The 56,843-nt window shown below is 72.5% G+C and carries 52 protein-coding genes and 1 tRNA gene (1 of these 53 cut by a window edge); 12 read left to right on the forward strand and 41 right to left on the reverse strand.

All coding sequences use genetic code 11. The annotated features are described in order from the left end of the window. From icmA to C7C46_RS11150, 4 genes are all read right to left on the reverse strand, one after another. The coding region (gene icmA, locus C7C46_RS11135) for a coenzyme B12-dependent isobutyryl-CoA mutase large subunit (protein ID WP_110668352.1) at positions 1-1,633 on the reverse strand (1,633 nt) is incomplete at its 3' end. Between the two features lie 133 nt (positions 1,634-1,766). Then, positions 1,767-2,105 carry a DUF3817 domain-containing protein gene (locus tag C7C46_RS11140; protein ID WP_110668353.1) on the reverse strand — a complete coding sequence of 113 codons (339 nt, stop codon included), beginning with the start codon at positions 2,103-2,105 and terminating at the stop codon, positions 1,767-1,769. A gap of 49 nt (positions 2,106-2,154) precedes the next feature. Continuing rightward, the gene (locus tag C7C46_RS11145) at positions 2,155-2,718 is read right to left on the reverse strand and encodes a MarR family winged helix-turn-helix transcriptional regulator (RefSeq protein WP_110668354.1); all 564 of its coding nucleotides are present in this window, start codon (positions 2,716-2,718) and stop codon (positions 2,155-2,157) included. Between the two features lie 56 nt (positions 2,719-2,774). Then, positions 2,775-3,092 (reverse strand): DUF3817 domain-containing protein, encoded by a 318-nt coding sequence (locus C7C46_RS11150; RefSeq protein WP_110668355.1) that lies wholly within the window; start codon positions 3,090-3,092, stop codon positions 2,775-2,777. A gap of 205 nt (positions 3,093-3,297) precedes the next feature. On the opposite strand from C7C46_RS11150, the gene C7C46_RS11155 reads away from it, so the two are divergent. Together C7C46_RS11155 and C7C46_RS11160 are read left to right on the forward strand one after the other, a co-directional pair. After that, complete coding sequence (locus C7C46_RS11155; RefSeq protein WP_245984351.1) at positions 3,298-4,083, forward strand: DUF2127 domain-containing protein; 786 nt, start codon at positions 3,298-3,300, stop codon at positions 4,081-4,083. Positions 4,084-4,153: 70 nt separating this feature from the next. Next, on the forward strand, positions 4,154-4,660 hold the full coding sequence (locus C7C46_RS11160) for a MarR family winged helix-turn-helix transcriptional regulator (RefSeq protein WP_110668357.1): 507 nt from the start codon (positions 4,154-4,156) through the stop codon (positions 4,658-4,660). Positions 4,661-4,679: 19 nt separating this feature from the next. Here C7C46_RS11160 and meaB read toward each other — a convergent pair whose 3' ends face one another. Next, positions 4,680-5,636 (reverse strand): methylmalonyl Co-A mutase-associated GTPase MeaB, encoded by a 957-nt coding sequence (gene meaB / locus C7C46_RS11165; RefSeq protein ID WP_110668358.1) that lies wholly within the window; start codon positions 5,634-5,636, stop codon positions 4,680-4,682. A 32-nt stretch (positions 5,637-5,668) separates the two neighbouring features. Then, positions 5,669-6,874 (reverse strand): acetyl-CoA C-acetyltransferase, encoded by a 1,206-nt coding sequence (locus C7C46_RS11170; RefSeq protein WP_110668359.1) that lies wholly within the window; start codon positions 6,872-6,874, stop codon positions 5,669-5,671. A 210-nt stretch (positions 6,875-7,084) separates the two neighbouring features. On the opposite strand from C7C46_RS11170, the gene mce reads away from it, so the two are divergent. The 3 genes from mce to C7C46_RS11185 all read left to right on the forward strand — a co-directional run bounded on the left by mce (position 7,085) and on the right by C7C46_RS11185 (position 13,188). Continuing rightward, on the forward strand, positions 7,085-7,519 hold the full coding sequence (mce, locus tag C7C46_RS11175) for a methylmalonyl-CoA epimerase (RefSeq protein ID WP_110668360.1): 435 nt from the start codon (positions 7,085-7,087) through the stop codon (positions 7,517-7,519). A gap of 323 nt (positions 7,520-7,842) precedes the next feature. Continuing rightward, on the forward strand, positions 7,843-12,153 hold the full coding sequence (locus C7C46_RS11180; RefSeq protein WP_110668361.1) for a hypothetical protein: 4,311 nt from the start codon (positions 7,843-7,845) through the stop codon (positions 12,151-12,153). 105 nt (positions 12,154-12,258) lie between these two features. Next, positions 12,259-13,188: a coiled-coil domain-containing protein gene (locus C7C46_RS11185; protein WP_110668362.1), complete on the forward strand. Its 930-nt coding sequence runs from the start codon at positions 12,259-12,261 to the stop codon at positions 13,186-13,188. A 75-nt stretch (positions 13,189-13,263) separates the two neighbouring features. Here C7C46_RS11185 and C7C46_RS11190 read toward each other — a convergent pair whose 3' ends face one another. Next, positions 13,264-14,037 (reverse strand): alpha/beta fold hydrolase, encoded by a 774-nt coding sequence (locus C7C46_RS11190; protein ID WP_110668426.1) that lies wholly within the window; start codon positions 14,035-14,037, stop codon positions 13,264-13,266. Between the two features lie 97 nt (positions 14,038-14,134). On the opposite strand from C7C46_RS11190, the gene C7C46_RS11195 reads away from it, so the two are divergent. Both C7C46_RS11195 and C7C46_RS11200 read left to right on the forward strand, forming a co-directional pair. Further along, a complete protein-coding gene (locus C7C46_RS11195) occupies positions 14,135-15,133 on the forward strand; it encodes an ABC transporter ATP-binding protein (RefSeq protein WP_110668363.1) in 999 nt (332 codons plus the stop codon). 1 nt (position 15,134) lies between these two features. Next, positions 15,135-15,902, forward strand: coding sequence for an ABC transporter permease (locus tag C7C46_RS11200; protein WP_110668364.1), 768 nt, complete (start codon positions 15,135-15,137; stop codon positions 15,900-15,902). Between the two features lie 16 nt (positions 15,903-15,918). Here the strand turns inward: C7C46_RS11200 and C7C46_RS11205 are convergent, their stop codons facing one another. Then, a complete protein-coding gene (locus tag C7C46_RS11205) occupies positions 15,919-16,239 on the reverse strand; it encodes an ATP/GTP-binding protein (protein WP_110668365.1) in 321 nt (106 codons plus the stop codon). A gap of 362 nt (positions 16,240-16,601) precedes the next feature. On the opposite strand from C7C46_RS11205, the gene C7C46_RS11210 reads away from it, so the two are divergent. Beyond that, a complete protein-coding gene (locus C7C46_RS11210; protein WP_110668428.1) occupies positions 16,602-17,756 on the forward strand; it encodes an LLM class flavin-dependent oxidoreductase in 1,155 nt (384 codons plus the stop codon). A 66-nt stretch (positions 17,757-17,822) separates the two neighbouring features. Here the strand turns inward: C7C46_RS11210 and C7C46_RS11215 are convergent, their stop codons facing one another. Further along, complete coding sequence (locus tag C7C46_RS11215) at positions 17,823-18,215, reverse strand: SCO5389 family protein (protein WP_110668366.1); 393 nt, start codon at positions 18,213-18,215, stop codon at positions 17,823-17,825. 770 nt (positions 18,216-18,985) lie between these two features. Between C7C46_RS11215 and nucS the strand changes: the two genes are divergently transcribed. Next, positions 18,986-19,645: an endonuclease NucS gene (gene nucS, locus C7C46_RS11220; protein ID WP_110668367.1), complete on the forward strand. Its 660-nt coding sequence runs from the start codon at positions 18,986-18,988 to the stop codon at positions 19,643-19,645. Positions 19,646-19,721: 76 nt separating this feature from the next. Here nucS and C7C46_RS34275 read toward each other — a convergent pair whose 3' ends face one another. The 3 genes from C7C46_RS34275 to C7C46_RS11235 form a co-directional block, all read right to left on the reverse strand. Next, on the reverse strand, positions 19,722-22,004 hold the full coding sequence (locus tag C7C46_RS34275; protein WP_146259053.1) for an ATP-binding protein: 2,283 nt from the start codon (positions 22,002-22,004) through the stop codon (positions 19,722-19,724). Positions 22,005-22,276: 272 nt separating this feature from the next. Next, entirely contained in the window at positions 22,277-22,663 is a 387-nt protein-coding gene (locus tag C7C46_RS11230; RefSeq protein ID WP_110668430.1) for an STAS domain-containing protein, read from the reverse strand. A 233-nt stretch (positions 22,664-22,896) separates the two neighbouring features. Next, entirely contained in the window at positions 22,897-23,769 is an 873-nt protein-coding gene (locus tag C7C46_RS11235) for a 3-hydroxyacyl-CoA dehydrogenase family protein (protein WP_110668368.1), read from the reverse strand. A gap of 193 nt (positions 23,770-23,962) precedes the next feature. Between C7C46_RS11235 and C7C46_RS11240 the strand changes: the two genes are divergently transcribed. After that, entirely contained in the window at positions 23,963-24,463 is a 501-nt protein-coding gene (locus C7C46_RS11240; RefSeq protein WP_110668431.1) for a DUF6328 family protein, read from the forward strand. On the opposite strand, the gene C7C46_RS11245 is transcribed toward C7C46_RS11240, so the two are convergent. From C7C46_RS11245 to C7C46_RS11370, 26 genes are all read right to left on the reverse strand, one after another. After that, the gene (locus C7C46_RS11245) at positions 24,460-25,032 is read right to left on the reverse strand and encodes a cob(I)yrinic acid a,c-diamide adenosyltransferase (RefSeq protein ID WP_110668371.1); all 573 of its coding nucleotides are present in this window, start codon (positions 25,030-25,032) and stop codon (positions 24,460-24,462) included. The two genes, C7C46_RS11240 and C7C46_RS11245, sit on opposite strands and share 4 nt — an antisense overlap. Before the next feature lie 84 nt (positions 25,033-25,116). Next, entirely contained in the window at positions 25,117-25,617 is a 501-nt protein-coding gene (locus C7C46_RS11250; RefSeq protein ID WP_181442298.1) for a DUF2550 domain-containing protein, read from the reverse strand. A 101-nt stretch (positions 25,618-25,718) separates the two neighbouring features. Continuing rightward, complete coding sequence (locus C7C46_RS11255) at positions 25,719-26,099, reverse strand: F0F1 ATP synthase subunit epsilon (protein ID WP_110668374.1); 381 nt, start codon at positions 26,097-26,099, stop codon at positions 25,719-25,721. A gap of 172 nt (positions 26,100-26,271) precedes the next feature. Then, the gene (gene atpD / locus C7C46_RS11260; RefSeq protein WP_110668377.1) at positions 26,272-27,717 is read right to left on the reverse strand and encodes a F0F1 ATP synthase subunit beta; all 1,446 of its coding nucleotides are present in this window, start codon (positions 27,715-27,717) and stop codon (positions 26,272-26,274) included. A gap of 2 nt (positions 27,718-27,719) precedes the next feature. Then, positions 27,720-28,634 (reverse strand): F0F1 ATP synthase subunit gamma, encoded by a 915-nt coding sequence (locus C7C46_RS11265; protein WP_110668379.1) that lies wholly within the window; start codon positions 28,632-28,634, stop codon positions 27,720-27,722. 32 nt (positions 28,635-28,666) lie between these two features. After that, positions 28,667-30,241, reverse strand: a complete 1,575-nt coding sequence (gene atpA, locus C7C46_RS11270; protein ID WP_110668381.1) for a F0F1 ATP synthase subunit alpha — start codon at positions 30,239-30,241, stop codon at positions 28,667-28,669. Positions 30,242-30,405: 164 nt separating this feature from the next. Next, positions 30,406-31,221 carry a F0F1 ATP synthase subunit delta gene (locus tag C7C46_RS11275; RefSeq protein WP_110668383.1) on the reverse strand — a complete coding sequence of 272 codons (816 nt, stop codon included), beginning with the start codon at positions 31,219-31,221 and terminating at the stop codon, positions 30,406-30,408. Then, positions 31,218-31,772 (reverse strand): F0F1 ATP synthase subunit B, encoded by a 555-nt coding sequence (locus C7C46_RS11280; RefSeq protein WP_110668385.1) that lies wholly within the window; start codon positions 31,770-31,772, stop codon positions 31,218-31,220. Before C7C46_RS11280 ends, C7C46_RS11275 begins: the two co-directional genes overlap by 4 nt. Positions 31,773-31,813: 41 nt before the next feature. Beyond that, on the reverse strand, positions 31,814-32,059 hold the full coding sequence (atpE, locus tag C7C46_RS11285) for an ATP synthase F0 subunit C (RefSeq protein ID WP_110668387.1): 246 nt from the start codon (positions 32,057-32,059) through the stop codon (positions 31,814-31,816). A gap of 82 nt (positions 32,060-32,141) precedes the next feature. Next, positions 32,142-32,975 carry a F0F1 ATP synthase subunit A gene (gene atpB, locus C7C46_RS11290; RefSeq protein ID WP_110668389.1) on the reverse strand — a complete coding sequence of 278 codons (834 nt, stop codon included), beginning with the start codon at positions 32,973-32,975 and terminating at the stop codon, positions 32,142-32,144. Between the two features lie 282 nt (positions 32,976-33,257). Further along, positions 33,258-33,692: a Cg1360 family ATP-synthase-associated protein gene (locus C7C46_RS11295; RefSeq protein ID WP_110668391.1), complete on the reverse strand. Its 435-nt coding sequence runs from the start codon at positions 33,690-33,692 to the stop codon at positions 33,258-33,260. 280 nt (positions 33,693-33,972) lie between these two features. Next, positions 33,973-35,280: an MraY family glycosyltransferase gene (locus tag C7C46_RS11300; protein WP_110668393.1), complete on the reverse strand. Its 1,308-nt coding sequence runs from the start codon at positions 35,278-35,280 to the stop codon at positions 33,973-33,975. Between the two features lie 168 nt (positions 35,281-35,448). Beyond that, positions 35,449-36,714 (reverse strand): serine hydroxymethyltransferase, encoded by a 1,266-nt coding sequence (locus C7C46_RS11305; protein ID WP_110668395.1) that lies wholly within the window; start codon positions 36,712-36,714, stop codon positions 35,449-35,451. Between the two features lie 36 nt (positions 36,715-36,750). After that, on the reverse strand, positions 36,751-37,407 hold the full coding sequence (locus tag C7C46_RS11310) for an arsenate reductase/protein-tyrosine-phosphatase family protein (RefSeq protein ID WP_110668433.1): 657 nt from the start codon (positions 37,405-37,407) through the stop codon (positions 36,751-36,753). 53 nt (positions 37,408-37,460) lie between these two features. Further along, entirely contained in the window at positions 37,461-38,108 is a 648-nt protein-coding gene (locus tag C7C46_RS11315; RefSeq protein WP_110668397.1) for an L-threonylcarbamoyladenylate synthase, read from the reverse strand. A 115-nt stretch (positions 38,109-38,223) separates the two neighbouring features. Further along, a complete protein-coding gene (gene prmC, locus C7C46_RS11320) occupies positions 38,224-39,090 on the reverse strand; it encodes a peptide chain release factor N(5)-glutamine methyltransferase (protein WP_110668399.1) in 867 nt (288 codons plus the stop codon). Between the two features lie 23 nt (positions 39,091-39,113). Beyond that, complete coding sequence (gene prfA / locus C7C46_RS11325; RefSeq protein ID WP_110668401.1) at positions 39,114-40,187, reverse strand: peptide chain release factor 1; 1,074 nt, start codon at positions 40,185-40,187, stop codon at positions 39,114-39,116. Positions 40,188-40,312: 125 nt separating this feature from the next. Continuing rightward, positions 40,313-40,534, reverse strand: coding sequence for a 50S ribosomal protein L31 (gene rpmE, locus C7C46_RS11330; protein WP_110668403.1), 222 nt, complete (start codon positions 40,532-40,534; stop codon positions 40,313-40,315). Between the two features lie 136 nt (positions 40,535-40,670). After that, positions 40,671-41,768, reverse strand: a complete 1,098-nt coding sequence (locus C7C46_RS11335; protein WP_110668405.1) for an LCP family protein — start codon at positions 41,766-41,768, stop codon at positions 40,671-40,673. 136 nt (positions 41,769-41,904) lie between these two features. Beyond that, complete coding sequence (gene rho / locus C7C46_RS11340) at positions 41,905-44,001, reverse strand: transcription termination factor Rho (protein ID WP_181442299.1); 2,097 nt, start codon at positions 43,999-44,001, stop codon at positions 41,905-41,907. A 609-nt stretch (positions 44,002-44,610) separates the two neighbouring features. Then, positions 44,611-45,528, reverse strand: a complete 918-nt coding sequence (thrB, locus tag C7C46_RS11345; RefSeq protein WP_110668407.1) for a homoserine kinase — start codon at positions 45,526-45,528, stop codon at positions 44,611-44,613. Between the two features lie 323 nt (positions 45,529-45,851). Next, positions 45,852-46,952: a threonine synthase gene (gene thrC / locus C7C46_RS11350; protein WP_110668409.1), complete on the reverse strand. Its 1,101-nt coding sequence runs from the start codon at positions 46,950-46,952 to the stop codon at positions 45,852-45,854. Positions 46,953-46,958: 6 nt separating this feature from the next. Continuing rightward, positions 46,959-48,251, reverse strand: coding sequence for a homoserine dehydrogenase (locus C7C46_RS11355; protein ID WP_110668411.1), 1,293 nt, complete (start codon positions 48,249-48,251; stop codon positions 46,959-46,961). A 120-nt stretch (positions 48,252-48,371) separates the two neighbouring features. After that, positions 48,372-49,763 carry a diaminopimelate decarboxylase gene (lysA, locus tag C7C46_RS11360; protein ID WP_110668413.1) on the reverse strand — a complete coding sequence of 464 codons (1,392 nt, stop codon included), beginning with the start codon at positions 49,761-49,763 and terminating at the stop codon, positions 48,372-48,374. A 74-nt stretch (positions 49,764-49,837) separates the two neighbouring features. Next, positions 49,838-51,502, reverse strand: coding sequence for an arginine--tRNA ligase (gene argS / locus C7C46_RS11365; RefSeq protein WP_110668415.1), 1,665 nt, complete (start codon positions 51,500-51,502; stop codon positions 49,838-49,840). A gap of 68 nt (positions 51,503-51,570) precedes the next feature. After that, the gene (locus tag C7C46_RS11370; RefSeq protein WP_110668417.1) at positions 51,571-52,041 is read right to left on the reverse strand and encodes a response regulator; all 471 of its coding nucleotides are present in this window, start codon (positions 52,039-52,041) and stop codon (positions 51,571-51,573) included. An 80-nt stretch (positions 52,042-52,121) separates the two neighbouring features. Between C7C46_RS11370 and C7C46_RS11375 the strand changes: the two genes are divergently transcribed. Further along, positions 52,122-52,193 (forward strand) — tRNA-Arg (locus C7C46_RS11375). Positions 52,194-52,467: 274 nt separating this feature from the next. After that, a complete protein-coding gene (locus tag C7C46_RS11380) occupies positions 52,468-52,671 on the forward strand; it encodes a hypothetical protein (RefSeq protein ID WP_146259054.1) in 204 nt (67 codons plus the stop codon). Between the two features lie 29 nt (positions 52,672-52,700). On the opposite strand, the gene C7C46_RS11385 is transcribed toward C7C46_RS11380, so the two are convergent. From C7C46_RS11385 to C7C46_RS11395, 3 genes are all read right to left on the reverse strand, one after another. Then, positions 52,701-53,735: a trypsin-like serine peptidase gene (locus C7C46_RS11385; protein WP_110668421.1), complete on the reverse strand. Its 1,035-nt coding sequence runs from the start codon at positions 53,733-53,735 to the stop codon at positions 52,701-52,703. Between the two features lie 218 nt (positions 53,736-53,953). Beyond that, the gene (locus C7C46_RS11390; RefSeq protein ID WP_281278536.1) at positions 53,954-55,465 is read right to left on the reverse strand and encodes an MFS transporter; all 1,512 of its coding nucleotides are present in this window, start codon (positions 55,463-55,465) and stop codon (positions 53,954-53,956) included. A gap of 192 nt (positions 55,466-55,657) precedes the next feature. Then, positions 55,658-56,843, reverse strand: partial view of a DUF885 domain-containing protein gene (locus C7C46_RS11395; protein ID WP_110668423.1) — the 3' portion only. The gene runs 554 nt beyond the window's last position; the window shows 1,186 of its 1,740 coding nt (coding positions 555-1,740); the start codon falls outside the window, past its right edge; its stop codon occupies positions 55,658-55,660.

The following is a 56,843-nucleotide window of genomic DNA, read 5'->3' on the forward strand; positions in this document are numbered from 1 at the left end:
TGGCCTCGGCGCGCACCGCCTGCAGCATCGCCGGGATCATGTTGGAGCCGTCCCGGGCGGCCGCCAGCATCGCGTCCAGCCCGGCCCGCACCGCCGCCTCGTCGCGCGCGGCCCGGCGCTCGGCCAGCACCCGCACCTGCTCGCGCTCCACCTCGTGGCTGACCCGCAGGATCTCCAGCTCCGGGGTGACCGACTTGGGGAAGCAGTTGACCCCGACCACCCGCTTGGCGCCCTTCTCCACCTGCTGCTGGTACTGGAAGGCGGCCTCGGCGATCTCGCCGGTGAACCAGCCCTCCTCGATCCCGCGCAGGATGCCCGCGGTCATCGGCCCGATCGGGTGGTCCTCGCCGCCCTTGGCGAGGCCGCCCTTCTCCAGGATCCGGGCGAAGATCTCCTCGGCCTGCGCCTCGATCCGGTCGGTCAGCGCCTCCACGTACCAGGAGCCGCCCAGCGGGTCGGCCACGTTGGCCACCCCGGTCTCCTCCATCAGCACCTGCTGGGTGCGCAGCGCGATCTCCGCGGCCTGCTCGCTGGGCAGCGCCAGCGTCTCGTCCAGGGCGTTGGTGTGCAGCGAGTTGGTACCGCCGAGCACCGCCGCCAGCGCCTCCACCGCGGTGCGCACCACGTTGTTGTAGGGCTGCTGGGCGGTCAGCGAGACGCCGGCCGTCTGGGTGTGGAAGCGCAGCCACTGCGCCTTCTCGGTCTTGGCCCCGTACCGCTCGCGCAGCCAGCGGGCCCAGATCCGGCGGGCCGCGCGGAACTTGGCGATCTCCTCGAAGAAGTCCAGGTGGGCGTCGAAGAAGAAGGACAGGCCGGGGGCGAAGACGTCCACGTCCAGGCCGCGGGACAGGCCCAGCTCCACGTAGCCGAAGCCGTCGGCCAGCGTGTAGGCGAGCTCCTGGGCGGCCGTGGCCCCGGCCTCGCGGATGTGGTAGCCGGAGACCGAGAGCGGCTTGTAGGCGGGGATGCCCTCGGCGCAGTACTCCATCAGGTCGCCGATCAGGCGCAGGTGCGGCTCGGGCGCGAAGAGCCACTCCTTCTGCGCGATGTACTCCTTGAAGATGTCGGTCTGCAGGGTGCCGTTGAGCACGCCCGGGTCGACTCCCTGGCGCTCGGCGGCCACCAGGTACATGCAGAAGATCGGCACCGCCGGACCGCTGATCGTCATCGAGGTGGTGACCTCGCCCAGCGGGATGCCGTCGAACAGCACCTCCATGTCGGCGGCCGAGTCGATCGCCACCCCGCAGTGGCCGACCTCACCGAGCGACTTGCCGTCGTCGGAGTCGTAGCCCATCAGGGTGGGCATGTCGAAGGCGACCGAGAGCCCGCCGCCGCCGGCCTCCAGGATCATCTTGTAGCGCTCGTTGGTCTGCTGGGCGTTGCCGAACCCGGCGAACTGGCGGATGGTCCAGTTCCGGCCGCGGTAGCCGGTCGCGTGCAGGCCGCGGGTGTACGGGTACTCCCCGGGCCAGCCGATCCGCTCGAAGCCCTCCTGGTCCTGGCCGGCCGGCGGGCCGTACACCGGCTCGACCTCCTCGCCCGACAGGGTGGTGAAGTCGGCATCGCGCTTGCGGGCGCTGTCGTAGCGCTGCTGCCAGCGCTGCCTGCCGCGCTCGATCTCCTCGGCGTCCATGGGCTCCGCTCCGGGTCAGGTAGTAGGACGTCCTAGAAATTTACTCGGACGTCCTACTATTTGTCGATGGCTCGCCGGACGCGACAGGCCCCCGCCGGTCCGGCGGGGGCCTGTCGCGTGCGGTGCGGGGTGCTCAGGCGCTGACCGGCTGCTTCGCGGGGGCGGCCGCCCCGGCCGCGGCGGCCTCGCGGACCACCCGGCGCTCGGCGACGAACGAGGCGAACGGGATGCAGCCCGCCGCCAGGGTGAAGAGCAGCCGGCCCAGCGGCCACTTGAGCTTCTGGCCGAGCAGGAAGGTCACCACGAAGTACCCGATGTACAGGTAGCCGTGCAGCATGGCCACGTAGGTGGTCAGGTCCTTGGCGCCGCCGAAGCCGTACTTCGCGATCATGAAGCCGCAGAAGATCAGCAGCGCGCAACCGGTGGCGATGGCCAGCGCCCGGTACCAGGCGAGCAGGGGGGAGGGCTTCATGAGGGGCGGCCTTCGGCTAGACAGACGGGCAAGAAGAGGGTAACCGCCTTTACGGGGCGGCCTCGGCGGGGGTCGCAGCGGGGGTCTCGTCGACCGGCTCGGCCGGGGTGTCGGCGAAGTCGCCGGCCGCCACCCGCAGCGGCTTGAGCAGGTCGAACACCTGGCGGCACTGCTCCTCGTCGTAGCTCTCCAGGCCGAACTCGATGGCCATCAGCTCGCGGGTGGCCCGCTCCACCACCTCGCGCCCGCGCGGCGTGATCGTGGCCAGCACCCCGCGCCCGTCCAGCGGGTTGGGCCGCCGGGAGACCAGTCCGGCCTTCTCCAGCCGGTCCACCGTGTTGGTCACGCTGGTCGGATGGACCATCAGCCGCTCGCCGATCTTGGACAGTGACAGCTCGCCGGTCCGACTGAACGTCAGCAGCACCAGCGCCTCGTACCGGGCGAAGGTCAGCCCGTACGGCTTGACCACCGCGTCCACCCGGCCCAGCAGGATCTGGTGGGCGCGCATCACCGAGGTGATCGCCGCCATCGCGGGCACCTGGCCCCAGCGCCGGGTCCAGAGCTGGTCGGCGCGGGCGATCGGGTCGAAGTCGAGCGAGAGGGGTTTGGCCACCTCCTCACCGTACCGGCGGGCCGCCGGGCGGTTGCCGGGCGGCCCGCATGGTGGGATCAGGCCGTGGCTGCGGCTGCCACCGGCTCGCCGCGCTCCTCCTTGGCCAGCATCCGCTCGGCGAAGAAGCCGCCGGTGGGCAGCACCGACAGGACCAGCAGCAGCAGCGCCCGCTTGGCGGTCCACTTCTGCTTCTGCCAGGCCAGGCCGAGGAAGGCCACGTAGGCGATGAAGAGCATGCCGTGGACCATGCCCATCACCGGCACCGCGTCGAAGCTGGTGGTCCGCTTCAGCACCGAGCAGACCAGCAGGAGGATGAAGGACAGGCCCTCGGGGCCGGAGACGAGTCGCAGCCGGTGGGCGGCACTGTTCTGCATGGCGGGGTACCTCACGGAGGACGACGGGGGCAGCGCTTGTGAACCGGGGCACAAGCCGTCGCCCATTATGGGCGCCGCCCGCCCGGCGACCACCGCCGGGGGCCCCGCGGGTGCCGGAGGTCACAGTCGTGGTGGCCGCTCGGACGGCCTCGCTATCCTGCTGCCGCACGGCCCGGTGGCGGGCCAGAAACCGGGGGGACACACCTTGTTCAAGCACGACTGGAACCGCCGCACCTGCGCCCGGCGCGGCCACCTGACCTACGCACCCACCGAGCCGGCCCTGCGCGAGCGGCTGCACGTGGCCACCGCGGCCGGCGAGGCCTGGCGCTGCCTGCGCTGTGGGGACTTCGCCCTGGGCGCCCCGCACGGCTCGGGGCCGGCCGACCAGGCGCCGCTGGTGCCCCGCGGCAAGGCGCTGCGCGACCTGTTCGTGCTGCGCTTCCTGGCGGTGGAGCGGGCGCTGCGCGGCGTGCTGGGCATCCTGGTCGCCTGGGCGGTCTGGCGGTTCGCCAACAGCCAGGACGCGGTGCACCTGCTGTTCGACCGCAACCTGACGGTCTTCCGCCCGGTGGCCGACCACTTCCACTGGGACCTGGAGCACTCCTCGGTGGTCGACACCATCCGCAGGACCTTCGACTACAAGAAGACCACCCTGACCTACGTGGCCGGCGGCGTGCTGGCCTACTCGCTGATCGAACTGGTCGAGGGCGTGGGCCTGTGGTTGAACAAGCGCTGGGCGGAGTACCTGGCGGTGATCGCCACCGCCGCCTTCCTCCCGCTGGAGGGGATGGAGCTGATCCACCACGTCAGCCCGGTCAAGCTGGTGACCATCGCGGTCAACGTCGCCGCCGTACTGTGGATCCTGCTCTCCAAGCGGCTGTTCGGCCTGCGCGGCGGCCACCGGGCGTTCGAGGCGCAGCGGCACTCGGCCTCGCTGCTGGAGGTGGAGCGGGCCGCGGTCGCGGCGCCGTCGCAGACCACGGCGGCCTGAACCGCGGCGGCCCGGACGGCGGGAACCTGAAGTTGTAGAAAATTGAACAACCTCGGGTATCATGAACGACATGGACACGCACGCCACCGAGCCGGCCGCCGACCCCGCCGAGGACGACGCCCCCTGGCTGACTGCCCGGGAGCAGCGGCTGTGGCGCGCCCACCTCGAGGTCAGCAAGCTGCTGGAGTACCAGCTCAGCCGCGAACTCCAGCAGCACGACCTGGCGATCAACGACTACGAGATCCTGGTGGTGCTCTCCGAGTCCCCCGACCGGCGGATGCGGATGACCGACCTGGCCACCGCCACGCTGCAGTCCAAGAGCCGGCTCTCGCACCAGATCACCCGGATGGAGAGCGCCGGCCTGGTGCTGCGCCAGGAGTGCCCGGGCGACCGGCGCGGCCTGTTCGCGCACCTGACCGAGCAGGGCTGGCAGACGCTGCGCAAGGTCGCCCCGGACCACGTGCGCAGCGTCCGCGCCCACTTCATCGACCGCTTCGAGGACGACCAGCTGGACGCCCTGTTCGAGGCGCTGGCCCCGATCGCCGAGCACCTGCGCGGGCTGCGCGGCCGGGGCTGACCACCCGTCGGGCCCGGCCCTAACGGTCCGTCACGCCGGCCACCAGCCGGTCCGCCGCGCCGTACGGGTCCAGCCGGCCGTCGGCCACCTGCTCGGCCAGCGCGTCCAACTGCCGGTCGCCGCGCAGGTCGCCGATCCGCGAGCGCAGCTGGGCCAGCGCGATCACCTCGATCTCCTGCGCCGCCCGGCGCCGCCGCCGTGCGGCCAGCTCGCCGTGCTCCTCCAGCCAGGCGCGGTGCTTCTCCAGCGCCTCGACCACCTCGTCGACGCCCTCGCCGCGGGCCGCCACCGTCTTGACGATCGGCGGGCGCCAGTCGCCCGGCCCGCGCGCCTCGCCCAGCCCCAGCATGTGGCCCAGCTCCCGGGCGGTGGCGTCGGCGCCGTCCCGGTCCGCCTTGTTGACCACGAACACGTCGCCGATCTCCAGGATGCCCGCCTTGGCGGCCTGGATCCCGTCGCCCATCCCCGGCGCCAGCAGCACCACGGTGGTGTCGGCCTGCGCGGCCACCTCCACCTCGGACTGGCCGACCCCGACGGTCTCCACCAGGATCACCTCGCAGCCGGCCGCGTCCAGCACCCGCAGCGCCTGCGGCGCCGTCCAGGACAGGCCGCCCAGGTGGCCGCGGGTGGCCATCGAGCGGATGAACACCTCCGGGTCGGTGGCGTGGTCCTGCATCCGCACCCGGTCGCCGAGCAGCGCACCGCCGGAGAACGGCGAGGAGGGGTCGACCGCCAGCACTCCCACCCGCTTGCCGAGCCGGCGGTAGGCCGACACCAGCGCCGAGGTGGACGTCGACTTCCCGACCCCGGGCGAGCCGGTCAGCCCCACGGTGTAGGCCTGCCCGGTGTACGGCGCCAGCGCCGCCATCGCCTCGCGCAGCTGCGGCGCGGCGTTCTCGACCAGCGAGATCAGCCGGGCCACCGCCCGCGGACGGCCCGCGCGGGCCTGCTCGACCAGGGTCGGTACGTCGATCATGGAACGGTCTCTCCCCTTCGCGTCGGGCGCCGTCAGGCCTTGGGCACCCGGATGATCAGCGCGTCGCCCTGGCCGCCGCCGCCGCACAGCGCGGCCACGCCGGTGCCGCCGCCGCGCCGGCCCAGCTCGAGCGCCAGGTGGAGCACCACCCGGGCGCCGGACATGCCGATCGGGTGACCCAGCGCGATCGCCCCGCCGTTGACGTTGACGATGTCGGCGCTGACGCCCAGGTCGGCGGTCGACTGGTGGGCCACCGCGGCGAAGGCCTCGTTGATCTCGATCAGGTCGAGGTCCGCGACCGTGATGCCCTCCTTGGCCACCGCATGCTTGATGGCGTTGGACGGCTGGGACTGCAGCGAGTTGTCCGGGCCGGCCACGTTGCCGTGGGCGCCGATCTCGGCGATCCAGCTCAGGCCCAGCTCCTCGGCCTTGGCCTTGCTCATCACGACCACCGCGGCGGCGCCGTCGGAGATCTGCGAGGAGGTGCCGGCGGTGATCGTTCCGTCCTTGGTGAAGGCCGGGCGCAGCTTGGCCAGCGTCTCCACCGTGGTCTCGCCGCGGATGCCCTCGTCCTGCGAGAACAGCACCGGCTCGCCCTTGCGCTGCGGGATCTCCACCGGGACGATCTCGGCGTCGAAGACGCCGTTCTTCTGCGCGGCGGCGGCCCGCTGGTGCGAGCGGGCGGCGATCTCGTCCTGCACCTCGCGGCCGATGCCAAGGCGGGTGTTGTGCTTCTCGGTCGACTCGCCCATCGGGATGTTCTCGTAGGCGTCGGTCAGGCCGTCGTGCGCCATCGCGTCCAGCAGCTGGATCGCGCCGTACTTGTAGCCCTCGCGGGACTTGGGCAGCAGGTGGGGGGCGTTGGTCATCGACTCCTGGCCGCCGGCCACCACGATGTCGAACTCGCCGGCCCGGATCAGCTGGTCGGCCAGCGCGATGGCGTCCAGGCCGGACAGGCAGACCTTGTTGATGGTCAGCGCCGGCACGTTCAGCGGGATGCCGGCGGCCACGGCGGCCTGGCGGGCCGGGATCTGGCCCGCGCCGGCCTGCAGCACCTGGCCCATGATCACGTACTGGACCTGGTCGCCGGTCACCCCGGCCCGCTCCAGGGCGGCCTTGATCGCGAAGCCGCCGAGCTGGGCGCCGGAGAAGTCCTTCAGCGAGCCGAGCAGTCGGCCCATCGGGGTACGGGCTCCCGCGACGATCACGGAGGTGGTAGCGGTGGAAGCGGTAGGCATGGCACGAGCCCCTTCGCACGTTCGGCCAACGAGTCCGTCCGGCGGTGAGGCACGACGACGGGCCCGGGGAGAGGGATGCTGCTCAATGTACTGACGTGTAACCCGGGCGTCACCGCACCTTCGGTGTGATCAGGCTCGCACGCGGCCCGCTGGCGCCCGCCCGGGCAGCTGCGCTGCACTGGTCCGACCCCATCCCTCAGGAGGCTTGACGTGTTGACCCGGATCGACCACATCGGCATCGCCTGCTTCGACCTCGACAAGACGGTCGAGTTCTACCGTGCCACCTACGGCTTCGAGGTGTTCCACAGCGAGGTGAACGAGGAGCAGGGCGTGCGCGAGGCCATGCTCAAGATCAACGACACCGACGACGGCGGGGCCTCCTACCTCCAGCTGCTGGAGCCCACCCGCGAGGACTCCACGGTGGCCAAGTGGCTGGCCAAGAACGGTGAGGGCGTCCACCACATCGCCTTCGGCACCGCCGACGTCGACGGGGACGCCGCGGACATCAAGGCCAAGGGCGTGCGGGTGCTCTACGAGGAGCCCCGGCGCGGCTCGATGGGTTCGCGGATCACCTTCCTGCACCCGAAGGACTGCGGCGGCGTGCTGACCGAGCTGGTCACCTCCGCGGAGTCGGACGGCCACTGACCCGTCGGTAACCTGTCCAACCCCGGCCCTGCCCGGTTACAGGCCCGCTCCGGCCCACTACACTGCCCAGGGTCGCGGGGAGTCCGAATCCAGGGCACGGCTGAACGGTCGCAGTTCGGATCTGTCACCATTCTCCACAGGCAAGAGTTCGCCCAGGAGTCCGAACCGGTCCCGGGAGCGCGGTCACCGCGCCCCACCGGCCACGACTCCGACCACGGCCCGGGTTTCGCCCGCGCGACCGCGGATGCAAGGACCGGATCACCCGGCCCCGATGGGGCCGGCACCGGTCGAGGACGCGACCAGGAGATGGATGGGACCGCGCAGTGCGGGGCAACGACCGCTACGAGGTTGATGATCACCTCTCCCAGTTCGAGGCCGAGATGGACCGGCTTCGCAAGGAGCGGGACAAGACCGTCGAGCATGCCGAGGACCTCGCCTACCAGGTGGAGGTGCTCCGGGCCAAGCTGCACGAATCCCGTCGGCAGCTGGCCCAGCCGCGCGCTTTCGACTCCGTCTCCGGTCAGGCCGAGCAGCTGCTGCGCACCGCCGAGCTCCAGGCCCAGCAGCTGCGCGCCGACGCCGAGCGGCAGCTGCGCGAGTCCCAGGCGGCCACCCAGCGCCTGATGGCCGAGGCCGCCGAGCGCACCGCCCGGCTGGAGGCGGAGCTGCAGGCCCGCCGCCGCCAGCTCGAGGAGGAGCTGCTCGAGCTGCGCCGGGCCGCCGAGCAGCACGTCAACGAGAACGTCAACTGGGCCGAGCAGACCCGGGCCGGCACCGAGCAGGAGGCCCAGCGGCTGCTGGCCGAGGCCCGCGCCGAGTCGGACCGGATGATGGCCGCCGCCCGGGCCGAGGCCACCGCCCTGTCCGACCAGGCCCGCGCGCAGACCGCCGCCGACGTGGACGCCGCCCGCGGCGAGGCCCAGGCCGCCGCCGAGGCCGCGCTGCTGCGCGCCCAGACCGACGCCGAGCGGCTGCTGCGCTCGGCCGCCGAGCAGGCCCAGCAGGCCAACGCCGAGGCCACCCACGAGGCCAGCCGTCACCTGGCCGGGGCCCAGGCCGAGGCCGAGCGCAAGCTGGCCGCCGCCGAGCAGCAGATCGCCCAGCTGCAGCAGGAGGCGGTGCGCGACCGCGAGCAGGCCGAGGCCGCCGCCGCCCGGGCCGCCGCCGAGATCGAGCGGCTGCGCGAGGAGGCCCGGCTGGAGGCCGAGCGGGCCCGCCAGGAGGCCACCGAGCTGCGCGAGCAGGCCGCGCTGGCCGCCGAGCAGCTGCGCGCCGACGCCGAGGCCACCGCCTCCCGCAAGGTGGCCGACGGCGAGGCCGCCAGCGAGCAGCGCTCGCAGACCGCCAAGGCCGAGGTGGCCCGGATGGTGGCCAAGGCCACCGAGGAGGCCGAGCGGGTCAGGGCCGAGGCCGCCGAGTTGCTGGCCCGGGCGCAGACCGCGATGGCCGAGGCGGAGGCCGCCAAGGCCGCCGCCGACGACGAGAACGCCCGGCTGCGCACCGCCGCCGAGTCGGTGGCCACCCAGCTGCGCGAGGAGGCCGAGTCGGCCATCGCGGAGCAGCGCGCCGAGGCCGCCGCGCTGGTCGCCGAGGCCCAGGCCGCCGCCGAGGCGGTCCGGGCCGAGGCCCGCGAGCAGGGCCGGGCCGAGGGCGCCAAGGACGCCACCGTCCACCTGGCCAAGGCCGCCCGCAGCGCCGAGGAGGCGCTCTCCCGGGCCACCCAGGACGCCGAGGCCACCCGGGCCGAGGCCGCCGCCGAGGCCGAGCGGATCCGCGGCGAGGCGGCCGCCGAGGCCGAGCGGCTGCGCGAGCAGGCCCAGGCCGCGGTCGAGGAGGCGCAGAACGCCGCACTGGACGACGCCGCCGACATCCGCGCCCGGATGGAACAGCTGCAGGACGAGGCCGCCGCGCTGCGCGCCGAGGCCGAGCAGCTGCGCGCGCACGCCGCCGCCGAGGCCGACAAGGTGCGCGGCGAGGCCCGCCGGCAGGCGGTGGCCCAGATAGAGGAGTCGGCCAAGAGCGCCGAGGAGCTGCTCACCAAGGCCAAGGCCGACGCGGACGAGCTGCGCGAGGGCGCCGCCGGCGAGATCGAGCGCCAGCGCGCCGCGGCCAAGGAGCAGGCCGCCCAGACCCAGGCCCGGGCCGAGCAGACCCTGCAGCGGGCCGCCGCCGAGGCCGAGAAGCTGGCGGCGGCCGCGGCCCAGCAGCACAAGGACGCGCTGGCCGCCGCCAAGGCCGCCGCCGCGGAGAACCGGGCGGCCGCCGAGCAGGAGACCGCCGAGCTGCGCCGCGAGGCCGTCGCCTATGACCAGCGGGTACGGGCCGAGGCCGAGGCCGCCGCGACCGCGGTGCAGACCGCCGCCCAGCAGGCGGCCGAGGAGCGCGAGGCCCAGGCCCGCGCCGAGGCCGACCGGCTGCGCGCCGAGGCCGAGGCCGAGGCCGCCGCGCTGCGCGAGGAGAGCCGCCGGGCCGCCGAGCAGGCCGCGGTGGCGCTGAATCGCGAGCAGGAGGAGACGGCCGCCGCCCTGACGGCCGCTCAGCAGGCCCGCGAGCAGGCCGAGGCGGCCGCCGCCGAGCTGACCGCACGCACCGCCGCCGAGACCGCCGAGCTGGTCGCCACCGCCGAGCGGGAGAGCATCGAGCTGCGCGAACTCGCCGCCGCCGAGGCCGCCGCCGAGCGCGCGGCCGCCGCCACCGAGGCCGCCCGGGTGCGGGCCGAGGCCGAGGCCGAGGCCACCGCGCTGCGCGCGCAGGCCGCCGAGCAGTTGGAGCAGGCCGACAGCGCCGCCGCCACCGTCCGCGCCGAGGCCAACGAGGAGGCCGCCGCGCTGGTGGCCCGCACCGCCGAAGAGGTGGCCGGCCTGCGCGCCGAGGCCCTCGATGCGCTGGAGCAGGCCCGGCTGGAGGCGACCGGCGCCACCGCGGCCGCCACCGCCCGGGCCGCCGAGCTGGTCGCCACCGCCGAGGACGAGGCCGCCCAGGTCCGCCAGTCGGTGGCCGGGCTGCACGAGCGGGCCGCCGAGCAGGTGGCGGAGCTGGTCGAGCGCACCGAGCGGGAGAGTGCCGAGGACCGCGAGCGGACCGCGGCCGAGCTGGCCGAACTGCGCGCCGCGGCCGAGCGGGAGACCACCGAGCTGCGCGAGCACACCGCCGCCGAGGCGGAGCGGCTCAGCACCGAGGCCGAGCAGTACGCCGAGCGGCTGCGCGCCGAGGCCGAGGCCGAGGCCGCCCGGGTGGTCGGCGAGGCCCGCGAGTACGCCGAGAGCCTGCACGCCGAGGCCGACCAGTACGCGGCCCGGCTGCACGCCGAGAGCGAGGAGCAGGCCCGGGTCACGGTCGCCGAGGCGCAGGCCCTGGCCCAGCGCACGGTGGCCGAGGCCGAGGAGCGCGGCGCCACCCTGGTCGCCGAGGCGGAGCAGTTCGCCAACCGGCTGCGCGCCGAGACCGAGGAGTACGCGGGCGCCACCCGTGCCTTGGCGGAGGAGTACGACGCCACCACCCGCAGCAACGCGGAAAGCTACGACCGCACCGTCCGCGAGCAGGCCGAGCAGTACGACTCGGCGACCCGGGCGCAGGCCACCGCGGTGCTGGAGAAGGCCTTCGCGGACGCCGAGTCGCTCGGCGAGGAGGCGCAGACCACCGCGCTGGCCACCACCGCCGCCGCCGAGGAGCAGGCCGACGCGATGGTGGCGGCGGCCCGCAAGGAGGCCGACCGGCTGGTGGCGAGCGGCGAGGCGGCCGGCCAGGCCGAGGTGGAGCGGGCCCGGGCGGACGCCGACGCGCTGCTCTCCGAGGCCCGCCGGGACGCCACCGCTATCCGGGAGCGGGCCGAGGAGCTGCGCGAGCGCACCGAGGCCGAGGTGGAGGCGCTGCACGAGCGGGCCCGCAAGGAGAACGCGCAGGCGATGAAGAGCGCCGGCGAGCGGGTGGACACGCTGGTGACGGCGGCTCAGGAGCAGCTCTCCGAGGCCGAGGAACAGGCGCGGACCGCGGTCGCCGAGGCCGAGGAGCGGGCCGCCGCCCTGGTGGCCGCCGCCGAGGAGCGGGCCGCCGAGCTGACCTCGCAGGCCTCCGCGGAGGCCAGCAAGGTGCGGATCGCCGCGGTGCGCAAGGCCGAGGGCCTGCTGAAGGAGGCCGAGCAGAAGCTGACCGACTCCGCCGCCCGGGCCGAGGCACTGAAGATCAAGGCCGAGGAGCGGCTGCGCGAGGCGCAGGACCAGGCCGAGCGCGAGCTGGAGGACGCCGCCGAGGAGGCCGGCAAGCGCCGCCGGGCGGCCGAGCAGACCGCCGCCGAGCAGCTGCGGCTGGCCGAGGAGGAGGCGGACCGGATCCAGACCGCGGCCCGCGCCGAGGCCCAGCGGGTCACCGCCGAGGGCCGCCGCGAGCTGGACGAACTGGTGCGCCGGCGCAAGGACATCAACACCGAGATCTCGCGCGTGCAGGACGTGCTGTCCGCGCTGGAAGCTTTCGAGGCGCCGTCCTCCGCCCAGCCGGCGGCGGCGACTCGCGAGACGGGTGCCAAGGCGCCGGCCGCCAAGGGCCCCAGTGGTGCCAACGGGGGATCAAAGGCGGGCGCTGGAGTGGGCGCCCCCCGTTCGAGTGGTGGCAGGTCCGACCGGACACCACCCGATTGAGCGGACATTGTCCGACAGCCATAGGCTTTTTGCCTACGACACTCCGGTAACGTGTCAGGATTCCCTCAACCACCTCATTGGTTTGACGACAGGAAGCCCAGCCCCATGAGCGACAGTCACTCCCCTCACGGCTTCGACCTGGTGCGCCGTGGGTACGAGCGTGCCCAGGTCGACGAGCGGATCACCAAGCTGGTGGCCGACCGTGACAGCGCATTGTCCCGAATCAGCGCCCTGGAGAAGCGGATCGAGGAGCTCCACCTGGAGACCCAGACCGCTCAGGCCGCGGTGACCGAGGCGGAGCCGTCCTACGCCGGCCTCGGTGCCCGGGTCGAGAAGATCCTGCGGCTGGCCGAGGAGGAGGCGAAGGACCTGCGTGAGGAGGCCCACCGCGCCGCCGAGCAGCACCGCGAGCTGGCCGAGGCCGCTGCGCAGCAGGTCCGCACCGAGGCGGAGAACTACGCCAAGGACCGCAAGGCCAAGGCCGAGGACGAGGGTCTGCGGATCGTCGAGAAGGCCAAGAGCGACAGCTCCCAGCTGCGCGCCGAGGCCAACAAGGACGCCCAGAACAAGCGCGAGGAGGCGGACGCCCTCTTCGAGGAGACCCGCACCAAGGCCGCCCAGGCCGCGCTGGAGTTCGAGACCAACCTGGCCAAGCGCCGCGAGCAGTCCGAGCGCGACCTGGCGGCCCGTCAGGCCAAGGCCGAGAAGCGGCTGGCCGAGATCGAGCACCGGGCCGAGCAGCTGCGCCTGGAGGCCGAGAAGCTGCGCACCGACGCCGAGCGCCGGGCCCGCCAGACCGTCGAGACGGCCCAGCGCCAGTCCGAGGACATCGTGGCGGACGCGAACGCCAAGGCCGACCGGATCCGCAGCGAATCCGAGCGCGAGCTGGCGGCCCTGACCAACCGTCGGGACTCGATCAACGCCCAGCTCACCAACGTGCGCGAGATGCTGGCCACGCTCACCGGTGCGGCCGTCGCCGCGGCCTCGCTGCCGAACGACGACGCGCTCGGCGTGCCCGCCCAGCAGTCCCGCTGACCCTGCGTCAGCAGTACGACGGCCGTGGGCCCCACCCGTTCGGGTGGGGCCCACGGCCGTTCTGCCGTCACCCGGTCAGCCGACCCGGCGCAGTAGCGCGTTGACCGCGGCGTTGAACGCGGCCGGCGCCTCCAGCGCGGCCAGGTGCCCCGCCGCGGGGATCACCGTGAGCTCGGCGTCCACCAGCACGTCGGCCAGCTCCTCGGCGTCCGCCACCGGGGTCAGCCGGTCGTCCTGGCCGACCACCACCGCGGCCGGCACACCCAGCGCCGCCAGCGTCTCGAAGGCGGCCTGCCGCCCGGCCATCGCGCGCTGCGCCCAGGCCACGCCCGCCGGGGTGGCCGCCGCGATCAGCGCGCGCACCTCCTTGGTCAGCTGCTCGCCCGCCTCGGCACCGAGCAGCGAGGCGTCGAACTGCTCCTCCAGCAGCAGCGCCACGCTCTGCCGAGCCAGCACCGCGGCGGCGATCCGCTCCCGGTTGGCCAGCGCCGCCGGTGCGTCGGTGGACGCCTTGGTGTCGGCCAGCAGCAGTCCGGACACCCGCTCGCCGTGCCGCCGGGCGAAGGCCATCGCCAGGTAGCCGCCCATCGACAGCCCGCCGATCACCGCCTGCGCCAGCTCCAGCCGGTCCAGCAGCGCGGCCAGCGCGTCGGCCCAGACGTCCAGCGAGGGCTCGCCCTGCGGCGCCGGGGAGGTGCCGAAGCCGGGCAGGTCCACCGTCAGCACCCGGGCCCGGTCCAGCGAGCCGTCCGACTGCCCGCGCCACATCGCCGAGTTGAGCGGGAAGGCGTGCAGCAGGAGCAGGGGGGTGCCCGGGCCGCCGGTGTCACGAAGCGTGAGTTCGGTCATGGCGTCCACCGTAGGGGCTTCCCGAAAAGCGGCATAATGCGGGCTCGCTTGTCTGAATTGTCATAACCTGACGAGGAGTGACGGATCGGGAGCTGCGATGATCGAACTGCACGAACTGACCAAGCGTTACGGCGCCAAGACCGCGGTCGACCACCTGACCTTCACCGTGCGCCAGGGCGTCGTCACCGGCTTCCTCGGCCCCAACGGCGCTGGCAAGTCGACCACCATGCGGATGATCCTCGACCTGGACCGCCCGACCAGCGGCCGGGTCTCCATCGACGGCAAGGGCTACGGCCACCTGAGTGAGCCGCTGAAGTACATCGGCGCGCTGCTGGAGGCCAAGGCGGTGCACCCCGGCCGCACCGCCCGCGACCACCTGCTCTGGCTGGCCCAGAGCAACCGGATCTCCACGCGCCGGGTGGACGAGGTGCTCGCCCAGGTCGGTCTGACCGAGGTGGCCAACCAGCGGTCCCGCGGCTTCTCGCTCGGCATGAGCCAGCGGCTCGGCATCGCCTCGGCACTGCTCGGCGACCCGGAGATCCTGATGTTCGACGAGCCGGTCAACGGGCTCGACCCCGAGGGCATCCTGTGGATCCGCAACCTGATGAAGCGGCTGGCCGCCGAGGGCCGCACCGTCTTCGTCTCCTCGCACCTGATGAGCGAGATGGCGCTGACCGCCGAGCACCTGGTGGTGATCGGCCGGGGCAAGCTGCTGGCCGACCTGCCGATGGCCCAGTTCATCGAGCAGAACTCGCGCTCCTCGGTGCGGCTGCGCACCCCGCACCCGGAGCAGTTGCTGGACGCGCTGGCCCGGCAGTCGATCACCGCCGAGCCGGGCCCGGAGGGCAGCTGGGAGGTGCCGGACGGGGACGCCGCCGGCCTCGGCGAGCTGGCCGCCGCGCACGGCATCACGCTGCACGAGCTCAGCCCGCAACGGGCCTCCCTGGAGGAGGCGTTCATGCAGATGACGGCCGACTCGGTGGAGTACCACGTGGACGGGACCGGCGCGCCACTGACCGGCACCACCGTCCCGGGGGCCGGACCTGACTGGGGCGCCGACTGGCGCCGGCCGAGCAAGCAGAAGGGCAGCGACTGAGATGGCCTCCTTCCCCGCGATCCTGCGCTCCGAGTGGACCAAGATCCGCAGCGTCCGCTCGACGGTCTGGACCCTGCTGCTGGCCTTCCTGGTGACGGCGGCGCTCGGCGCGCTGCTCTCGCTGCTCACCAAGAACAACTTCGAGGACTTCCGCAAGGGCGCCAGCGCCCCGTTCGACGCCACCGCGACCAGCTTCGCCGGGATCATGCTGGGCGAGATCGCGATGATCGTCTTCGGCGTACTGGCGATCGGCAACGAGTACAGCACCGGGATGATCCGGGTCTCGCTGGCGGCGGTGCCGCAGCGCGGCACGCTGCTGACCGGCAAGGCCATGGTGATCGGCGGGCTGGCCCTGCTGGTCTCGCTGGTCACCGCCTTCGTCACGTTCTTCCTCGGCCAGGCCCTGCTGGGCGGCCACCGCACCACGATCGGCTCGCCCGACGTGCTGCGCGCGGTGCTCGGCGCGGCGGTCTACCTGACCCTGCTCTGCCTCTTCTCGGCCGGGGTGACCGTGATGCTGCGCAGCCAGACGCTGGCGCTGGGCGTGCTGGTGCCGTTCTTCTTCCTGCTCTCGCCGATCCTGTCCGCGGTGCCGAAGGTGAAGACCGTGGCGCACTACTTCCCGGACTACGCCGGGCGCCAGATGATCGCCGTGTTCCAGGCGCCGAGCGAACCGTACGGCTGGCTGGCCGGGTTCTTCATCTGCGCCGGCTGGACCCTGCTCGCGCTGCTCGGCGGCGCCATGGTCCTCAGGTCGCGCGACGCCTGAGCCGGCTGAGCCGGCGTCAGTACCTCGGAGCGCCGCGGCCGCGCTGCACCGCCGAGCCACGGCGCTCCCGCGCGCCCCAGCAGGCCCGGTGCCAGTGCCGGCGGTCCTCCACCCCGGCGCCGTGGTCCGGCCAGGCCACCACGTGGCCGACCCCGGGCGGGACCTCCTGGTCGCAGCCGGGGCAGCGGTAGCTGCGGCCCGCGGTGCCGGCCACCGTCTGCACGATCCAGTCCTCGCCACCGAAGCGCTCCACCCGGCGCAGGCCGCCGCCCAGCGGTGCGGGAGCCCCCTCGCTGCGCTCGGGGTGACTGCTGCTCCGGTTGCGACGGGGGGACACGGTTTCACCTTTCGGCCGGGGCTCGGGCGCCGCCCGTTGCGGCAAGGCGGCGATCCCAGGGTACGGGCCGCTCCATCTGACCCTTATCATGCGGCCGGAGGCCCCCAGGTGGTTTTCCGGTAAGTCCACCCGATCTTCAGGGAAAACAGTGGTTCAGGGTGCCAATGGCACATGACATGAGTTACTCACGTGGGGACAGTTACTCACCAGGGGACAGGGCGGGGCCGGTCGGACCGCTCGCACCCGAGGAGGGCATTCCCGTGACCCAGACCCGTGCCGATCTCCCCCCACTGGCGGCCGCCGAGCTGCCCCCGGTCACCGCACCGCAGCCGGCCGCCCGTCCCCGGGCCGCCGAAGACACTTTGCGGGTCGGCGCCTTCCTGCTCTCCGCCCAGTTCCCCGGGCAGACCCACGCCCAGGCGCTGGAGCGGACGGTGGCGGCCACGGTGGCCGCCGAGCAGGCCGGACTGGACGCGGTCTGGCTGGCCGAGCACCACTTCGTCCCGTACGGCGTCTGCCCCAACGCCGCCACGCTGGCCGCGCTGCTGCTCGGCCGGACCAGGCGGATCCAACTGGGCACCGCGGTCAGCGTGCTCTCCACCACCCACCCGGTGGCCCTGGGCGAGCAGGCCGCGCTGCTGCACCTGACCTCCGGTGGCCGGTTCACCCTCGGGGTCGGGCGCGGCGGCCCGTGGATCGACCTGGCCGTCTTCGGCAGCGGGCTGGCCGCCTACGAGGAGGGCTTCGCCGAGCGGCTGGACCTGCTGCTGCGCTGGCTGCGCGGCTCCCGGGTCGGCGCCGACGGGCCGCAGTTCAGCTTCCCCGAGGTCGAGGTGGTGCCGCGGGCGATGGAGCCGTTCGGCACCGAGCTGGCCAACTGGCTGGGCCTGCCGACCGCCCCGGCGCTGCGCTTCCCGCGCCAGCGCACCGAGGACGGGCGCGGCACTGCGCGGACGGCCCCGGCGCGGGCGGTGGAGCCGGTCACGCCGGCCGGCCCGCCGATGGTGGTCGCGTGCACCTCCCCCGGCAGCGTCCGGCTGGCCGCCGAGCGCGGGCTGCCGATGCTGCTCGGCATGCACTCCGGCGACGAGGACAAGCAGGCCATGCTGGCGGCCTACCGCGGTGCCTGGCGGGCCGCCGGCCGCGGCGAGGAACAGCTCGCCCGGGTGGAGCGCGAGCACGTCGCCGCCGGGGTGGCCCAGGTGGCGGACCGGAACCTGACCGCCCGTCAGGTCCTGCTGGACGCGATGCCGGCCTGGTTCGAGTACGGGCTGGGCGCGCACCGCACGGTGGACGGGCGCGAGCGCCGGATGCGCGATCCGCACGCGTACACCCGGCTGCTCTGCGACCTGCACGCGGTGGGCACCGCGCGCCAGTGCGCCGACCGGCTGCTGGCCACCGCCGAGCGGACCGGGATCCGCCGCTTCGCGCTGCTCGCCGAGGGCTCCGGCGACCAGGAGGCCACCCTGCACAACATCGAGCGGCTCGGCGCCGAGGTACTGCCGCAGCTGGCTTGAGCCGGCGCCAGTTCCTGACGCGCCGTCGACCGGCCTGCGCGGCCGGCCGACGGGCTCACCCCGGCGTCAGCAGTCGCGCAGCTCGGCCGACTGGTTGAGCAGTTGGGCCCGGACCGAGGTGAAGCGCCGGTGGCGCTCCTCGGCCTCGGCGGACGGCCCGAAGACCGCGACCCGGTGGCAGTTCTGGAAGGCCAGCTGCACACCGAAGTGCCGCTGCAGGGCGCCGCGGATGGCGTCGCTGGCCATCGCGCGCAGCAGTTGGCCGCGCGCCTGCTCGCTCGGCGGCGGGACCTGGTTGTCCGCAAAGCCGGTGCCGTCGACCTCCATCTGGGCGACGAGCGAGCTGATCAGGTCCCAGGCGTAGGGCAGGGACGTACGGACGCAGTCGACGAACTCCCGCTCGTCGACGTCGCCTCGCTCGGCCTTCTCCAGAAGGGCCGGTGAGACGTCGAGCGACATGGGTTCTCCTCTCGCGGTCCACCACGCGCACCTCGCGCGGGTGGTGGTGCAGTGGTGCGCTTGGTGCTGTTGCCGTGCTGTCGGTGCTGTTGCCGTGCTCAGTCGGTTGGCCCGTCGGGGCGTGCCGGCCGGGGCCGCCGGGGCTCTGCCAGGGTGGCAGGCCAGCCCCCGCAAATCTGGCGAATGCCACGATTCCCGCCGAAATCGGCGGCGGCGTGGCCAGAATGGCCGGAATCGATCCAGAACTCCATGTCCCACACACTCCATCCCCGTTTGGCTACGTGGGCGTTCGAAGGCGTCACCCAACGTAGCGGCCCGTACGCGCAGGCGCCAGACCGCGGGAGCGAACGGCTCCCCTGTTCCCATGGTTCGCCCCCTTCTACTCCCCGGTACACCCTGCGGACCGACTCGCTTCAATTGGCTCTGCAGCGCTGGGCGGCGGATCCGCGCGTAGCGGCACCGGCCCCGCACGGGGCCGGGCATCGCGTCCGCAGTCGAACGGGTCCGCGGCGGATTGACGTACCCACCGTTCGCCTCTGGTCACTTGTCGTGAGCGGGTCCGGACGGCCACGAGCGGGGTCCGGCAGCACCCGGTGCCGCGTCAGGCAGCCTTCGCCCCGTCGCGGCCTGCGGCACGCGCTCTCGCCGCACCGGCCGAAGGCCCGAGTACGACCCAGCACGAGGACCTCCGTCCGGCAGGCCGACAGCACGCACCGGAGACCGCTCCTTGACGGGCAGAGGCTGCCTGACGCGGCACTAGGCTTGCCTCCATGCGCCTTGTCATCGCCCGCTGCTCCGTCGACTACGCCGGCCGGCTCTCCGCCCACCTGCCCTCCGCGACCCGCCTGATCCTGGTGAAGGCGGACGGGAGCGTGAGCATCCACGCCGACGACCGCGCCTACAAGCCGCTCAACTGGATGTCGCCGCCCTGCACGCTCAAGGAGGCAGAGGGCAGTTGGACGGTGGTGAACAAGGCGGGCGAGAAGCTGATCATCACGCTGGAGGAGGTGCTGCACGACTCCTCGCACGAGCTCGGGGTGGACCCCGGCCTGATCAAGGACGGCGTCGAGGCACACCTGCAGGAGCTGCTGGCCGACCGGATGGAGGTGCTCGGCACCGGCTGGAGCCTGGTCCGCCGGGAGTACCCGACCGCGATCGGGCCGGTGGACATCCTGTGCCGGGACGCGGCCGGCGCCACGGTGGCGGTGGAGATCAAGCGGCGCGGCGAGATCGACGGCGTCGAACAGCTCACTCGCTACCTGGAGCTGCTCAACCGGGACCCGCTGCTCGCGCCGGTCAGGGGCGTCTTCGCGGCCCAGGAGATCAAGCCGCAGGCCCGGGTGCTGGCCGCCGACCGGGGCATCGCCTGCGTGGTGCTGGACTACGACGGGCTGCGCGGGATCGACGACGACAAGCTGAAGCTGTTCTGACGCTCCGTCGGCACTGAGTGAGGTCGCGCCGGGCGGGGGCAGTCGGCGGAACCGACTTCCCCCGCCCAGCGGCCGGTCAGCCGGTCGGGCCGCCCGCAGCGCCGGTGGTGGTGGGCGGAGCGGTGGTCGGCGCGGGCGTGGTGGGTACGGGCGTGGTGGGGGCGGCCGAGGTGGTGCTCGCACTCGGCGAGGGCGTCGCCGACTTGGTGGTGGTCGGCGGGGGCGCCACCGGTGTGGTGGGCGCCGACGACTGCTGCGCAGTGGTGCTGCTCGGACGGTCCGGGGTCGCGCCCGGGGTGGTGCTGCGGTCCCGCGAGGCGCTCGCCGACGCCGAGGCGGAGGCCGATCCGGAGGCGGACGGAGAGGCCGAGGCCGACCCGCTCGCCGAGGCCGAACCGCTGTCGGTGGCCGTGGCACTCGCGGAGGCGGACACCGAAGCCCCGCCGCCGGTGAGCAGCGTCCCGGACACCCCGCTGTCGCCGCCGGTGGTCCCGGCACCCGGTCCGCCGGCCGGGTCCGACCCGGAGCCCATCACGCCGACCGCCGTACCGGCCACCGCGAGCACCACCAGCCCGGAGGCCGCCAGCACCAGGTTGCGCCGGGACCAGCCGCGCAGCACCGAGGCCGACTGCCGGCTGCGCGCGGCCAGCGCCCGGATCACCGGGCGGCGCAGCACCTGGGTGGCCGGCTCGGCCGCCACCGGCTCCGACTCGATCTGCTGAAGGAGCGTCAGCAGCCGCCGGGAGGCCAGCTGGGCCCGGGTGTCCCCGGCCATGCCGCGCAGCGCCCCGGCCGCCTCCAGGGCCGCCCTGGCCCGCTCGTGCTCGCCGAGGCAGAACCAGTAGACCCCCGACTCGTGCAGGAACCACGCCTCGTCCCGCGGACTGGCCAGTTCCCGGGAGACCGCGGCCCCGATGTCCAGCGCCGCGCGCCAGGCCCCCCAGCGCAGCGCCAGCGCCAGGGCGGGGGCCGCCGCCCTGGCCAGTCCGAGCACCGCCTCGGGGCGGCGGGCGGCCTGGTCGGCGTAGAGCGCGCCCAGCACCACCTCGGCCTCGGCCGCGATCTGGGCCGCGCTCACCGAGCCGTGCCCGAGCCACCAGGAGAAGTGCTGGGCCGCCCCCTCGATCCGCACCCGCTCGGCCGCGAAGACCGGGGCCAGTGCCTCCAGCACGCCGCCGGTGAGCCGGTGGTGACCGCCGATCGACTCGGCCAGCCCGCACTCGACCAGCTCGCGCAGCGCGCTCTCGCCGTGGTCGACGTCGATCAGCGCGGGCAGGTGGGGGGCGGTGGGGCACTCGCCGTCGAAGGCCACCGCCAGCCGCAGCACCCGCTGGGCCGACTCGGTCAGCCCGTCCAGCAGCAGCAGTGCGGGGGCGGCCGCCTCGGCCACCGAGGGCAGCGGGACGGTGCTGCGCAGCTCGGCCTCGCGCACCGCCGGGTCGGCGTAGGCGTCCTCCGCGGCGGCCCCGCCGAACAGGTCCAGCCGGTCCTCCTCGGCGGCCAGCAGCGCGTCCACCTCGCTGTCGCGGCGGCGCAGCAGCGCGGCCGCCTGGACGAAGCGCAGCGGCAGGCCCTGGGACTCGAACCAGAGGTCCACCGCCCAGGCCCGCTCGGCCTCGTCCAGCGGGCGGCCGGCCAGCCGCGCGGTGAGCGCCAGGCAGGCGGTCCGGGAGAGCCCCGCCACCACGTGGTCCTCCAGCCGGGAGCCGACCGGCAGCGCCCCGCCGGAGCCGGGCGCGGCGGCTATCAGGAACGCGCACTCGGGCGCGGTGGCCAGCAGCTGCTCCAGCTCGGCACCGTCCGGCGCCACCTCGTCGATCACCACCACGGCGCCCACCGCGCCCAGCAGCTCGGGCAGTTCGGCCGCGCCGGGCCGGTAGCCGGCGCCCTGGTAGGCGGCGGCGTAGAGGTCCTGCAGCAGGTCCGCAGTCGAACGCCGGTGGCCGGCCAGCCGCAGCACCCCGTGCGGGGCCAGTTCGCCCGCGGCCTCGGCCACGGCCGCCAGCAGTGCGCTGCGCCCGGAGCCGGGCTCGCCGACCAGGCGCACCGAGCGGCCCTCGGCCAGCAGCCCGAGCAGGGTGGCGAGTTCCGCCTCGCGGTCCAGCAGCGGCATGTCGCCGGCCGCGGCGCCGAGCGCCACCGGGCCGACCGCGGGGGTGGGTCCGGGGCCGGCTGCGGCCCGGGCGAACGGGCGGGCCCGGTCGACCGCCAACCGCGGCGCCGGGCGGCGGTCCGGCGGGCAGAGCGCCAGGTCCGTGCCGTCGGTTCCGCCGACGGTGACCAGGTACCGCCCGGCCACCAGGTCACCCGCCCGCACCCGCAGGGTCTCCTGCCCGAAATCGCCGGTTGGCTGTGACACGATGCGCTCCGCCTGTGCTCCGCCGACGACCGTGTCGTCGGCCGCCGTTGAGAGGGACCGGGCCGATCGGGAGCGTCCGGTGCGCCCGTCGGCGACGGGCGGTCAGCTCGTCCGGCGGCGCCCGCTGCGGCCGGCTCGGTCGAGTGATGGAGACCCGTCAGGCGCAGACTCTCGCACACTCGGGCGCCCCCGCGCAGCGCCGGTCCCCTTCCTGGGGCGGTGCGGCACGCTGGGTGGCCGCCGGGTCACCCAGCGGCGCGGGTGAGGGGCGGTCAGCGCGGGGCGATCGCCGAGGGCATCGGTGCGGCGCCGGGCACCCCGGCCAGCCCGGGCAGGGTGGCGCCGTACGGGTCGGCGACGGCGCCCTCGACCGCCAGGATCCGGTGCAGCCGGGTGGCCACCAGCAGCCGCTGCAACTGGGCCGGCACCGCGCGCAGCACCAGGCGGCGGCCCAGCCGGCCGGCCCGGCGGTGGGTCCCCATGATCACGCCGAGCCCGGTGGCGTCCCAGGACTCGAGGCCGCACAGGTCGAGCACCAGGTCACCGCTGCCCCCGTCCACCGCCTGGTGCAGGCGGGCCCGGGCGTCGGCGGCGCCGCGCACGTCCAGCCGACCCTCCAGGGCGAGGACAGCCTGGCCGCCGGCTGCCGGGTACTCCACGATGCGCACGCTGTCCTCCTCTGCGGGGGTTCTTCGGGGGCGGGCGTCTCCACCATCTGACGCCGGACCAGCGGTCCAGGTTTCTGCCCCCGGCCGGATCTGAAGCAACTTCACTCGTCCGAGGGAATATACGCAGGAGTGCCTGGTACTCACGCTCGATTGCGGTGCAAATCACCCGTCCGGGCCGCCGCTCGTGAGCAAGCTCACCAGCGGACGACCCGACCGGCGGACCGTCAGCCCTGGTAGCCGTAGAAGCCGCGCCCGCTCTTGCGGCCGAGGTCCCCGGCGGTGACCATCCGGGCCATGATCTCCGGGGCGGCGAACTTCTCGTCCTGGGTCTCGGCGTAGATGTTGCGGGCCGCGTGCAGCAGGATGTCCACGCCGGTCAGGTCCGCGGTCTGCAGCGGGCCCATCGGATGGCCGAAGCCAAGGCGGCAGGCGGTGTCGATGTCCTCGGCGCTGGCCACGCCCGACTCGTAGAGCTTGGCCGCCTCCACCACCAGCGCGGTGATCAGCCGGGTGGTGACGAAGCCGGCCACGTCGCGGTTGACCACCACCACCTCCTTGCCCACCCCCTCGGCGTAGGCCCGGACCGCGGCCAGCGTCTCGTCACTGGTCTTGTAGCCGCGCACCAGCTCGACCAGGCGCATCAGCGGCACCGGGGAGAAGAAGTGCACGCCGACCACCGACTCCGGGCGGTCGGTGACCGCCGCGATCCGGGTGATCGGGATCGCCGAGGTGTTGCTGCCCAGCACCGCGCCGTCCTTGGCGATCTTGTCCAGCTCGCGGAAGACCGCCTCCTTGACCTCCAGCTGCTCGAACACCGCCTCGATCACGATGTCCGCCTCCCCCACCGCGCCCAGGTCGGTGGTGGTGGTGATCCGGGCCAGCGCCGCCGCGGCCTCCTCCTCGGTCAGCCGGCCCTTGGCGACGAACTTGGCGTACGAGGCCTTGATCCCGTCCAGTCCACGTGTCAGCGCCTGCTCCGTCACGTCCCGCAGCACCACCGGGTGACCGGCCTGCGCCGAGACCTGCGCGATGCCCGCGCCCATCAGTCCGGCACCGATCACCGCGATCTGCTGACGCTGCGTGGAAACACTGCTCATGGCTGGCTCTCCCGAAGTCCGTCCGGGCGCGCTCCAGGATTGGGGGTGCCTCCGCCCGAAGGGGTGGGGGGCGGATCACCCCCAGGGAGCCGCGCCGCTCTCGGCTCGGACTGTAGTGCCCGCGGCCGGGTGATGAAACGACTCCCGGGTGTGATCTGTGTCGGGCGCCGGGCCGCTCGGCACAATGGCCCGCATGACCGACGACGCCGCCCCCGAGCCACTCCGGTACGAGTCCGCCGCCCAGCGCGCCGACCGCAACCTGGTCGAGCTGCTGCAGGAGCTCCGGGTGATCCAGACCGGGGTGCAGATCGTCTTCGCGTTCCTGCTCGGGCTGGCGTTCACCAGCCGGTTCCCGGAGCTGGACGCCTTCGAGCGCGACACCTACATCACCACCCTGCTGCTCACCGTGCTGGCCTCGGCGGTGCTGGCCACCCCGGTCGCGATCCACCGGGCGCTGTTCCACCGCGGCTACAAGCGACGGATCGTCAAGGTCTCGTCCCGGCTGACGGTGATCGGCCTGGTGATCCTGTCGCTTGCGCTCAACGGCGCGGTGCTGCTGGTCACCGACGTGGTGCTGGGCACCGCCGCGGCGGCCGCGATCACCGCGACCACCACGGCGCTGTTCGCGCTGCTCTGGTTCGTGCTCCCGTGGACCCTGCGCCCCGACGCGTCCGAACGGCCGCCGCTCGGTTAGCGGTTCTCCCCCGGCACCCAGAGCACGTCGCCGTTCTCCTTGTTGGCCACCCGGGCCAGGATGAAGAGCAGGTCGGAGAGCCGGTTCAGGTACTTGGCGGTGAGCGGGTTGACGGTGTCGCCGTGCGCCTCGATCGCCGCCCAGGTGGACCGCTCGGCCCGGCGCACCACGGTGCAGGCCAGGTGCAGGTGGGCCGCCCCGGGGGTGCCGCCGGGCAGGATGAAGCTGCGCAGCTTCTCCAACTGCGCCAGGTAGCGGTCGCACTCGGCTTCCAGCCGGTCGATGTAGCCCTGCTCGACCCGCAGCGGCGGGTACTTGGGATCCGCCACCACGGGGGTGGCCAGGTCCGCCCCGACGTCGAAGAGGTCGTTCTGAATCCGCGTCAGCACGGTCACCAGCTCGCCCGCCAGGCCCCCGGTGGCGATCGCCAGGCCGAGCACCGCGTTGGCCTCGTTGGCGTCCGCGTAGGCGATCAGCCGCGGGTCGGTCTTGGTGGTGCGGCTCATGTCGCCGAGCGCGGTGCTGCCGTCGTCCCCGGTCCGGGTGTAGATGCGCGTGAGGTTGACCATGCGGTGCAGCCTACTCAGCCCTGGGCGACGTTGACCCTCCGCCGTCCTTCGGGCGGGGGCGCCCCCAGTCCGAGAGTCTCGTCGCTACGCGACGTTGACTCTCTGCCCGGGCGGGGCCGCCTCCAGCCAGGCCAGGAAGCCGGTCAGGGCGTCCTCGCTCATCGCCAGTTCCAGCGGGGCGCCGTCGAGCAGACAGCGCAGCACCACCGAGCCGGAGAGCAGGGCCAGCTCCTCCTGCCCCTCGGGGTAGCGCCGGCCCAGCACCTCGATCTCCCGGCGGGGCAGCACCTTGCGCGCGCGGGGGGCGTAGGAGAAGACCCGGAACCACTCGATGTGGTCCCCGCTGTACCGCCCGATACCGAAAACCCACCCCTTGCCGTCGGTCGCGGGGACCGGGGCGGAGGTGGGCTGGCCGTTCTCGTCGAGATCCGGGAGCGTGGAGGCGTTCTCCGGCATTTTGAGCCGGTAGCTGCAGTCGAAGGTGCCGCCGACCCGCTGGATCAACCGCCGGCGTACCGCGAACGCCAGCAGGCCGCCCACCCCGAGGGTCACGACCGCCGCGCACACCACAAGGGCGAGGACCATGCTCACCGACCTCCTCGCTACCCGCATCCCCGTTTATCAACCGATACGACAGTCCCGGGGTCACGCTCAGGCGTCCCCGGGACCGTCGGTCAAGCTCAGTGTCAGGCAGCCTTGCGGCGGCCCACCGCGACGAGGCGAACCTCGGCGCGGCGCTCCGCGTGCGCGTCGCTCTCGCTCTTGGCGAGCTCCAGCGCACGCTCCGCGCGGGTCACATCGATCTCGTCCGCGAGCTCGGCGATCTCCGCCAGCAGCGACAGCTTGTTGTCGGCGAACGAGATGAAGCCACCGTGCACGGCGGCGATGACCGTGCCGCCGTCGGTGGTGCGAATGGTCACCGGACCGGACTCCAGCACGCTCAGCACCGGGGTGTGGTTCGGCATGATGCCGGTGTCACCGGAAGCCGTGCGGGCGACGACAAGGGTGGCCGTACCGGACCACACCTTGCGGTCGGCTGCGACCAGCTCGACGTGCAGCTCAGCCAACGTGGGCTCCTAGGCTCTTGCAACGCCCGATCGCTCGGGAGTTTCGGTAAGAATAACGGGCTCACGCCCCTCGGATGAAACGAGCGGCGCACAGATGACCGGAATCACAGCCACCGAGCCGTGAGGGGTGGTCCCCAGCAGCGGGGACCACCCCTCACCAACTCAGCGCGCCTTACTTCTTGGCCAGCTCGGCGGCGTTGCGCTCGAGGTCCTCGATGCCACCGCACATGAAGAAGGCCTGCTCCGGAACGGAGTCGTACTTGCCGTCAGCGATGCGGTTGAACGCCTCGATGGTCTCCGACAGCGGCACGGTCGAACCCTCGACACCGGTGAACTGCTTCGCCACGTAGGTGTTCTGCGAGAGGAAGCGCTCGATCCGACGGGCCCGGTGGACGGTGATCTTGTCGTCCTCGGAGAGCTCGTCGATGCCGAGGATCGCGATGATGTCCTGGAGGTCCTTGTACTTCTGCAGGATCCCCTTGACGCGAACCGCGGTGTCGTAGTGGTCCTGCGCGATGTAGCGCGGGTCCAGGATGCGGGACGTGGAGTCCAGCGGGTCGACGGCCGGGTAGATGCCCTTCTCCGAGATCGGGCGCGACAGAACGGTGGTCGCGTCCAGGTGGGCGAAGGTGGTGGCCGGGGCCGGGTCGGTCAGGTCGTCCGCGGGGACGTAGATCGCCTGCATCGAGGTGATCGAGTGACCGCGGGTCGAGGTGATGCGCTCCTGCAGGAGGCCCATCTCGTCGGCCAGGTTCGGCTGGTAACCCACCGCGGAGGGCATCCGGCCGAGCAGGGTCGACACCTCGGAACCGGCCTGGGTGAACCGGAAGATGTTGTCGATGAAGAGCAGCACGTCCTGGCCCTGCACATCGCGGAAGTACTCCGCCATGGTCAGCGCGGACAGGGCGACCCGCAGGCGGGTGCCCGGCGGCTCGTCCATCTGGCCGAAGACCAGCGCGGTCTTGTCCAGGACGTTGGAGTCGATCATCTCCTGGATCAGGTCGTTGCCCTCACGGGTACGCTCCCCGACGCCGGCGAAGACCGAGACACCACCGAAGTTGGCGGCGACGCGGTAGATCATCTCCTGGATCAGAACGGTCTTGCCGACACCGGCACCACCGAACAGGCCGATCTTGCCACCGCGGACGTACGGGGTGAGCAGGTCGACGACCTTGATGCCGGTCTCGAACATCTCGGTCTTCGGCTCGAGGTCCGCGAAGTTCGGCGCCTTGCGGTGGATCGGCCAGCGCTCGGTGACCTGGGTGTTGAACTCCGCCTGGTCGACGTTGAGCACGTCGCCCAGGGCGTTGAACACCTTGCCCTTGGTCACGTCGCCGACCGGCACCGAGATCGCGGCACCGGTGTCGGTCACCTGCGCGCCGCGGACCAGGCCGTCGGTGGGCTGCATCGAGATGGCCTTGATCAGGCCGTCGCCCAGGTGCTGGGCGACCTCGAGGGTCAGGGTCTTGCGGCCGGTGCCGTCGGGGTTGTCCACCTCGACGTGCAGGGCGTTGAACATCTCCGGAATCGCGTCGACGGGGAACTCCACGTCGACGACCGGGCCGATGACCCGCGCGACGCGGCCCGTCGCCGTGGTCGGCTCAACAGTGGTGGTCATTCTCATTCGCTCCCCGCGCTAGCGTCGGCCAGCGCGTTGGCGCCACCGACGATCTCGCTGATTTCCTGGGTGATCTCGGCCTGACGGGCCGAGTTGGCAAGCCGCGTCAGCGACTTGATGAGCTCGCCGGCGTTGTCGGTCGCGCTCTTCATCGCGCGCCGGCGGGCGGCGTGCTCGGAAGCGGCCGACTGCAGCATCGCGTTGTAGATCCGGCTCTCGACGTACCGCGGCAGCAGCGCGTCCAGGACGCCCTCCGCCGACGGCTCGAAGTCGTAGAGCGGGAAGATCTCGCCCTTGGCCGGCCGGTCGTCGCTGAGCTGGACATCGTCCAGCTTCAGCGGCAGCAGGCGGGCGTCGACGGGGGTCTGGGTGAGCATGGACTCGAACTTCGTCGAGACCAGGTGCAGCTCGTCCACCCCGCCGGTCTCGGCCGTGAAGGCCTCGATCAGCGTGGCGGCCACCGTCTTCGCGTCGGCGTAGGTCGGCTTGTCCGAGAAGCCGGTCCAGGAGTCCGTCACCGCGAGGTTGCGGAACCCGTAGAACTGGACGCCCTTGCGACCGCAGATGTAGGTGACGACCTCCTTGCCCTCCGCCTTCAGGCGCGCGCTGAGCGCGGTCGCCTGCTTGATGGCGTTGGTGGAGTAGCCGCCGGCCAGGCCGCGGTCGGCCGTGACCAGGAGCACCGCGGCGCGCTTGGCGGCCGGGTTCTCCGTGGTCAGCGGGTGCTTGGCGGTCGACCGGGTGGCGACCGCGGTCACCGCCCGGGTCAGCTCATCGGCGTACGGAGTGGAGGCGGCCACCGCGCGCTGCGCCTTGACGATGCGCGACGCGGAGATCATCTCCATCGCCTTGGTGATCTTCTTCGTCGCGGTGACAGAGCGGATCCGGCGCTTGTAGACCCGAAGCTGTGCTCCCATGGGTCGTTACGTCCTTTCCCTCGCTACCGGACTCAGGCCTGCTCGGAGAGCAGCTTGCCGTCAGCCGTGGTGAAGCCGAGCTTGAAGCTCTTGATCGCCTCGGTCAGCGCGTCGATGGTGCCGTCCTCGAGCTTCGAGGTCTCGACGATGGCCGCCAGCAGGTCCTTCTTCTCGACCCGCAGGGTGTCCAGGAACTCGCGCTCGAAGCGGCGGATGTCCGCGACCGGAACGTCGTCCAGCTGGCCGGTGGTGCCGGCCCAGATCGAGACGACCTGCTCCTCGACCGGGAACGGCTGGTACTGACCCTGCTTCAGCAGCTCGACCATGCGGGCGCCGCGCTCCAGCTGGGCCTTGGAGGCCGAGTCCAGGTCGGAACCGAAGGCGGCGAACGCCTCCAGCTCGCGGTACTGGGCCAGGTCCAGGCGCAGCCGGCCGGCGACCGACTTCATGGCCTTGATCTGGGCCGAGCCACCGACGCGGGAGACCGAGATGCCGACGTTCACGGCCGGGCGGATGCCGGCGTTGAACAGGTCGGACTCAAGGAAGCACTGGCCGTCGGTGATCGAGATGACGTTGGTCGGGATGTACGCCGAGACGTCGTTGGCCTTGGTCTCGATGATCGGCAGACCGGTCATCGAGCCGGCGCCCAGCTCGTCGGAGAGCTTGGCGCAACGCTCCAGCAGGCGCGAGTGCAGGTAGAAGACGTCACCCGGGTAGGCCTCACGGCCCGGCGGGCGGCGCAGCAGCAGCGAGACGGAACGGTAGGCCTCGGCCTGCTTCGACAGGTCGTCGAAGACGATCAGCACGTGCTTGCCGTCGTACATCCACTCCTGGCCGATGGCCGAACCGGTGTACGGGGCGAGGTACTTGAAGCCCGCCGGGTCGGACGCCGGAGCCGCCACGATGGTGGTGTACTCCAGCGCGCCGGCCTCCTCCAGGGCGCTGCGGACCGACGCGATGGTCGAGCCCTTCTGGCCGATGGCGACGTAGATGCAGCGGACCTGCTTCTTCGGGTCGCCGGAGCGCCAGTTGTCCTTCTGGTTGATGATCGTGTCGATCGCCACCGCGGTCTTGCCGGTCTGGCGGTCGCCGATGATCAGCTGACGCTGGCCGCGGCCGATCGGGGTCATCGCGTCGATGGCCTTGATGCCGGTCTGCATCGGCTCGTGCACCGACTTGCGGACCATGACGCCGGGGGCCTGCAGCTCCAGGGCACGGCGACCGGTGGCGGCGATCTCGCCCAGGCCGTCGATCGGGTTGCCCAGCGGGTCCACGACGCGGCCGAGGTAGCCGTCGCCGACCGGGACGGACAGGACCTCGCCGGTGCGGTGCACCGTCTGGCCCTCCTCGATGCCCGAGAACTCACCGAGGACGACGACGCCGATCTCGCGGGTGTCGAGGTTCAGCGCCAGGCCGAGGGTGCCGTCCTCGAACTTCAGCAGCTCGTTGGCCATGACCGAGGGCAGGCCCTCGACCTTGGCGATACCGTCCATGGCCTCGGTGACCGTGCCGACCTCTTCACGCGAGGCGGCGTCCGGCTGGTACGACTGGACGAAGTCCGCCAGCGCGTCCCGGATCTCCTCCGGCCGGATCGTAAGCTCCGCCATCAGGCTTCCCTGCTCTCCTAGGTTGCGATCCTCGGCCCGCCCAAGGAGGGCCGCAAGTATTCGATCCTCGGCCGGTGCTGTTGGACCGGCCGTTCGTATGTGCCGGCTGTCCCGTGGGATGGGACCGGCGCCCGACCGAGGGTCGGAATTGCTGTGCGGGTGGCTCAGCCTTCGAGGGCCTGCCGAGCGCCTTCGAGGCGGCTCGACACGGTGCCGTCGATGATCTCGTCACCGATCTGCACCCGGACACCGCCGGCGACCCGGGGGTCGACGTCGATGTTCAGGCGGACCGCCCGGCCGTAGAGCTTGGCCAGCGCGCCGGACAGGCGCTGCTTCTGGCCGTCGCTCAGCGGCACGGCGGTGGTGACCAGGGCCACCACGCGGTCGCGGCGGTCGGCGGCGAGCTTCGAGTAGGACGCGAGGCCCTGCTCCAGGCTACGGCCGCGCGGGTTGGTGACCAACGAGGTGACCAGTCGGACCGTGCCCGGCAGGGCCCGGCCGCCGAGCAGCGTGCGCAGCAGCTCGGCCTTGGCGGCGCGGCCGGCCTTCGGCTCGGTCAGACCGGCGCGCAGCTCGTGCGAGCCGCTCACGATCCGGCCGAACCGGAAGAGCTCGTCCTCCAGGTCGTCGAGGCGGCCGGCCTTGTCGGCGGCGATCACCTCGGCGTAGGCGGCCAGCTCCTCGACGCTGTCGACCAGGTCACGCGCGCCCGACCAGCGGGAGCGGACCAGGCCGGAGACCAGGTCGACGGTCTCGCCGGAGACCTGACCGGCCAGCAGCGAGCCGACCAGCTGCGCCTTGTCCGCACCGGACCGCGAGGGGTCGGTGAGCACCCGGCGCAGCGAGACCTCGCGGTCCAGCAGGGCCGTGACGGCGCTGAGCTCCTCCGACACCTTGCCCGCGTCCACCGAGGTGTTGTCGGTCAGGCTGTCGAGGTTCTCGCGGCCGGCGGCCAGCGCCTCGCGGCTGGCGCCGATCACTTGGCGCCCGCCGCGCTCGCGACGGCCTTGGCCTCCAGGTCGTCCAGGAAGCGATCGATCACACCGCTCTGCCGGGCGTGGTCCTCGAGGGACTCGCCGACAATGCGGGACGCCAGCTGGGTGGCCAGCGAGCCCACGTCCTGGCGCAGGACAGCGGTCGCCTGCTTCTTGTCGGCCTCGATCTGGGCGTGGCCGGCCGCGACGACGGCCTCGCGCTGACGCTGGCCCTCCTCGCGCATCTCGGCGATCAGGGCAGCGCCCTGCTCGCGGGCGTGCTCGGTGATCCGGGCAGCCTCGTGACGCGCCTCGGCGAGCTCGGCGCGGTACTGCTCAAGGAGGGCCTGGGCCTCGGCCTGTGCGGCGTCGGCACGCTCCATCCCGCCCTCGATCAGGTCCCGACGCTCCGTCAGCACCTTTTCGATGCTGGGGAGGAGCTTCTTGCCGAGCAGACCGAAGACCACGAAGAAGCAGATCAGGCCGATGATGAGCTCAGGCGCCTTGGGGATCAGAGGGTTGAAGTCCTCCGAAGCCAAGGTTGCGACGAGCGACATATCTGGACCTTCCGTCTGAAGGGTCTACGAACGTTTCGGGCTTACTTGGGGCCCGCACCGAACACGAACGGCATGACGATGCCGATGAGCGCGAGCGCCTCGGTCAGCGCGAAGCCGATGAACATGTTCGAGCGGATGAGGTTGGTGGCCTCGGGCTGACGGGCCATGGCCTGCACACCGTTGCCGAAGATCAGGCCGACGCCGATGCCGGGGCCGATGGCGGCGAGGCCGTAGCCGATGGACGCGACGGAACCGTAGACACCAGCGGCAGTGGTGATAGCGGACATCTCAGCTAGTCCTTTGCGGGGTAGAGATACCAGTGGTGGTTGGCCACTGGGGGTTCAGGGGCACAGCCGGGGGCTGCGTGGCTCAGTGCGCCTCTTCCAGGGCACCGGCGATGTAGCTGCTGGCCAGCGTCACGAAGATGTAGGCCTGCAGGAACTGGACCAGGAGCTCGAAGGCGGTCAGGCCCAGGGTCACCACGAAGGAGGTGGTGCCGTACAGCGCGCCCAGGCTGGGGCTCAGCAGGTACCAGGTCGCGATGGAGAACATCACGATCAGCAGGTGGCCGGCGAACATGTTGGCGAAGGCACGGACGGCGAGGGTGAACGGCCGCACGAAGATGTTCGAGAAGAACTCGATCGGCACCAGGATGAACATGACCCAGCCGGGGACGCCCGACGGCCAGCACAGGTTCTTCAGACCGCCGACGAAGCCGTGCTTCTTGAAGGTCAGCGTCATGTAGGTCAGCCAGCAGACGATCGCCAGGCCGGCCGGCCAGCCGATCACCGCGGTGACCGGGAACTGGGCCAGCGGGATCACGGACATGATGTTCATGACCCAGACGAAGAAGAACAGCGAGACCATCATCGGGACGTACTTCTCGCCCTTTTTGCCGATGTTCTCGAAGACGATCGCCCGCTTGACGAAGTCGTACCCGATCTCGCCGACCAGCTGCATCTTGCCGGGCAGCACCTTCGGCTTGGCGAAGGCGACCCAGAAGAAGACGATCACCAGCAGGGCGCAGACGAACGACAGCAGCATCGGCTTGTTGAAGCCGAAGCTCCCGATCGAGAAGATCGGATCGAACTGGAATTCGTTCAGGCCCGGCGCCGGGAAGCCACAGCCCGCCGGGGTCAGGTGGCAGCCGGACGCAAGCTGCTGCGCGAGCTGGTCAGCACTCACCACGGACTCCTTCGTCATGACGCATGGTTACGGCAACCTCGGTGTGTCGGCGCGGCTTGGAGCCACGTAGCGGCACTGGATCTTGTTGGGTATCTCGGGGACCCGGCGCGCCGGTACTGCGTTCCGGCGCGGGATCTGTCAAGACTGGGCGGGTCCGGGGGGCGATCCGTCCGCGCTGTGACATCTCACTGCGAGGAGAGACCTGGCCGCTTCCCGTACTCCGTTGCTGCGACGGACGATAGCAGCCTGTCAGGACCGCATAAACACCGCCCCCCTCGCGCGGGGGACAGCCGGGGTCCGTCACGGTTGACGCCCCGGCCCGGTGCGTTCATCGGGCTTGTCGTCGTTCTGCACGTAGAACTGCTTGGCCTTCAGGTGCGTGCGGATCTGACCGCCGCTCCAGACGAAGACGCAGCCCAGCAGGGTGAAGGCGAAGACCTTGGTGTCGAAGAGCGTGGTGTCCTTGAAGACCGCGAGCACGATGCCGACCAGCAGGATCTGGGTGGTGTAGACGACCAGCGCCACACCCATCATCAGCTGCGGGTTGTTCCTGGTCAGCCGGTCGAGCGTGTACTGGCCGGAGGCGAAGAACGCCATCACCAGCAGGGCCGCGAAGGCGGCACCGATCGCTCCTTTGCCCCCGGCCACCGCGGCGGAGATCGCAATGGCGAGGATGCCGGCGACCGCAGTGGGAAGTGCGGCGCCGCGGATCATCCGGGCGTCGTGGGACGGCATGTCGGCAACTCCGGCGGCATGTCGAGGACGGGGGAGCTCTTCGTGGAACGTCGAGAACAGCGCTGGTGCACCGGTGCGGGAGACACCGGACAGAACGGGCAGCGGGACCAAGGTCCTGCACCACAGGGTCTTTCGGCGTGTTCTCGGTACTCGTGAACGGTATCACAAACTATTTGATGAGAGCTTTACCATGTACGTGTGGTACCTGTCACACCGTCGGCCCAACGGTGCCGCCGTTCGGGTGAAGCAGATGGAGCAACGGAGTTGAGACTTCGTCAGGTCAGTTCTTCTGATGATCGCCGACGGCGTGCGCTCCGGTGCCCAGGTGCCCGAGCAGCTGCTGGTCGTGCACCGAGAGCTCGGCCATCGGCTCGGCCGCGGCCTCCTGGACCGGCTGCGCGGGGCGGGCGACGCCCTTGCGGTAGCGCGGCGGCACGAACGCCTGCACGGCGGTCGGCGCCTTCGGCTGGAACCACGGCAGCAGCAGCACCACCAGGCCGATCAGGCAGAACCCGGCACAGGCCAGCACAACGGTGCGGCCGGTGTGGGTGACCGAGAAGGCCACCGTGCCGAAGGCGATCAGCGCGGCCCAGAAGTACATGATCAGTACGGCCCGGCTGTGCGAGTGGCCGATCTCCAGCAGGCGGTGGTGCAGGTGCTTCTTGTCCGCGGCGAACGGCGAGCGCCCCGCCCAGCTGCGCCGCACCACCGCCAGCACCAGGTCGGCCAGCGGCAGCGCGATCACCGCCAGCGGCAGCAGCAGCGGCATGTAGATCGGCACCAGGATGTGGGTGGCGGCGGTGCGCGAGCCGCCGGCCTGAGCACTGATCAGGTCGGGGTCCACGCGGCCGGTCACCGAGACCGCGGCCACCGCCAGCATCAGACCCAGCATCATCGAGCCGGAGTCGCCCATGAAGATCCGCGCCGGGTGCAGGTTGTGCGGCAGGAAGCCCAGGCACATGCCGATCAGCAGCGCGCTGAACAGCACCGCCGGCTGCGCGTCGGTGATCTGGTAGACGTACCAGAGCCGGTAGGAGTACAGGAAGAACGCCATGGCGGCGATGCAGACCATGCCGCCGGCCAGGCCGTCCAGGCCGTCGATGAAGTTCACCGCGTTGACCATGACGACCACCAGGGCCACCGTGATCACCATGCCCAGGGTCGGGCTCAGCGCCACCGGGCCGATCCCCGGCACCGGCAGCGAGATCACCGTGATGCCCTGGTAGACCATCACGCCGGCGGCGATCATCTGGCCGCCGAGCTTCACCAGCGCGTCCACGCCCCACTTGTCGTCCAGCACGCCGAGCACCCACATGATGCCGACGCCGGAGAGCAGCGCCCGGATGTCGGAGGAGTTGCCGTCCCGGAACAGGTTGCCCAGGTTGTGCAGGTGCGAGGCGACCACCAGGCCCGCGCAGAGCCCGCCGAACATCGCGATGCCGCCCAGCCGCGGGGTCGGCTCGCGGTGCACGTCGCGGGCGCGCACGGCCGGCATCGCGCCCGCCATGATGGCGAACTTCCGCACCGGACCGGTGAGCAGGTAGGTGACGGCGGCCGTGCAGAACAGCACGAGCAGGTACTCACGCACCGAGCGCCTCCTTCCGCGGGTACCGACGGGTACGTGCCCGGGAGGGTACTCCGGCACGGCTGGGGGGTTCGAGGTGCGTCGCCACGGCACACACCTTATTGAGTCGGACGCGCTCGGTGTGCATCGCGGTTCGCCCTGCCGAGCGGCTGTCCCGGCGCGGGCCCGGCCTCACGCCGCTGAGCTGCCGGAAAGCCCCGCAAGCCGGCGCACCTGCTCGGCCACCGCGGCCGGGTCCGCCCCGCCCAGCACCGCGCCGAGCAGCCGGCCCGCCTCGCCGAGCTCGGCCGCACCGAGCCCCAGCGCGGCCGCGGTGCCGGTGCCCAGCCGGATCCCGGAGGTCCGGTCGGCCGGCGCCGGGTCGTACGGCAGTGCGCACTTGCCCAGCAGCAGGCCCGCCGCCGCGCACAGCCGCTCGGCCTGCAGGCCGGTCAGCCCCAGCCCGCCCACGTCGGCGGTGACCAGGTGGGTGTCGGTGCCGCCGGTCAGCGGCCGCGCCCCCGCCGCGGCGAGCTCGGCCGCCAGGGCGCGCGCACCGTCCACCGCACGCTGGATGTACGCGCCGAACTCCGGCGTACCGGCCTGGGCGAATGCCACCGCCTTGGCCGCCACCTCGTTCATCGCCGCGCCGCCCTGGCTGAACGGGAACACCGCCCGGTCCACCCGCTCGGCCAACTCGGCGCCGCACAGCAGCAGTCCACCGCGCGGGCCGCGCAGCAGCTTGTGGGTGGCGGCCACCACCACGTCCGCGTACGGCACCGGCGAGGGCGCCGCGCCGGCCGCCACCAGGCCGGTCACCTGGGCGGCGGCGGCGATCAGGTAGGCGTCCACCTCGTCGGCGATCTCCCGGAAGGCGGCCCAGTCGGGATGGCGCGGGTGCGAGATGGCACCGGCCACGATCGCCTTCGGGCGGTGCGCGCGGGCCAGTTCGCGCACCTGGTCCAGGTCGACCAGGCCGTCGTCCTCGCGCACCCCGTAGCCGAGGAAGTGGAACCAGCGCCCGGAGAAGTTGGCCCGGGAGCCGGCCGACAGGTGGCCGCCGTGCTCCAACGACATCGCCAGCACCGTGTCCCCGGGCTTCAGGAGCGCCGCGTAGGCCGCCAGCATCGCCGAAGTGGCCGAGCGGGGCTGGACGTTGGCGTGCTCGGCGGCGAACAGCGCGCGGGCCCGGGAGACCGCCAGCAGTTCGGTGGCGTCGGCCACCGCGCAGCCGGTGTGGTGCCGGTGGCCCGGGTAGCCCTCGGCGTACTTGTCCAGCAGCGGGCCGGCCAGCGCGGCCCGCACCGCCTCGGTGGCCAGGTTCTCCCCCGCCAGCAGCTGCAGCCCGCTCCCCCGCCGGGCGGCCTCCGCCGACAGCAGGTCGGCCAGCTCGGGATCAGCCTGCCGCAGGGCCTCGGCGGGCTCCCAGGCGGTCTGCGCGGCATCGATGAGCGTCATGACGGCCTCCGGGGCCGAGGGGCGGTGGAACCCAGCCTAGAACCGCCCCTGCCCCATGTCCTGGGGGCGCGGGCCCGGTACGCCCGTCAGGGCGGTCACCACGGGGTCCAGCGCGTCGAATATCTCCTCGCCGCAGTTGCGGAACATGCCGATCGGCGCGCCGTACGGGTCGTCGACCTCGTCCGCCGTCGGGTCGGCCGGGCGCCGGCCGCGCAGCGCGGCGGCGGCTCGCACCAGGGCCCGGCCGCGCTCGGCCACCTCGGCGCCCTGGCCGACGGCGGGCAGCGTGGCCGGGTCCACCAACCGCACCAGCCGGGTGAACTCCTTGAGCGTGAAGGTGCGCAGGCCCGCCGCGTGCCCCATCGAGATCACCTGGGCCCGGTGGTCCAGGGTCGCGGTGAGCACCAGGTCGGCCAGCACCACGTGCTGGTCCAGCAGCTCCCGCCCGGCGAAGTTGCCGCTGTCCACGCCGTACTCGTCCAGCACGGTGGCCGCGTGCGCCTCCATCGGCGCGCCCTCGTGGCCCCAGGTGCCGGCGCTCTCCACCAGGATCCGGCCGGCCGCCCGGGCGTCCAGCCGGGCGTCCAGCTCGTGCCGGGTCAGCCGCTCGGCGATCGGCGAGCGGCAGACGTTGCCGGTGCAGACGAACAGGATCCGGAAGCTGTCGGCCGGGCGCGGCACGAGCCGGTGCACCGCGAGCCCGCCCGGCGCCCGGTCGGCGTGCGGGGCGGGATGGAGCGAGGTCCTCAACTGCCGGCCTCCAGGTCGGGGACGACCTCCCTCAGCTGCTCCAGGGAGACCGCGCCGGCCCGCAGCAGCACCGGGGTCCGACCGGTGACGTCGACGATCGAGGAGGCCAGGCCGTGCTCGGCCTTGCCGCCGTCCAGGTAGATCGCGACCGAGTCGCCCAGCTGGTACTCGGCGTCCTCGCAGTCCGCGGGGGCCGGCTGGCCGGACTTGTTGGCGCTGGAGACGGCCAGCGGACCCGTGGTGTTGAGCAGCTCGATGGCCACCGGGTGCAGCGGCATCCGCACCGCCACGGTGCCCCGGGTCTCGCCCAGGTCCCAGCGCAGCGAGGGCTGGTGCTTGGCCACCAGGGTCAGGCCGCCGGGCCAGAAGGCGTCGACCAGCTCCCAGGCCTTCTCGGAGAAGTCGGTGACCAGGCCGTGCAGCGTGGTGGGCGAGCCGACCAGCACCGGGGAGGGCATGCTGCGGCCGCGCCCCTTGGCGGCCAGCAGGCCCGCCACCGCCTCCGCGTTGAAGGCGTCCGCCGCGATCCCGTACACGGTGTCCGTGGGCACCACGACCAGCTCGCCGCGGCGGATCGCGGACGCGGCCTCGCGCAGGCCGGTCGCGCGGTCGGCGGCGTCGGCGCAGTCGTAACGGCGGCTCATCGGTGCAGTCCCCTCGTCGAGTTCTGGTCGGTCACAGCGAAGTCGTGCGGGCGGTGGTGCGCTGCCTGCCGGTTCACGACCTCGCCCTTCGGGCGGTCGTGCTCTGCCTGCCGGTTCACGACCTCGCCCTCCGGGCGGTCGTGAAGCGCGGCCGCCCGTTCAGGTCCCGGTGGTCGGCCGTGTCGGTCCAGCCGGCCTCCTCATTGAAGATCCACGGCACCTGGCCGCCCTGGGTGTCCGCGTGCTCGATCACCACCGCGCCGCCCGGGCGCAGCAGCCGGGCCGCCGCCCGCTCGATGCCGCGGATGGTCTCCAGCCCGTCCTCGCCGGAGAACAGGGCCAGCTGCGGGTCGTGGTCGCGGGCCTCGGGCGCCACGTACTCCCACTCGGTGAGCGGGATGTACGGCGGGTTGCTGATCACCAGGTCGAACCGGCCGTTCCAGGACGGGTCGTCGGCGAAGGCCAGGGTGGCGTCCCCGGCGTGCAGGGTGACCCGGTCCCGGTCGCCGCTGGCCTCGATGTTGCGCCGGGTGTAGCGCAGCGCCCCCTCGTCCAGCTCGAAGGCGTGCACGGTGGAGCGCGGCAGCTCCTGGGCCAGGGCCAGCGCGATCGCGCCGGAGCCGGAGCAGAGGTCGACCACCAGCGGCTCGGCCACGTCCATCTCGCGGACGGCCTCTATCGCCCACTCGACCACGGTCTCGGTCTCCGGCCGGGGCACGAAGACGCCGGGGCCCACCGCCAGCTCCAGGTAGCGGAAGAAGGCCCGGCCGGTGATGTGCTGCAGCGGCTCGCGGGCCTCCCGGCGGGAGATCGCCTCCCAGTACCGGGCGTCGAAGTCGGCGTCCTTCACGGTGTGCAGCTGGCTGCGCTTGACGTGGTGGACGTGCGCAGCCAGCTCCTCCGCGTCGAAGCGCGGCGACGGCACCCCGGCCGCGGCCAGCCGCTGGGTGGCCTGGGCCACCTCGGCGAGCAGCAGGTTCATCCGTCCGTACCCCTCTGCGGTGGTTACTGCTCGTGTGCGGCGAGCTTCGCCGCTGCGTCGGCGTCGACGGCCGACTGGATCAGCGCGTTCAGGTCGCCGTCGAGCACCTGGTCCAGGTTGTACGCCTTGAAGCCGGTGCGGTGGTCGGAGATCCGGTTCTCCGGGTAGTTGTAGGTGCGGATCCGCTCCGAGCGGTCCACCGAGCGGACCTGGCTGCGCCGGGCGTCGGACGCCTCCTGCTCGGCGGCCTCCTGCGCGGCGGCCAGCAGCCGCGACCGCAGGATGCGCATGGCCTGCTCCTTGTTCTGCAGCTGGCTCTTCTCGTTCTGGCAGGAGGCCACGATACCGGTCGGCAGGTGGGTGATCCGGACCGCCGAGTCCGTGGTGTTGACCGACTGCCCGCCGGGGCCGGAGGAGCGGTAGACGTCGATCCGCAGGTCGTTCGCGTTCACCTCGACCTCGACCTCCTCGGCCTCCGGGGTGACCAGCACGCCCGCCGCCGAGGTGTGGATCCGGCCCTGCGACTCGGTCGCGGGCACCCGCTGCACCCGGTGCACGCCGCCCTCGTACTTCAGCCGGGCCCAGACGCCCTGGCCGGGCTCGATGGTGCCCTTGGTCTTCACGGCCACCGAGACGTCCTTGTAGCCGCCCAGGTCCGACTCGTTGGAGTCGATGAGCTCGGTCTTCCAGCCCACCCGCTCGGCGAAGCGCAGGTACATCCGCAGCAGGTCGCCGGCGAACAGCGCGGACTCCTCGCCGCCCTCGCCGGCCTTGATCTCCAGGATCACGTCCTTGTCGTCACTGGGGTCGCGCGGCACCAGCAGCAGCCGCAGCTCCTCGGTGAGCTCGTCCTGGCGCTGCTGGGCGGCCTTGGCCTCGGCCAGGAAGCCAGGGTCCTCGGCGGCGAACTCCTTGGCCGCGGCGATGTCCTCGCCGGCCTGCCGCCAGGCGCGGTAGGTGCGGGTGATCGGGGTCAGCTCCGCGTAGCGCTTGGAGAGCTTGCGGGCGACGCCCTGGTCCGCGTGGACGGACGGGTCGGCGAGCCGCTCTTCGAGGGCGGCGTGCTCGACGAGGAGCTCTTCGACTGCCTCGAACATGAGGGTCGGCCTACTTTCCCGGGAGTGGTGTCAGAAGACGGGCGAAGGGTGAAGACGCGAACGGCGCCGGCCCGGACGCCCCCGCAGTCACTGCGGGGGCGCCGAGGACCGGCGCCGAGGGAGCGCTAGGCCTTCGCGCTGTGCTGCTTGCCGAAGCGGGCCTCGAAGCGGGCCACGCGGCCACCGGTGTCGAGGATCTTCTGCTTGCCGGTGTAGAAGGGGTGGCACTGCGAGCACACCTCGGCGCGGATGACGCCGGAGGTCTCGGTGGAGCGAGTGGTGAACTCGGCGCCGCAGGTGCAGGTCACGTTGGTGACCACGTACTCGGGGTGGACGTCGCGCTTCAAGGGAATCTCCTAGGTTTCGGGAGGGTGCCGGGTCGGCGGTCGATGGACCGCACGTGAACCGGGACCGACGGACCAGTGTGCCAGCACTGCCCGCTTCTTCCCAAACCGGGGCGGGTCCGGGGATATTCCAGCTCGGTCAGGGGCTCGGGGTGGCGGCCGGGTTGGCCGGCTGGCTGTGCAGCACCGCGTCCGGCACCGGCTGGTCGGCCCGCAGCGCGTCCCACACCTGGCCGGCCTGCGGGGCCTTGGGCACCACCCGGTTGGGGTCGCTGGGCGCGGTGGCCACCGGCAGCGTCACCATGGTCAGCTGGTCGCCGCCTATGCCCTTGAGCTCCTGGGCCAGCGAGGTCAGCGCGGACACGCTGGCCAGCGCGCTGTCGGTGGTGATCGACCTGGTCAGGGTGTCGCCGACCGAGTAGAGCTTGGCCGGGTTGGTGAACAGCCCGGCCGAGCCGACCTGCTGGACGATCGACTTCACCATCTGCTTCTGCAGTTCGATCCGGCCCAGGTCGCTTCCGTCCCCCACGCCGTGCCGGGTGCGCACGAAGGCCAGCGCCTGCTGCCCGTTCAGGTGGTGGGTGCCGGTCGGCAGGTCCAGGCCGCTGTCCTTGTCGTGGATGTTCACCGTGGTGGTCACCGTGGTGCCGCCGATCGCGTCGATGAAGCCGGCGAAACCGGCGAAGTCGATCTCGACGTAGTGGTTCATCCGCAGCCCGGTCAGCTGCTCGGTGGTCTTCACCGCGCAGGCCGCGCCGCCCACCTCGAAGGCGCTGTTGTACATCACGTTCTTGGCTGCGGGCACCGCGGTGCCGTTGGGGGCGCTGCAGTCCGGGCGGGCCACCAGGGTGTCGCGCGGGATCGAGACGACGGTGGCGGTGCGGTGGTCCTGGGCCACGTGCACCACCATCGCGGTGTCCGAGCGGGCGGTGCTGCCGGTGTCCCCGCCGGCCAGCGAGCCGTTCGCGCCCGAGCGCGAGTCGGAGCCGAGCACCAGCACGTTGAACGAGCCGTCGGCGGGCGCCGAGGGGCGCGCGGTGCCGAGCTGGGAGTCGATGTCGACGCTCTTGATGTTGCCGTTCAGCTTCCAGTACGCGTAGCCCGCGGTGCCGATCCCGGCCAGCACCAGGCCGGCCGTGGTGAACGCGATCGCCCGCAGCACCCTGGCCCGGCGGCTTCGCACCCGGCGGTGCCGACTGCCGGGCTCGGGGGCTTCGTTCTGCTGCGCTTCGGACATATTTTGAGGATATGCGAGTGTATGTCCGCCTTACATAAGAAACGGGTGGGCCGCGACGAGCGGCGTGCACCCCCGGAACGCCCGAGGGGGCCACCGCCGCGGCGGTGGCCCCCTCGGGCGGCGGTCGGACCGGGACTCAGTCGCCCGAGCCCGGGGTCGTCTTGGCGATCTGCATCAGGAACTCGCCGTTCGACTTGGTCTGCTTCATCTTGTCCAGCAGCAGCTCGATCGCCTGCTGCGAGTCGAGCGCGTGCAGCACCCGGCGCAGCTTCCAGGTGATCGCCAGCTCCTCGGAGCCGAGCAGGATCTCCTCCTTGCGGGTGCTGGAGGCGTCCACGTCCACCGCCGGGAAGATGCGCTTGTCCGCCAGCTTGCGGTCCAGGCGCAGCTCCATGTTGCCGGTGCCCTTGAACTCCTCGAAGACCACCTCGTCGGCCCGGGAGCCGGTCTCCACCAGGGCGGTGGCCAGGATGGTCAGCGAGCCGCCGTTCTCGATGTTGCGCGCGGCGCCGAAGAACTTCTTCGGCGGGTAGAGCGCGGTCGAGTCGACACCACCGGACAGGATGCGGCCGGAGGCCGGCGCCGCCAGGTTGTAGGCGCGGCCCAGGCGGGTGATCGAGTCCAGCAGGATCACCACGTCGTGGCCCAGCTCCACCAGCCGCTTGGCGCGCTCGATGGCCAGCTCGGCGACCACGGTGTGGTCCTCGGCCGGGCGGTCGAAGGTCGAGGAGATGACCTCGCCCTTGACCGAGCGCTGCATGTCGGTGACCTCTTCCGGACGCTCGTCGACCAGGACGACCATCAGGTGGCACTCGGGGTTGTTGCGGGTGATCGCGTTGGCGATCGCCTGCATGATCATCGTCTTGCCGGTCTTCGGCGGGGCGACGATCAGACCGCGCTGGCCCTTGCCGATCGGCGCCACCAGGTCGATGATCCGGGTGGTCAGCACGCCCGGGTCGGTCTCCAGGCGCAGCCGCTCCTGCGGGTACAGCGGGGTGAGCTTGCCGAACTCGGGGCGGCCGCGGCCGGTCTCCGGGTCCATGCCGTTCACCGAGTCCAGCCGCACCATGGCGTTGAACTTCTCGCGCCGCTCGCCGTCCTTGGGCTGGCGGACCGCACCGGTGATCGCGTCACCCTTGCGCAGGCCGTTCTTGCGGACCTGGGCGAGCGAGACGTAGACGTCGTTCTGGCCCGGCAGGTAGCCGGAGGTCCGCACGAACGCGTAGTTGTCGAGGATGTCGAGGATGCCGGCGACCGGGATCAGCACGTCGTCGTCGCCGACCTGCGGCTCGGCGATGGCGCCCTCGAAGCCGTCCCGACGTCCGCCCCGGCGGTTGCGGTCGCGGTAGCGGCCGCGCCGGCCGCGGCGGCCGTCGCCGAACTCGTCGTCGTCGAAGCCGCCCTGCTGGGCGGCGGCGGGCTGGGCCGTGGGCTGCTGCTGCTGGGCCGGCTGCTGCTGACCGCCCTCACGGCGGTCGGTGCCGCCGTCGCGGCGGTCGGTGCCCCGGTCGCGGCGGTTGCGCCGGTCGCGGCGCGACTCGCGCTGGTCGCCGCCCTCGCCCTCGGCCGCCGCCTCGGTGCGCTCGCCGCCCTCGCGGCGGTCGCGGCGGTCCCGGCGGTCGCGGCGGCCGTCGCGCTGCTCGTCGCGGCCCTCGAAGGTGCGCGGCTCGGCGGTGCGGGCGGCGGCCTCGGCGGCCGGCTCCGCGGCAGGCTCGGCCACGGCGGTCGCGGCCTGGGCCGCGGCCTCCTGGGCGGTCGGCGTACCGGCGGCGGAGGTGGCCCGGCGACGGCCGCGCTCGGCGCGCGCCGGGGCCGGGGAGTCGGCCGCGCTCTGGCCCGGGATGTCGATCTGGGCCGGCGCCTCGGCCGGCTCGGCCACGGCGGCCGGGGCCTCGGCGGCCGCACGGGTCCGGCGAGCGGGCTTCTCGGCGGCCGGAGCGGCCTCCTTGGCGGCGCGGGCCGGAGCGGCGGCGGTGGTGCTGGTACCGGCGGAGGCGAGCAGCGGGTCGCCGCCGCTCTTCTCCTTGATGGCATCGATGAGCTGGCTCTTGCGCAGCCGCCCGGTTCCACTGATGCCGAGCGTCGAGGCCAGCTTCTGCAGCTCGGCCAGGACCAGACCGTCAAGGCCTGCGGCAGCGGAACGGCGGCGCTTGGCCGGTGCAGCCGGTGCGGCGGCAGCGTCCGTCGCGTCGGTGTCCGGGCGCGCGCCCATCAGATCGGTGGTGTCGCTCACTAAGGGTCCTTCCCTGGAGCGGACGTCGGCCTGTCTGGCTCGGCGACCGGTTGTGCTGTCTGACCTGTGGCTCTGCGGTGCACAGGTCGGAGGCGGTGGTCCCACCACCGCGGCGGTTGCGGGGTGGCGGGAGAGGTGCGAAGTGCGGTGCACGAGGCACGGTGGAGCGCAGCGGCGCGGGCGGGCAGACTCATGCCGACCGCGTTGCCAGCGAAACCCGGGGCCCCCGTCGCGTGACGGTCTCCCCGCTCCCGTCCGCCGGCCTCAGGCCGGTTGCGGGGGGTGGGGGTCAGGATCCGACACGGCATCGGGATGCGGCCGCAATCGCGCAGGCAGGCTGCGTACGCGCTGTGGCGGGCTCCCGGAGAATCGTGGTCCCCGACAACGCCTCGGGCCCGTGGAATCGGGTCCTGGGGAGGGGGACGCGGTGCACCGGGCCCCGCGGGGCGCCTGATGCAGCATTGAGGTTAACACTACCTACCCCCTCACACATTCCCCAGCCTCGAGCTTGCCAATCGTGTCCGTCACACCCGCCCGGCCGAGCCGGGGCCGCCGGGCGCACGACCGTGCGCCGAACGCTCACCGGACGGCGCACGGGCGCGGCAGCTGTCATCCGTCCAACGGTCGGACGCCTGCTCCGTCACGGTCGAGCCGCAGCCGGTGAGCTGCGAAGTTGTCCCCGGCGAAGTGCAGCAGCTTGTCCGCACCGGCCTCGTCGGTCAGGGCCAGCACGGTCGGCCCGGCACCGGAGATGACCGCCGGCACGCCCTCGGAGCGCAGCGCGGCGACCAGTGCGGCGCTGTCCGGCATCGCGGAGGCGCGGTAGTCCTGGTGCAGCCGGTCCTCGGTGCCGGCCAGCAGCAGTTCGGGGCGCCGGGTGAGTGCCTCCACCAGCAGCGCGGCGCGGCCCGCGCTCGCCGCCGCGTCGGCCAGCGGCACGGTCCTGGGCAGCAGGCCGCGGGCGGTCTCGGTGAGCACCTCGGTGGCCGGGACGAACACCACCGGCACTACCTCGGCGGCGGGTTCGAGGCGCACCGCCTTGGCTGAGTCCTCGTCAGTCCAGGCGATGGTGAAGCCGCCGGCCAGACAGGCGGCGACGTTGTCCGGGTGGCCCTCCAGCTCGGAGGCGAGGGCCAGCAGCGCCGCGTCGTCCAGGGCGGCGGCGCCGCCGATGGTGACCGCGCGGGCGGCCACGATGCCGGCGCAGATCGCGGCCGAGGAGGAGCCCAGGCCGCGGCCGTGCGGTATCCGGTTGGCGCAGACCACCTCGAGGCCGCGCGGCTGTCCGCCCAGCCGGTCGAAGGCGGCCCGCATCGAACGGACCACCAGGTGGCGTTCGTCGCGGGCCAGCGAGTCGGCGCCCTCGCCGGCGATGTCCACCGAGAGACCGGAGTCGGCGACCCGGACCACGATGTCGTCGTACAGGCCCAGGGCGAGTCCGAAGGCGTCGAAGCCGGGGCCCAGGTTGGCGCTGGTCGCGGGGACGCGCACCCGGACGGCGGCGGCACGGAACGCGGGACCGGCCATGCGGTGGACTCTCCTGAGGAGTGAGGCCGGCCCGTCGTCAGGAGCCGGCAGTGGTACGGGGGCGGGGGATGTCAGTACCCGCAGTGCGGGTCGCAGGACCTGATGCAGTTGGCATGTGCCACGCCGCCAGGGCTCAGCGTATCGAAGAGAGGTTCCACAGCGGTACACCCCGCTCCCCCTCGATCCGCCGTGTTGCAGGTTATGGCCGGAATGTGTGCCGAAAAGGCGTCGCCGGGAACAACGAAAGCGACACCGAGGCGTTACCCCCGATCGAGGGGGTCACACCTCGGTGTCGACACTGCGTCAGGAGGCGGCCGCCGGACTCAGTCCAGCAGGCCCAGGCGCTGCGCGGCGGCCTCGGCGCTGACCGGGACCACCTGCGGCTGCGGCGCACCGGCCACCGCCCAGTCCGGGTCCTTGAGGCCGTTGCCGGTCACGGTGCAGACGATCCGCTGGCCCGGGTCGACCAGTCCGGCCTCCGCCCTGGCCAGCAGGCCAGCCACGCTGGCGGCCGAGGCGGGCTCCACGAAGACGCCCTCCCGGGCGGCCAACAGGCGGTAGGCGGAGAGGATCTGACGGTCGGTCACCTTGTCGATCAAGCCGCCCGACTCGTCCCGGGCGGCCTCCGCGTAGCCCCAGGAGGCGGGGTTGCCGATCCGGATCGCGGTGGCGATGGTCTGCGGCTTGAGCACCGGGGCACCGTCCACGATCGGCGCCGAGCCGGAGGCCTGGAAGCCCCACATCCGCGGCGTGCGGGTGGCCAGGCCGTCCTTGGCGTACTCCTGGTAGCCCTTCCAGTAGGCGGTGATGTTGCCCGCGTTGCCGACCGGCAGGACGTGGATGTCCGGGGCGTCGCCGAGCATGTCGACGATCTCGAAGGCGGCCGTCTTCTGGCCCTCGATCCGCACCGGGTTGACCGAGTTGACCAGGGCCACCGGGTAGTTCTCGGACAGTTCGCGGGCCAGGGTGAGGCAGTCGTCGAAGTTGCCGTCCACCTGGAGGATCCGCGAGCCGTGCACCAGCGCCTGGCCCATCTTGCCCAGCGCGATCTTGCCCTGCGGCACCAGTACCGCGCAGACCAGGCCGGCCCGCACCGCGTAGGCGGCCGCGGAGGCCGAGGTGTTGCCGGTGGAGGCGCAGATCACCGCCTGGGCGCCGGCCTCCTTGGCCTTGGAGATCGCCAGCGTCATGCCGCGGTCCTTGAAGGAGCCGGTCGGGTTGGCGCCCTCGACCTTGAGGTACACGTCACAGCCGGTGCGCTCGGAGAGCAGCTGGGCGGGGACCAGCGGGGTGCCGCCCTCCAGCAGGGTGACCACCGGCGTGGCCTCGCTGACCGGCAGGCGGTCGCGGTACTCCTCGATCAGACCGCGCCACTGGTGGGTGTGCCCGGACACAGCGGCCGCGTTCTCGACAACGCCGTTCATGATTGATTACTCCCCTTCGACCCGCATGATGCTGGCCACGTCACGCACGCTGTCCAGCGCGCGCAGCTTGTCCACGGTCGCCGACAGGGCGGCGTCGGTGGCGCGGTGGGTGACCACGACGAGCGAGGCGTCGCCGTCGCGGCCCTGCTGGCGCACGGTGTCGATGGAGACCCCGTGCTCGGCGAAGACCGAGGCCACCTGGGCGAGCACGCCCGCCCGGTCGTCCACGTCCAGGCTGACGTGGTACCGGGTGACCACCTCGTCCATCGGCTTGGCGGGCAGCCGGGTGTAGACCGAGTGGCCCGGACCGGTGGCGCCGTTCAGCTTGTTGCGGCAGACCGCGACCAGGTCGCCCAGCACCGCGGAGGCGGTCGGGGCGCCGCCGGCGCCGGGGCCGTAGAACATCAGCCGGCCGGCCGCCTCGGCCTCCACGAAGACCGCGTTGTAGGCCTCCCGGACGCTGGCCAGCGGGTGGCTGAGCGGGATCATCGCCGGGTGCACCCGGGCGGTGACCGAGGCGCCGTCGGCGGCCCGCTCGCAGATCGCCAGCAGCTTGACCACGCAACCCATCGCCTTGGCGGAGGCGATGTCGGCGGCGGTGACCTCGGTCAGGCCCTCGCGGTACACGTCGGCCGCGGTGACCTTGGTGTGGAAGGCGATGCCGGCCAGGATCGCGGCCTTGGCGGCGGCGTCGAAGCCCTCCACGTCGGCGGTCGGGTCGGCCTCGGCGTAGCCCAGCGCGGTGGCCTCCTCCAGTGCCTCCGAGTAGCCGGCGCCGGTGCTGTCCATCTTGTCCAGGATGAAGTTGGTGGTGCCGTTGACGATGCCCAGCACCCGGTTCACCCGGTCGCCGGCCAGCGACTCGCGCAGCGGGCGGATCAGCGGGATCGCGCCGGCCACCGCGGCCTCGTAGTAGAGGTCCACGCCGGCCTCGGCGGCCGCCGTGTGCAGTTCGGCACCGTCCTTGGCGAGCAGCGCCTTGTTGGCGCTGACCACCGAGGCGCCCTGTTCGAAGGCGGACAGGATCAGGTGCTTGGACGGCTCGATGCCGCCGACCACCTCGACCACCACGTCGATGTCGCCGCGGTTGACCAGCGCCTCGGCGTCGGTGGTCAGCAGGTGCTCCGGCACCCCGGGACGCGGGCGGCCGGCCCGGCGTACCGCGATCCCGGCGAGTTCGACCGGAGCGCCGATCCGGGCAGCGAAGTCGTCGGCCGTCGTCGTCATGATGCGCGCCACCTCGGAGCCCACCACACCACAACCCAGCAACGCCACCTTCAGCGGGCGCGTACGCATCATCCGACTCCGCTCATGTATCGACTCTCCGGCTCCGGTCACGGGATTCCGGTTCTGGCGTCCAGTTTCGGGGACGATTGGTAAAGATCTACTGCTGTTCCAGATTCTGAGACGGAATTTTCGTCATCCGATATCCAGTCGCAGGAGATCCTCCTCCGTCTCGCGCCGGAGGATGACCCGGGCCGCCCCCTCGCGCACGGCCACCACCGGAGGGCGCAGGGCGTGGTTGTAGTTGCTCGCCATCGACCGGCAGTAGGCCCCGGTGGCGGGCACCGCGAGCAGGTCGCCCGGGGCCAGGTCGGCCGGCAGGAAGGCGTCCTTGACCAGGATGTCGCCCGACTCGCAGTGCTTGCCGACCACCCGGACCAGCATCGGCTCGGCCGTACTAGTCCGCGAGGCCAGCGCGACCGAGTACTCGGCGTCGTACAGCGCGGTGCGGATGTTGTCGGACATCCCGCCGTCCACGCTGACGTAGCTGCGCAGGCCCGCCAGCGGCTTGACGGTGCCCACCCGGTAGAGCGTGCAGGCTGTGGGGCCGACGATCGCCCGGCCCGGCTCCACGCTCAGCCGCGGCACCGCCAGGCCCACCGCGGCGCACTCGCGCCGCACGATCGCGTCCAGCGAGGCGGCGATCTCGGCCGGCTCGCGCGGGTCGTCCTCGCTGGTGTAGGCGATGCCCAGGCCGCCGCCCAGGTCGATCTCGGGCAGCTCCACCCCGTGTTCGTCACGGACCTCGGCCAGCAGGCCGACCACCCGGCGGGCCGCCACCTCGAAGCCGGCCGTGTCGAAGATCTGCGAGCCGATGTGCGAGTGCAGCCCGCGCAGCTCCAGCGCGGGCTGGGCCAGGGTGCGCCGGACCGCCTCGGCGGCTGCTCCCCCGGCCAGCGAGAGGCCGAACTTCTGGTCCTCGTGCGCGGTGGCGATGAACTCGTGGGTGTGCGCCTCCACCCCCACCGTCACCCGGATCAGCACCGGCTGGCGCACCCCGTGCGCCTCGGCGGTGCGGGCCAGCCGCTCGATCTCCTGGCAGGAGTCGAGCACGATGTGGCCCACCCCGGCCTTGACCGCGAGCTCCAGCTCCTCGGCGGACTTGTTGTTGCCGTGCAGCGCGATCCGCTCCCCCGGCATCCCGGCGGCCAGCGCCACCGCCAGCTCGCCCGAGCTGCACACGTCCAGGCCCAGGCCCTCCTCGTGCAGCCAGCGGACCACCGCCTTGGAGAGGAAGGCCTTGCCCGCGTAGTACACGTCCGCGCCGACCCCGAAGGCCTCCCGCCAGGCCCGGGCCCGGGCCCGGAAGTCGGCCTCGTCCAGCAGGTAGGCGGGGGTGCCGAACTCCTCGGCGAGCGCCGTCACCGGCAGGCCGGCCACGGTCAGCACGCCGTCCGCGTCGCGGCCGACGGTCTGCGACCAGACCTTGGGGTCCAGTGCGTTGAGGTCGGCCGGCGGGGCGGTGTAGTGCCCCTCGGGCAGCACGTCGCCGTGCCGGGGGCCTGCGGGGTGGGCGGAGCGGCTCATGCTGTCTCTCCTGTGGGTGGGGGCGGTGACCGTCCTGATGGACCGTCACCGCCCCCGTCGGCGAAGGACTCGGACTACATCCGCTCGGGCGCGGAGACGCCGAGCAGCGTGAGGCCGTTGGCGACCACGGTCTGGGCGGCCTCGACCAGCCAGAGGCGGGCCCGGTGCAGGTCCGTCATCTCCTCGTCGCCCTTCGGCAGGAACATGCAGTTGTCGTAGAGGCGGTGGTACGTCGGGGCCAGCTCCTCCTCCAGGTACCGGGCCACCCGGTGCGGTTCGCGCAGCTCGCCGGCCTTGGCCACGATGCCCGGGAACTGGCCCAGCACCCCGAGCATGTCGCTCTCCCACGGGGTGGCCAGCAGCTCCGGCCTGAAGTCCGCGGCCGTGCCCTTGTCCACTCCCAGCTCGGCCGCCTTGCGCGCCACGCCGCACATCCGGGTGTGCGCGTACTGGATGTAGTGGACCGGATTCTCGTTGCTCTGGCTGGTCAGCAGGTTGATGTCCAGCGTGATCGTGGAGTCGGTCGAGGACCGGGCCAGGGTGTAGCGGGCGGCGTCCACGCCGATCCAGTCGACCACGTCGTCGATGGTGATGATGTTGCCGGCCCGCTTGGACATGCGGACCTCCTCACCGTCGCGCAGCATCTTGACGAACTGGCCGATCCTGACCTCGATGTTGCGGTCCATGTCGTCGCCCGCGCAGGCGGCGATGGCCTTGAGGCGGTTGACGTAGCCGTGGTGGTCGGCGCCCAGCATGTAGACGCTGACCTCGGAGCCGCGGTCCCGCTTGGACAGGTAGTAGGCGGCGTCGGCGGCGAAGTACGTGGTCTCGCCGTCGGCCTTGACCAGCACCCGGTCCTTGTCGTCACCGAAGTCGGTGGTGCGCAGCCAGATCGCGCCGTCCTCGTCGAAGACGTGGCCCTGCTCGCGCAGCCGGGCGATCGCCTCGGTCACCGCGCCGGAGTCGTGCAGCGACTGCTCGGAGAACCAGGTGTCGAAGTGGGTGCCGAACTCGTCCATCGAGCGCTGGATCTCGGCCACCATCAGCTTCAGGCCGTGGCTGCGGAAGGCCTGCAGCTGCTCGGCCTCGGGCAGCTCGAGGATGCCGGGGACCGCCCCGGTGATCGCCTTGGCGATCTCCACGATGTACTCGCCCACGTAACCGTCGGCCGGGACCGGCTGGTTGTTGGCGGCGGCCTTGAGCGAGCCGGCGAACTTGGAGATCTGCACGCCGGCGTCGTTGAGGTAGTACTCGGTGGCCACGTCGGCGCCGGAGGCCTTGAGGATGCGGGCCAGCGAGTCGCCGACCGCGGCCCAGCGCACGCCGCCGATGTGGATCGGGCCGGTGGGGTTGGCGGAGACGAACTCCAGGTTGATCCGCAGGCCCGCGAGCGCCGCGTTGCGGCCGTAGGCGGGGCCGGCCTCGACGATGCTGCGGGCGAGCTCGCCCTGGGTGGCGGCGTCCAGCGTGATGTTGAGGAAGCCGGGACCGGCGATGTCCACCTTGGCGACCCCGGCCAGCGCCTGCAGGCGCCCGGCCAGCAGCTCGGCGACCGCGCGCGGCGGCCGGCCGGCCGCCTTGGCCAGCTGGAGCGCCACGTTGGTGGCGTAGTCGCCGTGGTCGCGGTTCTTCGGTCGCTCGACCGTCACCTGCTCGGGGACGTCGACGGACAGCTCGCCCGCCTCGACGGCGGCGCGTACGGCGACCTGGACTGCCTGGGAGAGCTCTGCGGGTGTCACGGGCCCAAGCCTAGGCGAGCGGCGGGGTGCCACCGCGCGGAGCCCACCTGTCGGATAGCTGTTCGCTGTCAGCGAAACTCGCCGCCGCCGAAGGTGAACCCGCTCCCCTCTCCTCGCTTGAGCCCCATCAACCGCCGTACCAGCACCACCAGATCGGCCGGATCGAAGGGCTTGGCCAGATAGCCGTCCACTCCCACCGACGCGCCGCGGTCAAGATCGGCCCGCGTGCAGGCGCTCACGATGGCGATCGGCAGCGCGGCGGTCCGCTGCTGTCCGCGCAGCCGGGCCGCGGTGCGCAGGCCGTCCAGCCGCGGCATCATCACGTCCAGCGTGACCACGTCGGGCCGCACCCGGTGGACCACCTCCAGGCACTCGGCACCGTCGGCGGCGGTCACCACCTCGAAGCCCTCCAGCTCGAGGTTGACCCTGATCAACTGGCGGATCACCTCGCTGTCGTCCACCACGAGGACCCGCCCGGACTCACCGGACACGCCACGAGGGTAGGCCCGCCCGGCCCGCCCCGTCCGGCCTTTGCCCACCTTGGCCCGGTAAACCCGTGCACGGGCCGGGGCCGGGAGCTGGTAATGTTCTCCACGTCGCCGAACGAGGCGGCAGGCAGGCCCCCGTAGCTCAGGGGATAGAGCACCGCCCTCCGGAGGCGGGTGCGTAGGTTCGAATCCTACCGGGGGCACTTTTTCCGAAGTGCCGTGCGAGGCCCAGATCAACAGATCTGGGCCTTCGTCATTTTCCGCACCCCGCACCCCTGCCCGCCCCGGCCGCCCCGACCGTCTGAAGTCCGAAGCCCTGTTCGGGACGGGCGTCCGGCCAGGCACCCCTGCGGGCTAACTGCCGCAGCCAACAGGGTGACAGAGTACGTATGCGACGCAGCAGGGGCGGACTGTTCGGGCATTCTCTCTGACATATCGGGCCAAAATGCCTGAACCGCCAGAGAAATGGGAAAAGATATGCGAATTCGTACCGCCGTGATCGGCTTCGCCCTGGCCTCCCTCGCCGTCGTGGGTGCCGCCGGCACCGCCAGCGCGCACTCGCACAGCGCCTGGTGGTGCAAGCACCACAACACCAGCGGCACCGTGATGGCGGGCAAGGGCCAGGTCATGACGTCGCACGACAACCAGAGCGGCTCCGAGGGCGGCTTCGAGAGCGAGTGATCCCCGCTCCGCGGCCTCCTGACCGGTGGTCAGGAGGCCGCGGAGACCGCGGTCTGGTACAGGCCGGCGATGGTGGAGTCGAAGTACGCGGTGTACGAGGTGTCGTCGGTGTCGCCGCCCTGCTGGTAGCCGCCGATCACCCCCGTCACGTGGCCGGTGTCGGTGGAGATCCACGGACCGCCGCTGGTGCCGCCCGAGTAGGACGGGCAGTCGATCCGGCGCTGGTAGGCGGACTGCTTGGTGGTCGTGTTGCTGCACAGCAGCGGCTCGTCGCCGCTGTCCGGGTAGCCGTAGAGCCGCACCGGGGCGGTGAAGGACTCGTCGGTGCCCAGGACGTTGCCGCCGAGCACGTCCTCGATCTGCTGGCCGGAGGCGTTCGGGGCGACCTGGAGGAAGGCGAAGTCCTGGTCCGGGTCCTGGTTCTGGGTCCAGCCGTTGGTCTGGAAGACCTGGGTGGCCTGCCAGACCCCGAACGGCGACCGGCCGTCGCGGTACCCGGGGGCGAAGGTGACGCCGGCGGCGCCGCTCAGGCAGTGCGCGGCGGTCAGCAGCAGGTTGCGGCCGGCGCTGTGCACGACGCTGGCGGTGCAGAAGTGGTTGCCTGGCGAGGCGGCGCCGGTGAAGAGCGCACCGACCCGGTTGGCCTCGGCGCCGGCCGGGGCCGTGGCGGTGGTCGGCACGGCGCGGGTGTCCGCGGGGGTGTCGGTGGCGCTGGGTGCGGCGGCCGACGGGCTCGCCTGGTCGCCGCTCGACGAGGCGGCATCGGGCGAGGGCAGCTGGGCGACCGGGGTGTCGGTGGCCGCCTGCGGGTCGGTCGGCGCGGTCGGCTCCGCGCTCCGGCTCGGCGTGGCCATGCTGCCGGCGGCCTGCTTGGCCCCCTTGGTGTCCTTCCCGTGCGCCTGCCGGGCGGCCGTGCGGCTGGAGGCGACCGCGCGCGAGGAGAGCGTGCTCACCCCCGCTATCGCCGCCACCAGCACGGCCGCCAGCACGGCCACCAACAGGGCGGGCCGCAGGACGGCGGCAGCCCGGCTCCGCTTGCGGTGCCGACGACGCTGACTGCTCATCAGGGACGGACTCCTGCCCACTGGTCGGCCTGGATCGGCCGGGTTGCGCGGCACCCGGGTACGGCGCCTCGGACTCCATCGACTATCGCCCGGTTGCCTGGCAACCGTATGACGCGCGACTGAGAGCCCCGTGAGAATCCACCGTGTGGGGGAAACTCCGGATGAACATGATGACCGATGGGCTCGGGTCAGGAGAAGGGGCAGCTGTCAGGAGCGCATCAGCTCGGCGGCGAGACGGCGGCCCGCAGCTCGTCGGCGCCGGCCCCCTCGCCCACCGCCGCCTCGTCCTGCGGACGGTGGTTCACCATGGTGAAGGCCACCACCGCGGCCGCCAGGAAGACGCCCAGCGCGACCACCGCGGCGATGCTGTAGCCGTGCACCGCAGCGGTGTCCCGGACCAGTTTGCTGCTCACGTCCTTGCCGACCAGGTAGGCGGTGGTGGCACTGGCCGCGATGGTGTTGAGCAGCGCGGTGCCGATCGAGCCGCCCACCTGCTGGGCCGAGTTGATGGTGGCCGCGGCCGCACCGGTCTCGCGCGGGGCGACCCCGAGGGTGGCCAGGCTCATCGAGGGCATGAAGACCAGGCCCATGCCGAGGCCGAGCAAGATCTCGGCCGGCAGCACCATCGCGGCGTACGGGCTGCTCACCTTCATCTGGGTCAGCCAGGCCATCCCGCCCGCGCCCAGCAGCAGCCCCGGCACGATCAGCGCCCGGGCCGGCACCCTGTTCATCAGCCGGGCCGCCACCCCGGTGGAGCTGAAGATGATCGCCGCGGTCATCGGCAGGAAGGCCACCCCGGTCAGCACCGGCGAGAACCCCTTGACCACTTGCAGGTAGTAGGTGAGGAAGAGGAAAAGACCGAACAGCCCGACCACCGCCAGGCCCACCGAGAGCGCCGCCCCGCCGCGGTTGCGGTCGCGCACGATGTGCAGCGGCAGCAGCGGATGGCTGGAGCGCTTCTCGACCGCCACGAAGGCGACCAGCAACGCCGCGCCCAGTGCCAGGAAGAACAGCACCAGCCAGTCGCTCCACCCCCGCGACTCGGCCTCGGAGGTGCCGTAGACGATCGCCAGCAGGCCGCCGCAGCCGAACCCGACGCCGGGCAGGTCCAGCGGGATCCGCCGGCCCTTGCCGATGTGGTCCCGGGTCAGCAGCAGGTAGGCGCCGATGGCCGTGACCAGCGCGATCGGCACGTTGACGAACAGGCACCAGCGCCAGTCGAGGTACTGGGTCAGCAGCCCGCCGGCGATGAAGCCGATGGCGCTGCCGCCACCCGCGATGGCACCGAAGATGCCGAAGGCGGTGGCCCGCTCACGCGGGTCGCTGAAGGTGGTGGAGAGCAGCCCGAGCGCGGAGGGGGCCAGCAGCGCGCCGAACGCGCCCTGCAGGGCGCGGGAGAAGAAGAGCATCCCGCCGGTCACCGCGAAGCCGCCGAGCGCCGAGGCGAGGGCGAAGCCGATCAGGCCGATCATGAAGGTGCGCTTGCGGCCGAACAGGTCGCCGAGCCGGCCGCCGAGCAGCAGCAGCCCGCCGAAGGCCAGGGTGTAGGCGGTGATCACCCACTGCCGGTCACCATTGGAGATGCCCAGGTCCTGCTGGGCCGAGGGAAGTGCGATGTTCACGATCGTGATGTCGAGCACGATCATCAGCTGGGCGACGGCGATCACGGCCAGTGCCCGCCAGCGGCGGGGGTCCGGCACCGTTTCGCTCGCCGCGGGTTGCGCGGACACGGGAGGAGCCTTCCGGACGGGGGTGCCGTCGGCGTGCGCGAACAGCACTGCCCTCAAGCCAAGCTCGCGGTCCCGGGCGGGGCAAGGCGAATCCCGTTCGAAAGCGGACAAACTCCGTTATTTTGTCCAAGCTTTACAAGCTTCGACCGCACCGGCCCGGGTCCCCGCTGCGGGGACCCGGGCCCGGGTGGGTCACAGCGCGGAGAGCTCCGCGACCAGGTCGTCCAGGCCGAGCGAGCCCTGCGAGAGCGCCGCCATGTGCCAGGTCTTGAGGTCGAACTCCTCGCCGCGCGCCTCGTGCGCCGCGCGCGCCGCGGCCCGGCCGCGCAGCCAGGCGCGCTCGCCGAGCTTGTAGCCGATCGCCTGGCCGGGCATGCCCAGGTAGCGGACCAGCTCGCTGTCCAGGAAGGCCGCCGACAGGCCGCAGTACTCGCCGAAGAACTCGCGGGCCAGCTCCGGGGTCATCGCCTCGCCGGGGTGGAACGGCGAGTCGGCCGGGAAGTCCAGGCCGACGTGCATGCCGATGTCCACGATCACCCGCAGCGCCCGCAGCATCTGGGCGTTCAGGTAGCCCAGGCGGTGGCCCGGGTCGGTCAGGTAGCCCAGCTCGTCCATCAGGCGCTCGGCGTACAGCGCCCAGCCCTCCAGGTTGGCGCTCACCCCGCCGAGGCTGACCTGGTAGGTGGAGAGGCTGGACGCCACGTAGTTCCACTGCGCCAGCTGCAGGTGGTGGCCCGGTACTCCCTCGTGGTACCAGGTGCTGACCAGGTCCCAGACCGGGAAGCTCTCGCGCCCCAGCAGCGGCAGCCAGGTGCGGCCGGGCCGGGTGAAGTCGAGCGAGGGCGCGGTGTAGTACGGGGCGGCGGCGCTGCCGGCCGGGGCGATCCGGGACTCCACCCGGGTGACCGGCTCGGCCAGGTCGAAGTGCACCCCCTGCAGGTCGTTGATCGCCTGGTCCATCAGGCCCTGCAGGTACTCGCGGGCCGGCTCGGCGCCGGTGATCGCCGGACCGTCGTTCTCCAGCCACTTCATCGCCTGCATCGGGGTGGCGCCGGGGAGCACCTTCTCCGCCTCGACGCGCATCTGCGCGGCCAGGTCGTGGAACTCGGTCCAGGCCCACTGGTAGGCCTCGTCCAGGTCCAGGTCGGCGCCGGTCCAGTAGCGCACCCAGCGGGCGTACCGCTCACGGCCCACCGCGTCCGGGGTGCCGGCCGCGGCCGGGGCGTAGACCTCGGCCAGCCACTCGCGGAAGGCGGCGATCTCGTCGCTGGCGGCCTGGGCCAGCGCGGCCAGCGACGTGCGCTGTGGCTCGGGCGCCGGGTCCACCAGCACGCCGAACCAGCCGGCCGCGCGGGCCGGCTCGGCCACGTCCGGGTCG

It is taken from the genome of Streptomyces tateyamensis (assembly GCF_003205575.1).
GTDB lineage: Bacteria > Actinomycetota > Actinomycetes > Streptomycetales > Streptomycetaceae > Kitasatospora > Kitasatospora tateyamensis.

Excerpts from the sequence above, each read along its gene's own strand:
- C7C46_RS11140 (WP_110668353.1), bottom strand. The coding sequence starts at position 2,105 with ATGAAGCCCTCCCCCCTGCTCGCCTGGTACCGGGCGCTGGCCATCGCC.
- C7C46_RS11150 (WP_110668355.1), bottom strand. The coding sequence starts at position 3,092 with ATGCAGAACAGTGCCGCCCACCGGCTGCGACTCGTCTCCGGCCCCGAG.
- C7C46_RS11160 (WP_110668357.1), top strand. The coding sequence starts at position 4,154 with ATGGACACGCACGCCACCGAGCCGGCCGCCGACCCCGCCGAGGACGAC.
- meaB (WP_110668358.1), bottom strand. The coding sequence starts at position 5,636 with ATGATCGACGTACCGACCCTGGTCGAGCAGGCCCGCGCGGGCCGTCCG.
- C7C46_RS11170 (WP_110668359.1), bottom strand. The coding sequence starts at position 6,874 with ATGCCTACCGCTTCCACCGCTACCACCTCCGTGATCGTCGCGGGAGCC.
- C7C46_RS11185 (WP_110668362.1), top strand. The coding sequence starts at position 12,259 with ATGAGCGACAGTCACTCCCCTCACGGCTTCGACCTGGTGCGCCGTGGG.
- C7C46_RS11190 (WP_110668426.1), bottom strand. The coding sequence starts at position 14,037 with ATGACCGAACTCACGCTTCGTGACACCGGCGGCCCGGGCACCCCCCTG.
- C7C46_RS11195 (WP_110668363.1), top strand. The coding sequence starts at position 14,135 with ATGATCGAACTGCACGAACTGACCAAGCGTTACGGCGCCAAGACCGCG.
- C7C46_RS11200 (WP_110668364.1), top strand. The coding sequence starts at position 15,135 with ATGGCCTCCTTCCCCGCGATCCTGCGCTCCGAGTGGACCAAGATCCGC.
- C7C46_RS11215 (WP_110668366.1), bottom strand. The coding sequence starts at position 18,215 with ATGTCGCTCGACGTCTCACCGGCCCTTCTGGAGAAGGCCGAGCGAGGC.
- nucS (WP_110668367.1), top strand. The coding sequence starts at position 18,986 with ATGCGCCTTGTCATCGCCCGCTGCTCCGTCGACTACGCCGGCCGGCTC.
- C7C46_RS11235 (WP_110668368.1), bottom strand. The coding sequence starts at position 23,769 with ATGAGCAGTGTTTCCACGCAGCGTCAGCAGATCGCGGTGATCGGTGCC.
- C7C46_RS11240 (WP_110668431.1), top strand. The coding sequence starts at position 23,963 with ATGACCGACGACGCCGCCCCCGAGCCACTCCGGTACGAGTCCGCCGCC.
- C7C46_RS11245 (WP_110668371.1), bottom strand. The coding sequence starts at position 25,032 with ATGGTCAACCTCACGCGCATCTACACCCGGACCGGGGACGACGGCAGC.
- C7C46_RS11250 (WP_181442298.1), bottom strand. The coding sequence starts at position 25,617 with ATGGTCCTCGCCCTTGTGGTGTGCGCGGCGGTCGTGACCCTCGGGGTG.
- atpD (WP_110668377.1), bottom strand. The coding sequence starts at position 27,717 with ATGACCACCACTGTTGAGCCGACCACGGCGACGGGCCGCGTCGCGCGG.
- C7C46_RS11265 (WP_110668379.1), bottom strand. The coding sequence starts at position 28,634 with ATGGGAGCACAGCTTCGGGTCTACAAGCGCCGGATCCGCTCTGTCACC.
- atpA (WP_110668381.1), bottom strand. The coding sequence starts at position 30,241 with ATGGCGGAGCTTACGATCCGGCCGGAGGAGATCCGGGACGCGCTGGCG.
- C7C46_RS11280 (WP_110668385.1), bottom strand. The coding sequence starts at position 31,772 with ATGTCGCTCGTCGCAACCTTGGCTTCGGAGGACTTCAACCCTCTGATC.
- atpE (WP_110668387.1), bottom strand. The coding sequence starts at position 32,059 with ATGTCCGCTATCACCACTGCCGCTGGTGTCTACGGTTCCGTCGCGTCC.
- atpB (WP_110668389.1), bottom strand. The coding sequence starts at position 32,975 with ATGACGAAGGAGTCCGTGGTGAGTGCTGACCAGCTCGCGCAGCAGCTT.
- C7C46_RS11295 (WP_110668391.1), bottom strand. The coding sequence starts at position 33,692 with ATGCCGTCCCACGACGCCCGGATGATCCGCGGCGCCGCACTTCCCACT.
- C7C46_RS11305 (WP_110668395.1), bottom strand. The coding sequence starts at position 36,714 with ATGACGCTCATCGATGCCGCGCAGACCGCCTGGGAGCCCGCCGAGGCC.
- C7C46_RS11315 (WP_110668397.1), bottom strand. The coding sequence starts at position 38,108 with ATGAGCCGCCGTTACGACTGCGCCGACGCCGCCGACCGCGCGACCGGC.
- prmC (WP_110668399.1), bottom strand. The coding sequence starts at position 39,090 with ATGAACCTGCTGCTCGCCGAGGTGGCCCAGGCCACCCAGCGGCTGGCC.
- prfA (WP_110668401.1), bottom strand. The coding sequence starts at position 40,187 with ATGTTCGAGGCAGTCGAAGAGCTCCTCGTCGAGCACGCCGCCCTCGAA.
- C7C46_RS11335 (WP_110668405.1), bottom strand. The coding sequence starts at position 41,768 with ATGTCCGAAGCGCAGCAGAACGAAGCCCCCGAGCCCGGCAGTCGGCAC.
- thrB (WP_110668407.1), bottom strand. The coding sequence starts at position 45,528 with ATGGCCGGTCCCGCGTTCCGTGCCGCCGCCGTCCGGGTGCGCGTCCCC.
- thrC (WP_110668409.1), bottom strand. The coding sequence starts at position 46,952 with ATGAACGGCGTTGTCGAGAACGCGGCCGCTGTGTCCGGGCACACCCAC.
- C7C46_RS11355 (WP_110668411.1), bottom strand. The coding sequence starts at position 48,251 with ATGATGCGTACGCGCCCGCTGAAGGTGGCGTTGCTGGGTTGTGGTGTG.
- lysA (WP_110668413.1), bottom strand. The coding sequence starts at position 49,763 with ATGAGCCGCTCCGCCCACCCCGCAGGCCCCCGGCACGGCGACGTGCTG.
- C7C46_RS11380 (WP_146259054.1), top strand. The coding sequence starts at position 52,468 with ATGCGAATTCGTACCGCCGTGATCGGCTTCGCCCTGGCCTCCCTCGCC.
- C7C46_RS11385 (WP_110668421.1), bottom strand. The coding sequence starts at position 53,735 with ATGAGCAGTCAGCGTCGTCGGCACCGCAAGCGGAGCCGGGCTGCCGCC.